Raw genomic sequence first — 57,671 nt, forward strand, 5'->3', positions numbered from 1 at the left:
GTTATCGGTATTGAAGTCTATAAGCCAAGCATTGAGCAGGTCGCAAAACTAGCAATCGCTCAAAATTTAAAAAACGTAAGAGTGATAAACACGGATGCAAGGCTGATTTTATCGCTAATTGACTCAAATTTAGTGGATAAAATTTTCTTACACTTCCCAGTGCCGTGGGATAAGCAAGAGCACAGGCGAGTGGTTTCGGCTGAGTTTGTAAATGAGTGCCAAAGGGTGCTAAAAATGGGTGGGAATTTTGAGCTAAGGACTGATAGCAGGGAGTATTTTGATTTTAGCTTGGCTCTGTTTTTAAACCTAAAAAACGCCAAAATCGCACTTAATAAAAACGAAAATTTAGAAATTTCAAGCAAATACGAAGACCGCTGGCGAAAGCAAGAAAAAGATATTTACGACCTTATTTTTACCTGCGAAAATGAGAGTTTAAAAAGAGAAAATTTAGCCGAGTTTGAGTTTAAAAACAGCTACGATTTAGCCCAAATAAAACAAAATTTCAAGGACAGCACATACAAAGATGATGAAATTTTTGTCCATTTTGAAAAGCTTTATGTCGGACAAGACAGGCTTATTATCAAGGTCGCCTTTGGTGCGTTTAATAAGCCAGAACACTGCTATTTAAAGCTAGAAAACGGCACTTGCGAGTATTTTATAAAAAAACCACTTCTAACAAAGCAAAATTTAAAAGCCCACAGGATTTTAGAGGACACCTTAGCAAAATGCAAAGTATAATCAAAGCAAGAAACCTAATCCTAGCCTACGAAAACGAAGATGTCATCATAAAAAATGGGAATTTAGATGTCAAAACAAATGAATTTGTATTCATCACTGGCAAAAGTGGTAGCGGTAAATCCACGCTTTTAAAGTCGTTTTACGGCGAGATCCCAGTGCGTGCTGGCGAGCTAAATGTTTGCCTAACCTCGCTAAATAAAATTTCACAAAACGAGCTTGACAAGCTACGCCAACGAATTGGCATAATTTTTCAAAATTACAGATTAATTAACGAGTGGAGCGTCGAGAAAAACGTAATGCTACCACTAATCATCAAAGGAATTTCACGCTCAAACTGCGAAAAACAAGCCGCAAAACTGCTAAAACACGTAAATATGTCGCACAAGGCTGATAAATTCCCACTTGAATTAAGCGGTGGCGAACAGCAAAGGGTCGCTATGGCAAGGGCATTAGCACACAATCCAAACCTGCTTTTATGCGATGAGCCAACGGGCAACTTAGATGAGTATTCAAGCGATATCATCTGGTCGCTTTTGATGTCAGCAAGGGAGTATCTAGGCACGACAATCGTGGTCGTAACGCACCATATACCGATGAATTTACGCATATCTTATAGACATTTTGCCATTGAAAATGGAGCGATAAATGAGATCAATTAGCTTTATTTTAGCCCTAATCTCGCTGCTTTTTGCCGTGCAGTTTAGTGTGCTTTGTGCAAATGTCGTAAAAGAGTATGAAAAGCTGATGAATAGCGACTACAACATAATAATCGTTTCAACAAAAGAGCTAACCGAGCCAGAGCTTCGTCCGCTCGTGCCGACACTCTCATCGCTTTTGCCACTTAGTGCTAAAAAGATAGTTGATCGGCTAAATAACGACATTTCAAGCAAAAATTTATCAATCCTACAAAACGCCCTGCCAAAATTTTACACCCTAAAACTAAACGCCCTGCCAAGCACTGAGTATATGAAGCAAATACGCCAAAAACTGCTTAACATTGACGGCGTTAGCAAGGTTGAGACTTTTTTAAGAACTCACGATAAAGTTTATAAGACCCTAAATTTACTTAAATTTATCTCTTACATTTTTATCGGCATTGTCGGATTTACCGGGCTTTTGTTGATGTCAAGGCAGATTAGAATTTGGAGCTTTGAGCATAGAGATAGGATTGAGATTATGAGCCTTTTTGGGGCTAGTTTTTGGCAAAAAAGTGCCGTGCTTTACAGATATGCCATTTTTAGCAGTATCGTTGCTACGCTTGTTGTAACAGCTATATTTTACTTTTTGCCAGATTTTATCTCATCAAAAGAGTTAATTAGCCAAATTAGCATTGCCGTGCCTAAAATTTCACTCATTGATGAAGCACCTACACTGCTTGGTATTTCGCTATTTATTAGCATTTTTATGGTTAGCGTTGTAACAAAAAGGGTAAGTTAGCTGTGAGAATTTTACTCATCATCGCCCTTGTGTTTTTATCCGCCTTTTCTCAAACGCAAAATACAAAAAAACGCATAGAAACAAATAAAAATTCCCTTCGTTCAACTGAAATTTTATCCCAGCAGTTAAACAAAAAGCTTGATGATTTAGCAAACGACATCATAAACGGCGAAAAAGAGCTAAAAAATATCGCCATATCAATCCTAAAAACAAAGGAGCAAATCCTAAATTTAGAAGGCAACGCAACGGCTGCAAACAAAGAGCTTGATAACCTAAACGAGCAAAACAAGGACTTAATCCGCACACAAAAACAGACCGAAGATAATATTATTAGAATCATCGCCGAGGATTTTTCGCTTGATTTAATCCTTGAAGATGGCGGTGTTGATGAGAGCGACGAGGCGATAGTAGCGACATCTGTGCTTTCAAAGCTAAATAATGTGCTAAAAGATGACCTTAAAAAAATGGCAAAAAACTACGAGCAAACTTCAAATTTAATCAAAGAAAAATCAAACAAAATTGAGCAAATTGAGGGCAGAATAAAAGAGCATAAACGCAAACAAAACGAGCTAATTGCCCTTGAAAATAACCAAAAAAAGGCGATAGCCAACCTAAAACGAGATAAAGAAATTTACACCAAAAAACTAGCAAAACTACAAATCCAGCAAGATGAGCTTAGAAAGACACTTGAAGAGCTAGCAATCATCGCAAAAAAAGAGGACGAGGCACAAAAAAAGGCAGCCGAGCAAAAATCAAAAAAACAGCAACAAGCCTCAAAAGATGGCGATATAAAACAGCTTGGTTCAAGCTATCAAACAAGCTCTGTTAAACGCTACACTGGGGCTAAAACGATAGCTCCACTTGATGATTTTGTGGTTAAACAAAAATTTGGTAATTACGTTGATCCAATTTATAACATTAAAATTTTTAACGAATCTGTCGTTTTAAGGTCAAAAACCCTAGACGCAAAGGTTAAAAGCGTGCTAAATGGCAAGGTTGTCTTTGCAAAGCAAACCCAGCTACTTGATAAAGTGATAATCATTGAAAACGACAACGGCATACACACAATCTACGCTCATCTAAGCCAAATCGCCCCGACAATAAAGGTCGGTGTCAGAGTGCAAAAGGGCTACATTATCGGCAGGGTCAAAGATGACCTGACCTTTGAAGTAACGCAAAAAAACTATCACATTGACCCACTTGAAATGATCGCTCAAAAATAGCTTATTAGCTTATTTTAAACCCTTTTTGGGTAAAATCCTAAAATTTTTAAGGAGCAAATAATGGGTAAGAGAAAACGTGTCTTGGTAAAATTTTCAGGCGAAGCATTAGCCGGTAGCACCGGTTTTGGTATTGATAACTCTATTTTAAAATTCATAGCCGATGAGATAAAAGAGCTAGTTAGCCACGATATTGAGGTTGGCATAGTCATTGGCGGCGGCAACATTATCCGTGGCGTAAGCGCAGCGCGCGACGGCATCATAAAACGCACAAGTGGAGATCATATGGGGATGTTAGCGACCGTGATAAACTCAATTGCTATGCGCGAGGCATTAGAGCACACTGGCGTTGATGTGCGTGTGCAAAGTGCTATAAAAATGGAGGCGATTTGCGAAACATTCATCGTTGGCAGAGCACAAAGACACCTTGAAAAGGGTCGTGTCGTTATCTTTGCAGCTGGCACTGGCAATCCTTTCTTCACCACCGACACAGCAGCTACTTTACGTGCCATTGAGATTAATTCAGATATGATTATTAAGGCTACAAAGGTTGATGGCGTTTATGATAAAGACCCAGCAAAATTTAGCGACGCTGTGCTTTTAAAAACTCTAAGCTACAAAGACGCAATGCAAGATGATATAAAAGTAATGGATGATACCTCTATCGCCCTAGCACAGGATAATAAACTACCGATTTTGGTTTGCAATATGTTTAAAAAAGGCAACCTTTTAAGCATTATAAATGGCGATGATGACGCACTTTACTCAATCGTAAAATAAATTTCAAAGGATAAAAATGAGAACAGAACAAATCACAGCACAGGCACTAAAACAGCTAGGAGATGACAGATACAAGCTATCGCTTGTCGTTGCAAAAAGGGCTGAGGCTATCGCAAATGGTGCTGAAATTTTAGTAAATACAGACACTTCAAAACTAAAACCAGCAGATATAGCACTGCTTGAAGTAGCACAGGGCAAAATCGGTTTAGAGGCTATTATTGAAACAAAATAGTATCTTTTTAGAGCAGTTAATTAGCCAAATTATTGAGATTAAAAGCGTTACAAACGCCCAAAATTTGCTCTTTTCACTCTATGAGCCAACTTATAGGCTAGAAAAAGCAATAGATAAATGTATCACGCTTCACGCAGGGCAATACAGAAAGAGTGGCGAGCCTTACGCTATCCACCCGATTTTAGTCGCTTGCATTGTCGCTTATATGGGTGGCGATGAGAATATGCTAATTGCTGCCATACTTCACGATGTCGTTGAAGATACCGACGCCACGCAAGATGATGTCAGGGCTGAATTTGGCGAAGAGGTGGCAAAATTAGTTGAAGCACTCACAAAAATCGTAACAATCAGAGAAGATAAGCTAGTTAGTTCAAGCAGTAATGAAAAACTAGCAAGCTCAGCCCTTACATTTAGAAAAATGCTCTTAGTTTCTATTGAAGATATCAGGGCGTTAGTCATTAAGCTTTGCGACAGACTTCATAATATGCTAACTCTTGACGCACTTCGCCCAGAAAAGCAAAAGCGAATCGCCGAAGAGACGCTAATGGTCTATGCACCAATCGCACACAGGCTTGGAATTTCATCAATTAAAAATATCCTTGAAGATTTAAGCTTTAAGTATATCCTGCCAGATGAATATGCTAAAATTGACAGCTATTTAAACGACCACAAACAGCAACTAGCCCTAAAACTCAACGCCTTTTACGATAAGGTAACGCAAATTTTACTTCAAAACGGCTTTTCAGAAAACAACTTTGAAATGCAAAAACGCATAAAGCACCACTACTCAATCTACCTAAAAATGCAACGAAAAGGTTTTAGCATTGAAGAGGTGCTTGATTTACTAGCCATTCGCATTATCGTAAATGACCCGCTTGATTGTTACCTTGCACTTGGCTGTTTGCACATAAATTTTAATCCGCTAATCTCACGTTTTAAAGACTATATCGCCCTGCCAAAACAAAATGGCTATCAAACGATACACACAACAATTTTTGATGATAAGAGCATTTTTGAGATTCAAATTAGAAGCTACGATATGCATAAGACCGCAGAATACGGCGTTGCGGCACATTGGAAGTATAAAGGTGGCAGTCTTTTAAATCCAAAACTTGACTGGCTAAATGATATTAGTATGCAAAATGAAGCTGAAAATAACCCAGAAGAGCTTTATGAATACGCAAAAGACAGCCTTTACATTGAAGATATTGCCGTTTATTCGCCAAAAGGCGGAATTTTCACCCTGCCACGTGGTGCCACTGCACTTGATTACGCATATGAAATTCACACCGAAATTGGACTTTATGCAAAAGAAGCTTACGTAAATCGCATAAAAGTGCCACTTTTAACCGAGCTTAAAAACGGCGATATCGTTCGGATTGTAACTGATGATGAGCCAAAATATCGCTGTTCGTGGATAAATAGCGTAAAAACCGGCAAGGCAAAGGCGACAATAAGATCGCTTTGTAAGCAAAAAATGCGTGAGCTAAATCACAAAATCGCAATTGAAATTTTAAGCGGAATTTTTGATGTTTTACCAGAGAAAATTTCAAAATGGATTGAAGTTGAAGATTTAAGCAAGAAAATTTTTCGCATTGCAACCGATTCAATCTACCTGCAAGAGGTCGTAAATATCTTTAAAAAACATATGAAAAAAGAGCGTGCCTTCGTGCTTAGCATAGGCGATAAATACAGCGTTAAAAAGCAAAAATTTGAAAATATCGTAATCTACTCAAATCACAAAATAACAAACGTTGAGTTTGATTACTGCTGTAACCCAAAAAGAGGCGATAGCATTGTCGGATTTAGAAACGGACACAACGTGCTAGTTCATCACAAGCTTTGCGAAAGAGCAAATAAGATGATAGGCAAAAACGAAATGGCGTTTGTAAAATGGACAAAAATCGCCCCACACCGCTACAAAATCATCTTAAATTTAGAAAACCGCAAAGGTGCTTTGGCTGAATTTTTAACCTTTTTAGCAAGGCTTGGCGTAAATGTCGCAACGATAAATTTAAACGAAAGTGGCGATATTTCGCGAAATTACTTTGTTTTAAGCGTTGAAATTAGCGAAAATATCAGTGCTGATGATGTCAAAGAGCGATTAAAAGAGCGTTATAAAATCATTGATTTTACCTCACAAGATGACGCTTACAATTAAATTTAAAGGATAAAAATGGTTGATATTAACAGGATAATTAGCGAGTTAAAGCGTGGAGTTGCCGAGATTATTGATGAAGAAAGGGTCGTTAGTTTAGTTAAAAATTTCTACGAAAAGGGCGAAAATTTCTACGTAAAAGCTGGATTTGACCCAACAGCACCAGATTTGCATTTAGGGCATTCTGTCGTGCTTACAAAAATGGCTTTTTTGCAAAAACACGGAGCTATCGTTCAGTTTTTAATCGGCGATTTTACAGGGCAAATTGGCGATCCATCAGGCAAATCAGCCACGAGAAAAAAGCTTGATAAAGCACAGGTTTTAAAAAATGCAAAAACCTACGAAGAGCAAGTTTTTAAAATTTTAGACCCAGAAAAAACCATAATAATGTTTAACTCAACTTGGTGCAACGAGCTTGGTGCAGCTGGCATTATTGAGCTTACAAGCACCTTTGCCGTGGCTAGAATGTTAGAGCGAGATGACTTTGAGAAGCGATATAAGGCTGGGAATTCCATATCAATTAGCGAGTTTATGTATCCGCTTTTACAGGGTTATGACAGCGTGGCAATGAAGTGCGATATTGAAATGGGTGGAACGGATCAGAAATTTAACCTTTTAATGGGTCGCACACTTCAAAGAACCTACAACATCGGCAAAGAACAAGCTGTGATTATGATGCCACTTCTTGAAGGGCTTGACGGAGTCAATAAAATGAGCAAAAGCCTTGGCAACTACATCGGCGTAACCGACCCAGCTAACGATATGTTTGCAAAAACTCTAAGCATTTCAGATGAGCTTATGTGGCGTTGGTATGAGCTACTTAGCATAAAATCAAACGATGAAATTTCAAAGCTAAAAGATTCTGTTAATAACGGCACGTATCATCCAAAAAAGGCAAAAGAGGATTTAGCGCTTGAAATCACGGCTCGTTATCACGGCGATGAAATGGCACAAAATGCAAAGGCTGAGTTTGATAAAATTCACTCTGAGAATAAAATCCCAACCGAGCTTGACGAATTTAGCACAAATGCCCCAGCTTGGGTCGTAGAAGCATTAGTTTTATGCAAACTAAGTCCTACAAACTCACAAGCGCGCCGCGATATAAACGCAAATGCCGTCAGCATAAATCAGCAAAAGATCTCTGACGAGCAACTAAAACTTGGCGTTGGCGAATATATTTTGCAAGTTGGCAAACGAAAATTTGCAAAGTTAAAGGTAATTTAATGCAATCTGTAAAAATAGGCAAATATGAGATAAAATATCCAATAATTCAAGGCGGTATGGGGCTTGGCATAAGCTGGGACAAGCTAGCTGGCAATGTCAGTCTAAATGGCGGTCTTGGCGTGATTAGCTCGGTTGGCACTGGTTATTATGAAAATAGAGCTCACATTGACAAGGAGCTAAACGCAAAACCCTTTGGTAGCGAGAATTTCTACTCCACAAAGGGACTAAGAGCCGTCATCGCAAACGCTCGTAAAATTTGTGGCGACTTGCCACTAGCAGCAAACATAATGTATGCAGCAAACGACTACGCAAGAGTCGTAAAAGATGCTTGCGAGGCTGGTTTTAATATCATCATCTCAGGTGCTGGACTGCCTACAAACTTGCCAGAATTTACTCAAAATTTCAAAGATGTCGCCCTAGTGCCAATCGTAAGCTCGGCAAAAGCCCTAAAAATCATATGCAAACGCTGGATGCAACGCTACGAGCGACTACCTGACGCCGTTGTGCTTGAAGGTCCGCTAAGTGGCGGTCATCAGGGCTTTACCTACGAGCAGTGCTTAGATCCAGCCTATCAGCTTGAAAATTTAATCAAACCAGTAAAAGATGAGATCGCCCAGTGGGGTAGCTTCCCGCTCTTTGTCGCTGGTGGAATTTGGGATAAAAACGACATTGACAAAGTCATCTCACTTGGTGCAAACGGCGTTCAAATGGGCACTCGCTTTATTGGCACACACGAATGCGACGCAAGTCTTGGCTTTAAAGAGGTGCTAATAAACGCCAAAAAAGAGGACATTGAGCTGATTAAAAGCCCAGTTGGCTACCCAGCACGTGGGATTAGGACTAATTTATTAAATTTAGTTGATAAGCGACAAGGCCCTAAAATTCAGTGCATAAGCAACTGCGTAAGCCCTTGCGGGCGTGGCAAAGAGGCAAAAATGGTCGGATACTGCATAGCTGACAGACTTTTTGACGCATTTAGCGGCAAAAAAGAGAGCGGACTATTTTTTAGCGGTGCAAACGGCTACCGATTAAATGAGATTATTAGCGTTAAAGAGCTGTTTAAAAAGCTCATAGAAGGCGAAAATGATTAGAGTTTTACTTGCGATTTTACTATTTTTAAGCACGATTTTTGCAAACGCAACCTTTGAAAATTTTGATAAGAATTTTAAAAATGCACCAAAACAAACGAAGCAAAAAATTCACAACGAGCTTAAAAATTTATACGTAAAATCGCTTGTAGGCAATGATTTAGAGCTACAAAAAGGCGCATTAAATCGCCTAATCATCAGCTCAAAAGCCCTAAATTTAAACGCAAACGAATATCAAAAAGATTTAGCAGATTTATCAAAACAAGCCACCACAAAACTACCATATCTTTTAAGTGCCACAAAGGGCGAAAACGCCCTAGTTTTAAAATTTAACCAGCCGATTTTGGCAAAAAATATAAAAATTTTCACCCTAAATGACAAAAATGGATTTAGAAATGTCATTGATATAAACGCCATTTTAAACGGCAAACCGCTAAGTTATACAAATTTCATCACAAAAGAGATAAACATTGCCCAAAACAACAAGCAAACAATCAGAATCGTCTTTAAAGACAAAGCCCAAAAAAATATAGACGCAAAAATAGATGAAAATTTATTGATAATCGCTACTAAAAATTTTATCTCAAACGAGAGCCTAACTAAACCAATAGCAAAGCAAAAACCACTGCCACAAAAGGCACAGCCAAAGCAGGTTAGAGCATTAAAAACCATAGTCATTGACCCCGGTCACGGAGGCACGGATCCGGGCGCGATAAATGGCAAACTACAAGAAAAAACGGCAGTTTTACAGGTGGCAAAACGGCTTGGCAACGAGCTAAAAAGCAGAGGTTATAAAATTTTTTACACAAGAGATAATGACTTTTTTATAAATTTACGCTCACGCACAAAAATGGCAAACGATAAATCCGCCGATCTTTTTGTTTCAATCCACGCAAACGCCGCTCCAAACGCACAAAAAGCAGCCACAATGCGTGGAGTTGAAACATTTTTCTTATCCCCAGCAAGAAGCGAAAGAAGCAAAAACGCAGCCGCATTAGAGAATAAATCTGACATTGAAGAGATGGATTTTTTCTCAAAGCAGACCTTTTTAAATTTCTTAAATCGCGAAAAAATCATCGCTTCAAACAAGCTTGGTATTGATATACAATCTCAAATTTTAAGCAGTCTAAAAAATAAGCGTTATCAAGTAATAGACGGCGGAGTTAGAGAAGCACCATTTTGGGTGCTTGTGGGTGCTTTAATGCCAGCGGTTTTAATTGAAATTGGCTACATAACCCACCCAGTTGAGGGCAAAATGCTTTTTGATGAACGTTATCAAGAGAGCCTAGCACAAGGCATTGCAAACGGCGTTGATGAGTATTTTAACAAAAACAAATGAGATACGCCACGCTAAATTTCAAGGGCGAAACCGCCTTTAACGCCGAGTTTGACGACATTTATTTTAACACTCAAAAGCCAGAAAAAGAGAGCGAATTTGTTTTTACTAGCGTTTTTGACACGCTTTTAGACACAAAAGATAGTTTTATCGTAGGCGAGGCTGGGTTTGGTGCTGGGCTAAATTTTCTAACGCTTTGTGCTAAATTTTTAAAAACAGACAAAAAACTTCACTACGTTAGCATTGAAAAAACGCCATTTTGCGTTGATGATTTGGCTAAAATTTATCAAAAACTTGGCGTTTTTAAGGGCTTAGTTAAACGGCTAATTAAAATTTATCCGCCATTAAGTAGCGGAATTTTTCGCTTAGAATTTCATAAAAATATCACGCTTGATCTCTGTTTTGGCGAGATTTTTGATACGCTAAAAGAGCTTGATTTTAAGGCTGATGTTTGGTTTTTAGACGGCTTTTCGCCCGCTAAAAATCCGCAAATGTGGAGCGATGAAGTAATGAGCGAAATTGCAAGGCTAACACGCCAAAATGGCGTAGTTTGCACCTACTCATCGGCAAAAATCGTGCGTGAAAATTTAGAAAAAAATGGCTTTTTAGTCACACTTTTAAAGGGTTATGCCAAAAAACGCCAAATGATTAGGGCTGTGCTTAAAAATCAGCCAAAAGATGATATAAAATTCTCATATTTTTCTCGCCCACAAAGCGATGAAAATCTAAAAAATGCCCTGATAATTGGCGGTGGCGTGGCTGGGATTTTAACGGCGATTGAGCTAAAAAAACTTGGGCTAAACGTGAAAATAGCCGAAAAAATGAACGAAGTAGCCACAAATGGGTCAAGCAATTTAAGCGGAATTTTAATGCCACTCATCACAAAAAACGGCGTGAAACTTGGTGCTATGCACAAAAATGCCTTTTTAAACGCAAGCTCATTTTACAAGCAAAACGCCCCAAAATCGGTAGCAAAATTCACTGGCTGTGCCGATTACGCTTACGATGAAACCCTTATTAAACGCTACAAGGACGCCACGCTAAATGACGCTCATATTTACGAATTTAACGAGCAATCATCGCCCTACCCACACATTTTTTGCCACCACTCAGCTTTAATGCACCCAAATAAAATGTGTAAAATTTTAAGTAAAAATTTACACATTTTATTTAACCACGAATACAAATCGCACAAGCACCTAAAAAACGGCAAAATCAGCGTGAAATTTCAAGATAAAACCACCATAAAAACCGATATTTTAATATTTTGTTCTGGTAGTCACAGCAAAGAGATTTTTAAAAATCTACCGCTTAGCTTTGTTAGAGGTCAGGTTACGCACATTAAAACCAGCTTTAATCCGCCCTGCCCCATAAGTGCAAAAGGCTACATAACCCCTTGCTACAAGGGCGTTTGCGTGGTTGGGGCGACCTACTTGCGAAATGAAATTTTTAACGCTCCAAAACCAAGCGATGACATAGAAAATTTAGAAAAAATCAGCGAATTTTTAGACAAAAACGAAGTAAAAATTGTAAAATCAAACGTAGCTTACAGGAGCTATTCAAGCGACAGAGCTCCCATAATTTCGCCACTTTTTGATGAAAATTTTTACAAAACTACCTACAAAAAGTTATTTTGGCTAAAACACAAAGGCATCGCAACACCCCCAAAATACGAGCCAAATGTCTATTTAAACATAGCTCACGGCTCACGTGGACTTGGCACAGCAGTGCTTGGGGCAAGGCTGGTGGCTGATTACATAAAAAATCGCCCACTTTGCATACAAAAATCCCTAGCCTACGAGCTTCACGCCGCTAGATTTTTAATTAGAAAACTAAAAAAGGGACAAGAATGAACGATGAGTTTTATATGGATTTAGCCATTAAAAAGGCGTGGCAATTTTTGGTTTTAACCTACCCAAACCCAGCCGTTGGGTGCGTGATTTTAGATGAAAATGGCAGAATTTTAAGCATTAAAGCACACAAAAAAGCTGGATTTTTACACGCCGAGCCACTTGCGATTTTGTTTGCACTTTTTAGCAAAAATGGCGAAATTTTAAGCGAGTTTTTAAGGCTTTATAATCAATTTTTTAACACCAATTTTAAAAACCAAAATGAGCTTGAAAACGCCGATTTAGACGCTAAATTTAGCTATGATTTTATTCTAAAAAATCACTCAAATTTACTAAAAAACGCAACCGCTTACGTTACGCTTGAACCCTGTGCTCATCAGGGCAAAACCCCGCCCTGTGCAAACCTTTTTGTCGCTTTAAAATTTAAAAGCGTCATCATTAGCCAAAGCGATTTAAACAAAATCGCAAGCGGTGGAGCAAAAATTTTAAAAGACGCTGGGATCGCCGTAAAAATGGGTGTTTTAAACGATGAAGGCAAGAAGCTTTTAGAGCCTTTTGTCTCGTGGCAGAGCGGGAATTTTAGCTTTTTTAAACTTGCCATTTCAAAAAACGGCGTGGCAACTGGCGGGATAATCTCAAACCTAAAAAGCAGAACTCACGCTCACGAATTAAGGGGCGTTTTAGACCTTTTAATAATTGGCGGCAACAGCGTAAGAACCGACCGCCCAAGACTTGATGCAAGACTGGCAAATGCCAAAGCCCCAGACGTGCTAATCTACTCAAAAAGAGATGATTTTGATAAAACGATACCGCTATTTAATGTGCCAAATAGGGGCGTAAAAATTTCAAATAGTTTATGTAATTTAAATGCAAAGTTAATAATGTATGAGGGCGGAGAAAATCTTTTAAAAGAGATGATTAATCATAAAATTTCTAATTTAAAATGGCTTTTAATCTATCAAAGCAGTCAGTTTAAAACTGGCAGAAATGTTATGTTAGATTTTAGTTTAAATCCGCTTTTTCAGAGCAAAATTGATGATGGAATTTATGGGTGGTATGAGTTATGTTAAGATGGTTATTTGTCGTTGTAGTCGCATTTGTCGCTGGGGTTTTGCTAAATTTTTATGCATACAAAAGATTTTTTAAAAAGATATATTTTTTACAGCCATATCTAAAATTTATCCGCCCTATTTTTTATCTAATTAGCATTTTAGAGCTTATTTTTATCCTTTCAGTTTTAGTAAATTTTAGGCTCTCACTCTTTGTTTATCTAGCTGGTGCTACACTGCTTGGATTTAGCTGGTTTATGTTTTGTATCGCTCTTATTTATGATATATTAAGAAGTAGTTTAAGAAAGACAAAATTTAATGCAAACAGGCGGAAATTTATAAAAATCTGCTTTGATTTAGCATTTTTAATCGCATTTTTTGGCTACTTTTTGCGTGGAGTTTTTACCGCTTTAAGACCGCCAAAAATCACACAAAGGCAGATAAAAATCAAAAATTTATCACACCCACTTAGAATCGCCTTAATTTCAGACGTTCATATCGGCGAGTTTTTACAAAAAGAATTCCTAGCCACGCTAGTTTATCAAATCAATCAAACAAAGCCCGATTTAGTCGCAATTGCAGGCGATTTGGTGGATTTAAGTGCTGATAATATCGGCGATTTTTTAGAGCCACTTAGGGATTTAAAAAGCACATATGGGACATTTTATGTGCCGGGCAACCACGAGTATTATCACGGCATTGACGGGATTTTAGAGAAAATTTCAGGGGTTGGGGTTACAATTTTAGGCAACAGCTCAAAAGTCGTTGGTGGCGTGAATTTATGCGGTGTTTATGATTTGGCTGGGGCTAAGTTTGACCACCTAGCACCAGACCTAAATCAAGCCCTAAAACAGACCAAAAGCACTCTGCCGACAATACTTTTATCACACCAGCCAAAATTTATAAATTCAATGCAAAAGAGCGTGGATTTGGTGCTTTGTGGGCATACTCACGCAGGGCAAATTTTCCCTTTTCAGCTCCTAGTTTTGCTTGATCAGCCCTATTTATACGGACTTTATAAACATAATGATAAAATGCAAGTTTATGTAAGCTCTGGTGCTGGATTTTGGGGGCCACCGGTTAGAATTTTAGCACCAAGTGAGATCGCTATACTTGACTTAATAGGAGATTAAAATGTCATTTAACAACATTATTTCAAAAATTTTTGGCGTAATTGCAAAGTATGAATTCCCAAAAGTGTTTCAAACGCCCATAAATCGCTGGTATGTGCGTCATTTTGGCATTGATATGAGCGAGTTTTGGCACACGCAAAGCTATAAAAGCCTAAACGCACTTTTTACACGCGAATTTATCGTGCCACGCCCATTTAATGATGAGCCAAACGCCTTTATAAGCCCTTGTGACGGCACCTGCCTTAGCTTTGGCAAGAGCGAAGGCGATATGGCTTTTAGCGTAAAGGGGCAAGATTACAGCCTAAGCGAGCTTTTAGGCGGTGCGATGAGTAGCTACGAGCTAAAAAACGGCTACGATTTTGCAAATATCTACCTTAGCCCACGCGACTATCACTACTATCACGCACCCTGCGATATGCAAATAGTGCGTGCTTTGCACATACCGGGCGGGCTTTATAGTGTTGCGGTTAAGTGGCTAAGAAAAGTTGATAGTCTTTATATCAAGAATGAGCGTGTAGTTTTAGAATGCTTGGTAAATGGCTCAAAACTTTGGCTCGTTTTTGTGGGTGCTTTAAACGTTGGCAAGATGAATTTTAGCTTTGATAAACGCATAAAAACAAACGCAACAGCAAATCAAATGCAAACCTACAACTACGATGAGCTTTTTGTAAAAAAGGGCGAAAGACTTGGGAATTTTGAGCTTGGCTCAACAATCGTAATTGTAAGCGAAAACGGGCTTTTAAATTATGATTTAGACTACCAAAAACCACTAAAATTCGGTCAAAAAATCGCTACTTTTTAAATCCTCAAAAACGAATTTTGCTTCGCTTTTGCCATAAAGTTTAAATTTATCGCAAAGGCGACTTGCAAACTAGCACACCTTGATACGACATAGCTAAGGTTGCCTAGCCTTACTTCGCTGCCGTTTTTACCGCTTTTGTAATTTTTTAAGGTTGTAATTACTCCGACTTGCAAGGCATTACCACTAATGCCAACGTGGGTAAAATTCACGCCATTTTTTAGGCAAAATTTTGAAATTTCACGCTTTAAACTAATATCATCAAGCGCATCCATAAAAATATCAGCACCAAAAAAATCGCCAAAATCGCTGGGTGCTATCTGCTTTGTTACGACTTTTAAATTTAGTGCTGGATTTATGCCTAAAAGCTCATCTTTAAAATTAAACCTATTAAAAACTCGTGTTGTTAGCAGTATAAAAATCGTTAAATTTTGACTAAAATTAAAAACTTAGATAAAATGATTTTTAAATAATTTTAGGAGAAAATTATGGCTGATGAGTTAATAAAAAAAGAAAATGCCGATGAGATAAAGCTAAAAGAGGCGATAGAAAATAACGATGTCGTGGGGATTTGGCAAGAGTGCGATGACTTTAATAAGCTAAGCGAAACGACCATAAAAACTATGCAACACATAAACGATGAGCAGGTGCGTGAATTTACGCAAAAATTAACACAAACAAACGAAAAAATCCTAACTCTGACCTTTGAAGGCGTAAAAAAACACCACGAAAAGCAAAACCAAAAGCGTGAGAAAATTTTTAAAAACCAGCTAATAACCTACACGATTTTGGCGTTTTTAGCTGGAGTTGTCGTTGGGATTTTTGCCGTTAGATTAATGCAAAATTAACAGCACTTTTAATATGCACCAAAGTCGTATCAAAAAGCCTGATTTTGCTCTCATTTTGGCTTACTAAAAGCCCGATTTCAGTGCAACCAAGCACCACTGCTTGTGCATTGTTTTGGCTAAATTAGCTAATGATTTGTAAAAATTTCTGCCTAGTGCTTTGAAGCTTTTTGCCTAAACATAGCTCGTTAAAAATGGCAGAATTTATAAAATCCATATCACTTTGGCTTGGCAAAACCACGCTCACACCGCCATTAATTAGTGTGCTAACGTAAAAATTTTCACTCATCGTGTATTTTGTGCCTAGAAGTCCGATTTTACTTACATTCTCTCTTTTTAGCTCATCAAGCATCGCCTTTGCAATGTGTAAAACTGGGATTTTTACGCTACTAGCAACCAAGCCATAGACCTTATGCATTGTGTTTGTGCAGATTAAAATAAAATCACAACCTGCATTTTGTAAAATTTTTGCCTGATTTGATAAAATCACAGCTGCCTCGTCCCACCTATTTTGCCTTTGAAGTAGCTCAATCTCACTAAAATTTACGCTTGTTAAAACTATTTTTGCACTATTTAAACCACCTAGTTTTTCATTTACTAATTTATTTATCTGCTCGTAATAAGTCGTAGTTGATTCATAACTCATACCGCCAATAAGTCCGATAGTCTTCATCAAATTCTCTCTATTTTTGGCTCGCCAAAGAGCATTTTTGCACTGCTAATAATGCCTTCTTGCCTGATTTTTTCAAGCTCGGCTTCGCTTTTATTTGCGTTAATTGATAAAATTTCGCTTCTAATATCTTGAATTTGCGGTTTAGTTTGCTGTGTTGGCACCTTTATGCTCTGCCTTAAAAGCTCATCTTCTGGCGTATTTAGCGTGGTTTTTGGCTCGGCTTTTACGACGCTCATCTTTGCATCTTGCCCAAAAAGCGAGCGTAAAAGTGGCATTAAAACGCCGTTGTAGTGGCTTCTAATTAGCTCTCTATCGTCGCCAGTTGCGTTTGAGATGACTTTTAGTTCGTTGTTTTCAAAGCTTACAAATTCTGTGTTATTTTTAAAGCAATCGCCTAAATTTTTATTTCTATCGTAAATTTTTGCTAAAAATTTCTCATAAGCATTTTGCTCTTTTGGCTTTGAAATTTCAGGCTCAAACTGCTTTAAAGTAGCAGTTTTTGGCTCGTTTTGAGCCACCAAAATCGCCTCATCAATGCTTTTAAGATTTGTCGCTTCAATCATCATAAAAAACATAATGCTAAGCACGAAGCCATTGTCGCTCGTGGTATTTAGCATACCCTTTGCCTGTGCTAAAATGCGAAAAAATCGCTCACAAATAAGCAGTGAAAATCTTGGGTCGGAGTTTAAAAATTTATCCTTTAAACTAGCAATTAGCTCATCAATAATCATCTCAGCTTCGTAAATTTCAAGCTCGCTAATCGCGCTTTTTAGCCCCTCTTTATCGGCGTTTAGTACCAAATTTAAAAGCTCTTCAATACGGCTTGGATCAAGAAGTCCTAGCATATTAGCCACGGCAGTTTGCGTGATATTTTCATTCGTGTAAATTATGGCCTGATCAAGCAGTGTAAGCGTGTCCCGAAGCGAGCCAGCACCACTTCTGGCTAAAATTTCAAGTGCCTCTTTTTCGTATTTAATGTTTTCTTTGCTTAGAATAAATTCTAAATGTTTAAGCACGGCGTAGCGGTTAATCTGCTTAAAGCGAAAGTGCTGTGTGCGTGATAAAACGGTGGCTGGTAGCTTTAATGGGTCGGTGGTCGCAAGGATAAATTTCACATAGCTTGGTGGCTCTTCAAGGGTCTTTAAAAGGGCATTAAACGCCTCTCTTGTAAGCATATGCACCTCATCAATGATGAAAATTTTAAACCTTGCCATTGAGGGGTTGTATTTGGTTTGCTCAATCAAATCCCTAATGTCATCAATCTTTCTGTGACTAGCAGCGTCCATTTCAATGATATCAATGTGTCGTGATTCGTTTGCCATTTGGCAGTGGGCACACTTCTCGCAAGGTCTTGCGGTCGGACCATTTTCGCAAACTAGGGCTTTTGAGAAAATTCTAGCACTTGATGTTTTACCACTACCACGAAGTCCAGAAAAGAGATAGGCGTGTCCTAATCTATTCTCATCTAGCGCGTGAGTTAGGCTCTTGCTAACCGCCTCTTGTCCGATAAGCTCATCAAAATTTTTAGGTCTATATTTTAGTGCTAGTGCTTGCAATTTAGCCCCCTGTGTGCAAATTTAAAGCGAGATTTTACTAAAATTCGTATAAATTTTAGATATAATCGCCAAAAAATTAAAAGGAGAAAATATGAAAAAAGCAGTCTTGTTTGTGCTAATCGCACTTGGAATTTTAGGCGTATCAGGGTGCGAAAGAAACGACTATCAGCACCCTTTACACCGCTCAACAAAATAAAGCTAGGGCGGACTACATAAACACCGGTATATCGGTGTGTTCTAAGAAAAATTTTGAAGTCCCGCCCAAAAACATCTCTCTTAGCCCATTTTCGCCCTGTCTGCCAGTTACGATTATATCGGCGTTGTTATCTTTTGCCGATTTTAGCAGGGCTTGACCCGGTATTGAGGTCGTGTCAATCATCTCATATGTGCTATTTATGCCGTGTAGGCTAAAATACTCTTTTAGCATATTTAGGCTATCTTGTGCATTTTCGCCAAGCGTCGCCTTTGCCGTGATACAATGAACCTTGCTAGCTTGTTTTAAAATATCAAGTGAGCTCGTTACGGCACGTGAATTTGAAGGCGTGCCAGTCCAGCAAACTAGGACATTTTTTGGGTCAAATTTGGTTAAATTTCTAGGGATTACTATCCTATCTTTGCCACTTTTCATCACAGCTGCTTCAAATGTGCCAGTGATTTTGCCACTCAAAGGCACGGCAGCCACGACTAAATCGTAAAATTTACTCTCACGCTCAACGACCACGCTTCGTTTGCCATCCCTGATGATAAATCTAGCACTTGCCTTGCCGTCAATTGGCTTGTCGCTAATCTCAACGCCAAGCTCCTTACACATTTGATTAAAGCTCTTTTCGTTTTTAGCGTGCTCTTCGGCTAAATCCGCCTTTGCTGATTTTAAAAATTCCTCAAATAAAACACCACCACGAAGTGTCATTTTCATATTATAAACAATGCTTGGGTCAATCTGACAAGATAATATATCAATGTGCGTTTTAAACCACTTTGCAATAAGCAAAGCCCCATAAATTCGTGGCGTGACATCATCGCCAGCACCGATTGGGAAGAGAATTTTTTTGTATTTCATTTTTATCCTTTAAGCTAATGAAAGTGAAATTTTTGAGCCTTTTTGTTCGCTCACGACAACACGAACAACATCGCCTACTTTTAGCGGATTTTGCACCTTTGACTTATGCAAAAGCCCATCAACGCCCTCTTTTAACTCAACAAATACGCCAAAATCAACCACGCTTTTTACGACGCCGTCAAACTCATCGCCGACATTAAAAATCGGCTTTGGCTTGTCATTTTTATGCGGTCTTTTTGAGCCAAATTTACCCTCTTTTTGCGTGATTTGAATGATATAATCCTTTGCAGCATCAACGTTTTTCTTTGTGCTACCAGCGATTTTTACCTCGCCCTTTTCTCTATCAAGGTCAATAGCAACGCCAAATTTCTCAATAATCTCTTTTATCGTTTTACCAGCCTGACCGATGATATCAACGATTTTGCTTGGGTCAATGCTAAAAAGTTCAAGTTTTGGCAAGACATCATCATTTACGACTATCTCATCATTTGCCTTTTGCATTAAAGCCAAAATATGCTCCCTGCCACGTCTTGCTTGTTCTAACGCCTCTTTTAGCACTTCAAGGCTAATACCGCCAAGTTTAATATCCATTTGAAGTGCTGTAATGCCACTATCTGTGCCAGCGACCTTAAAATCCATATCGCCATCGTGGTCTTCAAGTCCCATAATATCGCTTAAAACTGCGTGTTTATCGCCCTCAAAAACAAGCCCCATAGCAATACCAGCAACAAGCTTTTTTGTATCCACACCAGCTGCCCTAAGTGCTAACGAACCACCACAAACTGACGCCATTGAGCTTGAACCATTGCTCTCTAAAATTTCAGAAACGACCCTTAGAGTGTATGGCGAGTTTATATCAACGCTTGGAGCTAACGCCCTTTTTGCAAGGTTGCCGTGACCTAGCTCACGACGTCCCGGTGCTTTTAGCGGACTTGCCTCGCCCACGCTAAAACCGGGGAAGTTGTAGTTAAACATAAATTTTTCAACCAAAGCGCCGTTTTCTGTTAAGATATCATACATTTGTGCGTCGCTATCAGTGCCAAGCGTGGCGACAACGAGTGCTTGTGTCTGCCCGCGAGTAAAAAGACAACTGCCGTGTGCGTTTGGCAAGATATTTGTTTCAATGCTAATTGGCCTAATCTCATCAAGCGCCCTGCCGTCAGCCCTAACCCTTTCGTTTATAATCTGCTCTCTTACGATTTTTTTCTTATATTTGCCAAGCACATTTGTGATTAATTTCTCATCCCAGCCCTCTTTTATCGCCTCTTCATCGCTTAAAATTTGCTTTGCGATTTTTGAAAGCTCGCTTGCTCTTTCGCTTTTTGCCATTTGATTTATGGCGTTTTTGACATCGTTTTTGTAAATTTTATCAATGTAAATTGCCACATTTTCATTCTCAATTTCTGGCTTTAATGATATTTGAGCGTCTGGTTTTTTATGCTCGCTAAACGCCTCTTCATAGGCACTACTTGCCCTTAAAATCGCACGTCCAGCCGTGTCAATGGCTTTAACGATTAGCTCTTCGCTAAATTCATTCATATCTTGTCTTTGAGCAAAGGCAGCACCCATACTTGGATCAACAAGTGGCATAAATTCATCTTTAATCTGAGCGATACTTCTCATCTCAATCATTAAAAGCTCGTCTTTTGTCCCAGCCACGTAAAGGTCAAGTGCGCTTGATTTTAGCTCGGTGTTGCTTGGATTTATGACAAACTCATCGTTAATGTAGCCAACCCTAACCCCACAAACTGGGCGATTAACTGGTATATCGCTAAGATAAAGAGCCACACTAGCGGCATTTAGTGAGATGACCTGCAAATCAACCTCTGGGTCAGCTGAAAGCACCATAACGACAATTTGCGTTGGATAGGCATAACCTTTTGGAAATAGTGGTCTAAGTGAGCGGTCAATTATCCTAGCCGTTAGCGTCTCAAAATCGCCCGGCTTTGTCTCACGCTTAACGTATCCGCCAGGAATTTTACCCGCTGCGTAGGCTTTTTCAATATATTGAACGGTCAAAGGCAAAAAGTCCTCTTCAACCTGCACATCTTCACGTGCCACGGTGGCTAAAACAACGCTGTTTTTAACACGCAAAAGCACCGCACCGGCGGCTTGTTTTGCGACCTTGTTTAGGTCAAAAATTTCTACTTGGTTATTTACTTCTATGCTATATTGCATCTTCTTCTCCTTGTTCTTTTTGTAACGGCAAATACTTAGGGCTATCCAGTAAAATGGACATTATAAGCTCGTTTGTTACAGGTATTTTTTCATCATAATAGCTATCAACATCTATGAAATTTACAATCTTTTGCGTAGTGTAAATTTCATCAACCAAATCGCCAAGCGACACCGCAACATCAGCAGCGATTAACGGCGTGGCGTAAGAGATAGTCTTAGCACCTAGTTTTATTAGGGTTTTAACGCAAATCATCGCAGTCAAACCAGTTTCACAACCTTCATCAATTAACAAAACATTTCTTGATTGAAGCGACTTTATCTGCTCGCCTTTGCGAAATTTATAAATTTGCTTTAAAATTTCTTCATATTTTCTATGTGCCTCGCCGTAGATAAAATCATAACTAATCCCAAACGCCCTAACAAGCTCGTCATTTATCACAATCTCCTCAGTTTCGCTAACACTTGCGATATCACACTCGGCGTTATTTGGGGCGGAGATATTTTCGCAAAAGAGCATTTCATAGCTTAAATTTAGCTCCCTTGCAATCTCATCAACCAAAATCACAGAGTCAAAAGACGGGCAGATAATTAGGGTTTTACGCTCAACTAGCTCCTTTTTGGGCAAAATTTCAAGCAACCTAGCCGCTGCATCAAGCTGATTTGTAAATTTTGTAACGTTTTCTATCATTTATCACTGCTTGATTGGTTATCTTTTGAGACTGAAAAATCATAGTGAATTCCGCCCATTGGGTAGAAATTTACCATAAAATAAAAGCCCTGCGTTCGCTTTGTGGCTGAGCCAGTGGTGGTCGTGATCGGCTCAATGTCTTGCTGGTAGATAAAGCCGTAATTCCAGCACTTGCGGTTATGCGTGATACCTGCTCGCCACATTTTTGTGTAGCTTCGCTCTAAATCATACTGCCAGCCGCCAAGTAGCTTGTATTGGCGCGGTAGGTTTATGTTTGCAGAGGTCGTTAAATAGCTGTCTTGTTGCTTGTTTGTGCTTCGTTTTAGGGTGTGTAAAATGCTGGTGCCAAAATACTCGTTTGAGTAATCTAGTCCGGTTTGTATCCTTTTTAGCTCGTTGTCGGCGTGCGAGTATTCAAGCCTGTTTGTAATGCTTAAATTTGCAAATGGATAGATTGAGATTGTATTTTTTAGGTTGCTTGGCTCGTTATCTTTTGTGTAGTAGCCCTGAGATATACTGTGGCGTAAAATTTTCGTGCCATTTGAGGTGTAAAAATACTGCGTTAAATAGCCTGATACCTCATCTTTTGTGCTTTCTTTGCCTAAGAAATTCTCATAAATAGCACCATTTTCATCGTATAAAAACTCATCATCAAGGCGTCCCTTTTCATACCCAGCCAAAAGATACTCACTGCCAAAATTTATGGTGTGATAAAAGCTATCATACGCCTTTGCTAAGTCGGTGTGAAGTGCGATTTTGTGATAATTATTTATGTAATCGCTGGTTTTATCCTTGCTGTTATTTGTGCTTGAAGTTGCTTTTTTGCTGTAATTTATGTGAGTTGCGTATAAATTCTCATAAAATGAGAGCGTAGCAAGCTCATCAAAAAGTGGGACGTGCAAAGATAGCGGTAAATTTAGCTCATAAGCGTTTGCATTTACGCCGATTTTTCGCTCATATCTGTGCGATTGAAGATCAACTGAATATAAGATATTTGGCAAAAATAGCGTATCGGTAAATCTGTGATACTGCAAATTTGGTAGCTCTTGCAAAGTGTCTTTGTTCTCGTTTTTTGAGCCAATTTTTTCGGTATCAATGTAATATTTTGCGTAAGCACCAAAGTAGTTTGTGCTGTCTGTTAAAAAATAGTTTAAATTTGAGGTTACGAGCGAGTCAAAATCGGTGCTGTTGCCCTTTAATTTTAGATAGTCAATATCATTTAAAATCGTAGCATCAAGCCACAAACCCTCTTGTAAATTTCTCTCAAAATAGCCCTTAAATAGGCTGTTTCTGTCATATTTTAGCTCCAAGCCCTTGTGTGTTTTGTTTTTTAGGCTCTGCTCGTTTGAGTTGTCATTTTTTTGCTTTTCTCGGTATTTTTCTTTATCTCTAAAAAAGCCAAAACCAATCTCTCCACTTGAAAATTCACTATCAGCAAACCTAAATGTAGAGTAGGCACCAGCCCCACGAGATGTGCGAATTTGTGGGTCAATTTGAAAATCCCACTCATTATAAGGTGCAAAATATATCGGCTGTCTATAAATAAATCCCTCGCTTTTTTTATAGCCAAATTGCGGTGGTAAAAGTCCGGTTCTGCGCGTTGTATCGGTGCTAAAACCAAAATACGGCAGGTAAAAAATCGGCACATTGCCTAGATGAAAAACCGGGTTAAACATATGTAAAAATTTAGTGTCTTTGTTTAATTTTGCCGAAGTTGCCGTGATACTCCAATCTGGGTCTGTTACATTACAGCTTGAAACAATCGGATTTTTTGTGTGATAAAATTTTGCGTCCGAGCTACTCTCATCGCTTCTAATCCAAACTTCAAGCTCCTTATCCATCATAAAAAGTGCTTCAAAAGATGAGCTGTCGTCGTTTAGGTTGATTTTAGCGTAGTTTGAGCGTGAAATTTCGCCAACGCCCTTCATCATATTTACATTGCCAAAAAGCTCAATAACGCCGGTGTTTTGGTTATAAACAGCCTTATCAGCGGTAACTAAATAGGTCTCAGAATAGACAACGACATTTTTATTTGCCGTGACAATTCCCTCATCGCTCTTAACATCATCTGCTAAAAGCTCAAAATTTTGAGTATTTGCCCATAAATTTAGGGCTAAAATCGGTAAAATAGCTAATCTATGCAACATCAATCACAACCACTTTTGAGAATTTATCGTGCCAAGTTTGGCGTAAATCATTGCCAAACGCCCATAAAAAGCCAAGATAAAAGGCAAGTTCGCTTACATTTCTAATTAAGGCACGATTTAGACTTGTTATAAAATTTGGCTTATCAAGATAACCCGTGTCAATACAGGTGATTTTTACGAGAGTTTTACCGATAGTAGCACCCATATACCAGATAAAAAATGTTTGATAAATGAGCCTAATTGCAAGCAGATGAAGCACGAGCGATGAGACTAATGCCGTGATTTGATTGTAAATTTCATCTTGATTTAGCCCCTGATTTGCAATCAACGCAAAATCATTAAAAAACGCTACAAAAAACAGAACGCTAACTATCATCTCATCAATGCCAAAGGCGATGATTCGCTTTTGTGAGCTTGCGATTTTTATCCCCTCGCGCTCTAAATTTTGACCAACTTGGCTCATTTTAAGACCTGCCAAGCGATGTCTTTTCGGTATTGTTTGCCGTTAAATTCAACATTTTTACACAGCTCATAGGCGTTTTGTTGTGCTTGTTTTATGCTCTTAGCACGTCCTACACAGACTAAAACTCGTCCGCCATTAGCGTAAATTTCGCCATTTTCTTCGCTCACACCAGCGTAAATTAGCTCCGAGCTTTTGGGTATTTGCCCTACTTTTATTCTCTCCTTTGGCGAGTTTTTATACGGATAGTCCTTGCTTGCAATGACCACGCCAACGGCAAATTCATCTTTTAGCTTAATTGGAGCTAATTTGCCCTTTGCGGCATTTAGTAAAATTTCGCTTAAATCGCCGTCAATTAATGGCATTAAAACCTCGCACTCCGGATCGCCAAAGCGGACGTTAAATTCAAGCACAAAAGGCTCGTTATTTACGACCATAACGCCGACAAAAAGCACTCCGCAAAACGGCTCATTTTCGTTTTGCATACCGATTAGTGTTGGCTTTACTATCTCGTTTTCTATCTTTTTTATTAAATTTTCATCAGCCAAAGGGCTTGGCGCGTAGGCTCCCATACCGCCGGTGTTTGGACCTTTGTCATTATCAAGAAGTCGCTTGTGGTCTTGTGCTACTGGTAGGCTTACGAAATTTTTACCATCGCAAATGGCAAAAAAGCTAAGCTCAAAGCCGTCTAAAAACTCCTCAACCACGACCCTTTTACCAGCCTCGCCAAAGCTTTCTCCACTAAGCATATCTCTTACAGCACTCTTTGCCTCATCAAGCGAAGTTGCGATTATCACGCCCTTACCAGCACAAAGTCCGTCAGCCTTAACGACCACTGGGGCTTTAAGCGTGTCAATGAAATCAAATGCTGTTTGTGCGTCGCTTGTGTTTAGATATTTTGCCGTTTTTATGGCGTTTTTGGCTAAAAAATCCTTCATATAAGCCTTGCTTGCTTCAAGTCTAGCAGCTGCCTTTGTCGGGCCAAAAATTTCTAAGCCAAAAGATTTAAAAATATCAACCACACCAGCACTTAATGGGGCTTCTGGACCGACTATTGTTAGCTCAATGCCCTCGTTTTTTGCAAATTTTGCAAGTTCGTTAAAATCTGCGATTTGTAAATTTTTGCCAAGTTTTAAAGTAGCGCCGTTGCCGGGTGCAAAGTATAGCTCGTGTGCGTGTTTTTCGGATTTTAATTTAAGTGCGATAGCATACTCTCTGCCGCCGCTGCCGATGATGAGAATTTTCAAAATAACTCCTAAAATAAAAACCCAAGTGAGCGTTGCATAAAGAGTGGCCCAAATAAAAGCCAATCTTGCGAGTAGATAAGAGCTTAAAGGTTGCAACTTCTCGCACAACTAAATGTGCTCAAACGAAGCCACATCACAGAGCTTTTATACATCTTCGCCTATCTTAAAGTGTTGGACCCTATAAAAATGCGTTCTCGCTTCACTCAGGCTTTTAAAATTATATAGATTTTTTGCTTAAAAAAACGTTTTAGCAAGATTAATACATTCATTTATTGTTTGAATATTAGAAATTTTTAAATTTTTTGTAAATTTTAGCTCGTTTGCTGTCGTTTTGCCAATGGCTACAACGCCGTAGCTATCGTCCCAGCCGTAGTTTTTAATAAAATTTCTAACAGCTGATGGTGCGCTAAAAATAATCACACTCTTTGGAGCTGGTTTTGGCTCATTTGAGGGCTTAAAGGCGTTTTTGTAAGCTATGATTTGAGTAAAACTTATGCCGTTTGAGGCTAAAATTTCATCTATATTTGAAGCGGTGTCTTTTGCTCTTAAAAATAGCACGTTTTTGCCTTTTAAATGAGGTAAAATCTCAAAAGCAAACTCGTTGCCACAAGAGTTAAAAGCGGTGTAAATTTTAGTAAATCCATACTCTTTTGCAGTCCTAGCCGTAGCGTCGCCGATAGCGAAAATTTCGCTGTTTTCATCGGCTTTTATTGAGTTAAATTTTAGTGCGTTTATGCTGTTTTTTGATGTTGAAACAATGGCGTTAAAGTCGGCTAAATTAACACTAAATTTTTGATATTTAATCTCGTTTAAAATTAGCGTTTTAACGCCTTTAAATTCTAAATTTGAGCCGACTAAATATATCATTAACTAGCCACCAGCTCGTTTGCTTTGCTTTTAAAATCGCTATCAACGTGAAATTTTGTTTCGTAAATCAAAACTTCACTGGTTTTTTTGTTTAAAATTCTAACAACCAGCGTAAAGTCGCTATCATCGTTGTGTAGGCTTTGCGCTAGGTTGTAAAGCTCGGTTAATTTATCCTTGCTTAGCTCACTTAAATCAAACTCAATGTCTAAATTTTTGTAGTTTTTGCTTGGTTTTACTGGCTCTAAATTTGGCTGTTTTTGGTTAAATTTTTTCTGTTTTATCTCTTTGATATTAAAATTTAAATCCGCCGCTTCTTCAAGCGTAAATATTGAAATTAGCCTGATTCTAGCAAATTTATCATCTCTTTCAATGTTGATTTTAAAGGCGTGGGGCTGCTCTTTTAGGCTTAAATCCGATAAAATTTCATCAATCATATCAATTTCACGCTCAAATACGGCAATTTCAATGTTGCCGTGAAAGTCAAGCACGTTTAGTGAGCCGATTTTTCTGCCACTTTTTGCGATTCTCGTGCCAAAATCCTCAATCTTGCCGACCACTAAAATTTCAGCACTTTGTGGCAGGGTTTCAAACTCTGAGCTAATTGTGTATTTTATCCTTGAAATTTGATCTTTATACTCATCAAGTGGATGACCTGATATGTAAATTCCAGTACTTTCTTGCTCAAATTTTAAAAGATCTTTGGTGCTAAACTCATTTTTGTTTATCACAAAATCAACCTTAACTTCGCTCATACTATCATCATCGCCAAAAAGACTCTCACTTGCGTTTCGCTTAATTTGTGCGGCGTTTTTACAAGCGTCCATAATATTTTCAATATTATCAAACATATTTTTTCGGCTAAAATTAAAAATGTCAAAAGCACCCGATTTTATCAAACTTTCAACGACTTTTTTATTTACCTTAAATGCGTCAATCCTTGAAGCAAAATCATCTAAATCTTTAAATTCACGCTTTTCTCGCTCTTCAATCAAATTCTCAATCGCAGCACCGCCAACGCCCTTAATCGCCCCAAGCCCAAAGACAATCTTATCCCTACCCTCAACTTCTATAACGCTAAATTCCTTTAACGAGCGGTTTAGGTTTGGTGCTAAAACATCAATTTTTAGCCGTTTGCTCTCATCAATGTATTTTACGATTTTATCAACGTTATTTTCTTCGCTAGTTAGCAATGCTGCCATAAATTCAGCTGGATAATACGCCTTTAAATACGCCGTTTGAAAGGTTATGTAAGCGTAGGCTGCCGAGTGAGATTTATTAAAGCCATAACCTGCAAATTTTAAGATTAAATCAAATAAATCGCCTGATTTTTTGGCGTCAAAGCCATTTTTTATCGCACCATCAACAAATAAATCCTTTTGCTTTTGAAGTAACTCTGGGTCTTTTTTACCCATTGCACGACGCACCAAATCAGCCCCGCCAAGGCTAAAACCACCTATGGTTTGCACGATTTGCATAACTTGCTCTTGATAGACAATAACGCCGTAAGTTGGGCTTAAAATCGGCTCTAACTCATTAAACGCATAGGTAATAGCTGCTCTGCCGTGCTTTCTATCCACAAAATCATCAAGCATACCGCTCTCCATAGGTCCCGGGCGATAAAGGGCTAACATCGCTACGATATCTTCAAAGCAGTCTGGCTTTAAGCTAGTGCCAAGCTTTCTCATACCATCACTTTCTATCTGAAATACGCCCACAGCGTCGCCACTTTGTATCATCTCATAGACTTTTGGGTCGTTTTTATCAATCTGCTCCCAAATCACATCTTTGTTAAATCTTTTTTTAATGAGTTTAATTGCATTATCAATAACGGTCAGAGTTTTTAGCCCCAAAAAGTCAAATTTTATCAAATCAACATCTTCAAGATATTTAAGGCTATACTGCGTTACGTAGTGGTTTTCTTCGCTGTTTGGTTGGCGAAAAAGCGGTGTTTTATGCCAAAGCTCTTCGTTTGAGATTACAACACCAGCGGCGTGCTGGCCGGCGTTTCTGTTTAAATCCTCTAAATCAAGGGCAAATCGCCAAACCCTAGCTGAATTTTTATCTCTCTCAATCAGCTCTTTTAGCTTTGGCTCTTTTTCATAAGCGTCTTTTAGCGTTATACCAAGCTCATCAGGGATTAGCTTAGCCATAGCGTCAGCCTCGGCATAAGGCATACCACAAACCCTAGCGACATCTCTAATCACGCCCTTTGCAAGTAATTTACCAAATGTAATAACACCAGCGACGTTAAATCTGCCATATTTTTCAATCACGTAATCAATAATCTCGCCACGCCTTGTTTGACAAAAATCCACGTCAATATCTGGCATACTCACACGTTCTGGATTTAAAAATCTCTCAAAAAGTAGGTTATAAGGCAGTGGGTCAAGGTCGGTGATTTTTAGTGCGTAAGCCACGAGCGAGCCAGCTGCCGAGCCACGCCCCGGCCCAACTGGCACACCACGCTTTTTAGCCTCATTTATAAAATCCCAAACGATAATCATATAGCCCGGGAATTTCATATTATTTATAACTTCAATCTCACGTTTTAAACGCGCTTTATACTCATCGTGTCTTTCTTGTGGGATAAATTTCAGACGATCATCAAGCCCTTTTTGACACTCATACTCAAAAAACACGGCGTCATTTTTAAAGCTGTAACGCTCATTTGGCTCTGGTAGCTCTACGCCACGCTCCTTAGCGTATTCAATGGTAAATTTAAAATTTGGAGGTGTTGCGTCGCCTAGTTTTATGTTTAAATCGCACTTATTTACGATCTCTTGGGTGTTTGAGATTAGTTCAGGCACATCTAAAAAAAGCGCTCTCATCTGCTCTTCGCTCTTAACGTAAAATTCATGAACGCTGTGCTTCATACGATCAGGGTCATCTAAGATTTTATTCATCGCAATACACATAAAGACCTCGTGAGCGTCGGCTCTTTCTTTAAAGGTGTAGTGCGTGTCGTTTGTCGCAATCACCTTGATATTTGCCTCTTTTGCGATTTTTAAGATATCATCATCAATCTTTCGCTGGTCGCTTATGCCGTGTCTCATAATTTCAAGATAAAAATCATCGCCAAAAATTTCTTTATATTCAAGTGCTGCTGCTAAACCGCCCTCGTAGCCTAACGCGCCCTCTTTTTTGACAAATTGACCGCTTTTTCTATCAAATCTCATCGTATTTAAGTGCCAACTAACCTCGCCTTGAAGACAAGCAGCCGTGCAGATAATGCCCTCGCTATGCTCTTTTAGCAGTTTTTTATTTATTCGTGGATAGTAGTAAAAGCCGTCAATGTAGCTCATTGAGCTAAGATACATTAAATTTTTATATCCAGTTTGATTTTTGGCTATCAAAATTAGATGAAAGCGTTGTTTTGAGCTTTTATCGCTTAAATCATCGGAGTTGTGAATATAGGCTTCAATGCCAATTAGTGGCTTTATGCCGTATTCTCTCATCGTTTTATAAAAGGCAATCGCCCCAAACATATTGCCGTGATCGGTAATTGCAACGCTCTTTACGCCCTGCTCTTTTAGGGTTTTTGCAAGCTCTTTGATTTTATTTGCGCCGTCAAGCAACGAATACTCAGTGTGTAAATGTAAATGTGTAAAACCGCTCATAATCTGTCCTTTTTAATGGCAAGATATTAGCGTAATTTATCTTTTAACTGCCTTTGTTTTTCTTTTGCTTCGCTTAAAAGCTCCTTTAAGCTGTGGCTTTTTAGCCCTAAAAAATCGGCTACGATTTTGTAGTAAATTTGTGGGCTTTCTTTGAAATTTATGGGCGGTGCTTTTTGGCTTTTGCTAAGTTTTACGCCGTTGTTTGTCAAAAGCTCGTGGTGTAAAATTTCGCAATCCTTAAAATTATAATTTAATTTTTTAGCTAAGAATTTTTGTGCTTGTGAGCAATCAAACAAATCAGCCCCACGAATGATAAAATTTACGCCTAAAAGCTCATCATCAACGACACTTGCAAGGTTGTAAGCGACAAATCCGTCCTTTCTAAAAAGCACAAAATCGCCTAATTTTATCTCATTATCTACTTTGATTTTTAAAGCGGTGAAATTTTGCTTAAAGGCTAAATTTTTATCCCTACAAATTCCACTATAAATGCCGTTTTTATAGGCGTTTGGTGTGTGTTTTGAGCAGTCGCAAAAATAGGTGTTTGATAGATTTAAAACGGCGTTTTGATAGTTTGTGGTTCTAAATTTTGAGCTAAAAAAGCTTTCAAATTCATCTAAATTTCTAGCACCAAAATCGTAATTAAGCCCCAAAAAATCTAAAACATCAAAGATATTTTGAGCGTATTTTCTCTCATATCTTAATAAATCATAATCATCAATTCTTAAATGCAAAATGCCGTCATTTATGCGTGTAAAAATATAGGTGAGTATGAAATTAAAGGCGTTACCAGCGTGTAAAAATCCACTTGGCGTGGGTGCGATTCGTGAGATTATTTTCATAAAAGGGTCGCTGTCAAAAGGCAGCGACAAGATAGCTACTACTCTTTTGGGCGAGATTCATTTACTCTTAAAACGCGTCCGCCGACCTCTTTGTTATTTAGTGCCTCAATGGCTTTGTTTGCAGCCACATCGTCATCTATCTCAACAAAGCCAAATCCCTTTGAGCGATTTGTTTCGCGATCTTTTACGATCTTTGCTCGCTTTACTTCGCCAAACGGCGCAAAAGCCTCCCTTAACTCACTCTCTGTCATACGATATGACAAATTTCCCACATAGATATTCACTAGCGTGATCCTTTTTAATTTTTCCGATTTTTATCGGTTGGCTAATCATATCTGAAATTTTAAATAAAATCGCACAAAAAGTTAATTTTTTTTAAATATTTTTCAAAAATTAACTTTTTGTAACAAATTTAAGGTTTTTAGTTAAAAAGTAGTCCAGATTTTACGCTTTCATAAACCTCATCGCCACAAAGCTCACGCACCAAAAACAGAGCAAACTCCATAGCTAGGGCTGGACCTTTGCCAGTGATTATGTTTTTATCTTTTAGCACGTTTTTATCAGCCACGTAGCCGTTTTCACGCACGTTTTTCTCAAATCCCGGATAGCACACATACTCATCTTTAAGCACGCCAGCACGAGCTAAAACCATAGGTGCCGCGCAAATTGCAGCTAGCAGTTTGCCCTTTTTATCAGCATTTTCAAGCACACTAAGAAGCTCTCTGCTACTTGCTAAATTTAAAGCACCGGGCATACCGCCGGGCAAAACAATCATATCAAACGTATCGTAATCAACCTCATTAAACATCAAATTTGACTTAACGATAACGCCGTTTGAGCCGGTAACAAAGGCACTTTCAAGCCCTATAGTAGTAACATTAATCTCGGCTCTACGCAAGATATCAATCACGCTTATCGCCTCAATCTCTTCAAATCCCTCAGCCAAAATAACGGCAACTTTTTTCATAAAATCTCCTAAAATTTTCTTAGTTAAAAACTTAACTCTTTTGCAAACAAAGGTAGGGCTAAAAATTTAAACCCAAAAAGCGAAAAATCCTTGCAAAACTCATAAAATTTCAAAAACTCATCTTGCTTAAAATTTACTGACCAAACAGCTCCAACGCCGTCAAATTCACGCCAAAGCGTATCTATCATCTCTTTATTTAAAAAATGCTCAACCCTTGAAACGAGCGAAAACGGCACAAAAAAAATGGCTTGAAATTTCTGCGTAAAATCAAGTAAAATAGCGTCTTTTATCACTAAATTTACAGCACTGCCATAAGCCCTAACAAGCCCACCAGTGCCAAGCTTAATCCCACCAAAATAACGCACAATAAAGACGCCAACATTAATCAAATCAGCCCCACGAAGTGCATTAAGCGAGGGTGCTCCGCTCGTGCCTTTTGGCTCGCCATCATCGCTTTGATTTTCTACAATTTGAGAGAATTTGTTTAGCTCACGATACGCCCAAACGATATGCACCGCCTTTGGGTGGTCGTTTTTTAGCTGTTCGTGAAGTGTTTTAAATTTGCTAATTGGGGTTAAAAACGCCAAAAAATTTGACTTTTTAATCTCAACTTGTGCCTTAAAAATCTCATCAATCGTCTTCAAAATTTTAAACCTTTTGGCGTGATTTTAGCAAAAATTTTGTTAAATATAAAGTAAAATGAAAATAAATCGTGAGCAAAAATGCTCACGAAATTTTAGTCTTTGCGAGTTTTAGCGTCTGGTGTGAAAAGCGATTTATCAAGTAGCTTAAAATCAGCTATGAATTTTTGCCCCTCATCGCTAACTGCCCAGTCAATGAATTTATTAGCATTTTCTAAGTCAGCCTTTGGGCAGTGCTTTGGATTTACTGCAATTAGCGAGTAGAAATTTTTAAGCTCTTTATCGCCCTCGTTGATGATTACAAGGCTTGGCTCGCCCTTTTGATTTACCTCATATTTAATGTAAGTACCTCTATCGGTAAAACTCACGCCCTTTTGCTCGGCTGCTGAGTTGATTGTAGCTATCATACCCTGACCTGTTTGGCGATACCACGCCTCGTTTTCAGGCACACCGCCTAAATTTTTCCAAATGCCCTTTTCTTTATTATCAGTGCCAGATTTATCGCCACGTGAGAAAAATGGAATTTTCTCAGCTTTAATTAACTCAAACGAGCCTTTTATGTCTTTGCCCTTAAATTTATCGGCGATTGATTTATCAGCAATTAGCACAAAATCGTTATACATTACAGCCTTTCGCTCAATGCCATAACCTTTTTCTACAAACTCTTTTTCAACCTTTGGCGAATGCACAAAAAGCACATCAACATCGCAGTTTTCGCCCATTTTTAAAGCAGCACCAGTGCCAACGGCTGTCCATTTTAAATCCACGCCAGTTTTTGCTTTGTAGGCTGGGTAGATAGCGTCTAAAAGCCCGGTATTATCGGTGCTTGTAGTTGTTGCCATTAAAAGTTCATTATCAGCTGAAAATAGCACACTAACAGCCAAAACCGAGCTTAAAAGTAATTTTTTCATTGTTTTTCTCCTTGTTAAATAAATTCTGCTATCATAGCACAATTATTTTAAACAAAGGCAAAATTTGGATTATATTTTTGACGGCATTATTTGGGCGTTTTTCTTGCTATTTAACGGCGACGCGCAAACCTACTCAGCTATAAAAGCCACACTTTACACGTCAAGCATTTCTATTGTAATTTCATTAATTATCGGACTGCCGATTGGATTTTTGCTTGGATTTTATAAATTTTTTGGAGCTAAAATTTTAAAATTTATAAGCGATACAATGCTAGCTATGCCAACGGTGGCAATCGGACTAATCATCTATGCCTTTATCACAAGGCACGGACCACTTGGCGAGTTTGGACTGCTTTTTACCCTAAAAGCCGTCATCATAGGACAAATCATCCTAGCCCTGCCTATCATCATTTCACTTAGTGCTAGCGTGGTTGAAAACATAGATGAAAAGCACTACTTTACTATCATCTCATATCGCCTAACGCCCCTAAAACTAGCACTTTGCGTGATTTATGAGCTTAGATATTCGCTTCTTGTTGTAGTAGCCACGGCTTATGGCAGGATAGTCGCAGAAGTAGGCGTTGCTATGCTTGTGGGCGGTAATATCAAATACTTTACACGAACAATCACAACAGCAATTTCGCTTGAAACAAACAAAGGCGAGTTTGCTATGGGCATAGCACTCGCTTTGGTGCTAATATTCATCGCATTTTTAGTAAATTTAGCAATTCACATTTTTAAAAGATTAGACAGATGATAAAAATTAGCGATTTAAAATTTAAGTATAAAAATCACAACGTCCTTGATATTAAAAATTTAAGCCTTAACACGCAAAAAACGACCGCACTTCTTGGCTTGAATGGTAGCGGCAAAAGCACGCTTTTAAAGATAATCGCACACCTAATTAAGCCAAATTTTGGCGAGATTAAAATTTGGGGCAAAGATAAATTAAGCCTAAATGAGCTAAAAGAGATTAGCATTTTACTCCCAGAGCCATTTTTGTTAAAACGAAGCGTGAGAGAGAATTTTAAATTTGCCCTAAACACAAGGGGCAAACTTCACGAATTTAACGAGCGTGTGGGCGAGGCATTAGAGCTTGTGGGGCTTGGGTGGGAATTTTTAGACAAACGCCACTTTGAGCTTAGCTCTGGGCAAAATAAACGCATCGCCTTTGCCTTAGTTTTATCACTTCGCTCACGGCTAAATTTGCTTGATGAGCCGACAAATGCGGTTGATTTAGCCACTTCAAAGCTTTTTAGTAAGGCGATTTTATACCAAAAACAAAGATATAATTCTGGCTTTATCATTGCCACTCACGATGAGAAGTGGATAAGTGCAATTAGCAATGAGAGCGTGTTTTTGCACGAGGGCAAGGTGAGTGAGTTTGAGCTAAAAAATATCTTTAACGCAAATTTTGGCGTGATTGATTTTGGCACATTTAGGCTAAATCTGCCAGATGAGATGAAAAACGCAGCTAAAATCGCAATAAATCAAAATTTAATAAACCTTAGCAAAATAGCCTTTGAAAATGCAAATTTTGGGCTTTTGCACTCAATTTCTCTAATTAATAAAGATGAAATTTTAATCAAAATCAAAACTGGCGATTTTTTAATAAAATGTGTCAAAAAACAAAATGAGATTACTGGGCTAAAAACTGGCGATTTTATCTATTTTGAAGTGCCAAAAAATGCCTTTTTAAGCTTGTGATTAGTAAAATAACGTTTAAATTTTATTAAGGATTAAAGATGATACAAACCTGCCTCTTCCCAGCTGCTGGCTATGGCACGAGATTTTTACCAGCGACAAAATCACTGCCAAAGGAGATGTTGCCAATTCTTACAAAGCCACTAGTTCATTACGGCGTTGATGAGGCTTTTGAGGCTGGTATGGATAATATGGCTTTTGTCGTGGGTCGTGGCAAAAGGGCGTTAGAGGACTATTTTGATATCTCTTACGAGCTAGAACACCAAATCGCTGGCACAAACAAAGAACCACTCTTAGATGAGATTAGAAATTTAATGAATAAACTAACATTCTCTTTTACTCGCCAAAACGAGATGAAAGGGCTTGGACACGCCATTTACACTGGCAAAACGCTAGTTAGGGACGAGGCGTTTGGCGTGATTTTGGCTGATGACCTTTGTGTGAATGAAAATGGCGAAGGAGTTTTGGCTCAGATGATGAGAATTTATGAGCGTTATCGCTGTTCAGTCGTGGCTGTAATGGAGGTTAGTAAAGAGCAAACTAAGAGCTACGGCGTGGTAAGTGGCAGGGTTATTGAAGATGGGCTTTTAATGGTTGATGATATGGTAGAAAAGCCAGATCCAGCCGATGCACCAAGCAACCTAGCTATTATTGGTCGCTACATTTTAACGCCAGATATTTTTAACATTTTAGAAAGAACAAGCCCCGGCAAAAATGGCGAAATCCAAATCACTGACGCCCTAAAAACACAGGCAAAACAGGGGATGGTTTTAGCCTATAAATTTAAGGGCAGACGCTTTGATTGTGGTAGCATTGAGGGCTTTGTAGAGGCTACAAACTACTTTTATGAGAAAATTTATGGTAAAAAATAGATTTTTTTTTAATTTTGCCGATGAAAATATCATCAACGAATACGCAAAACGCGTAAATGATGAGTATAAAAGTGGCGAGATTGGCTATTATCACCTGCCAAATTTAGCCAAGGCGATGAGTGCTGAAATTTTAGAGTATGAAAAGAGCTTAGATGAGATAAAAAGCGTCGTGCTTGTAGGCATTGGCGGTAGTTCGCTTGGGGTTAAAGCATTAAAACAAATGCTAAGCGATAAGCCACATAAACGTGAGCTGTTTTTTTTAGATAACGTTGATGAAAGCTCGTTTAAATCGGTCATAAATAGCGTAAATTTTAGTCAAACGCTATTTATTATTAGCTCAAAATCTGGCACGACGATTGAGACTATTAGCATCTTTAAATGCCTACTCTCTCTTTACAAACCAAAGGATTTAAGCAAAAATTTTCTAATCATCACCGACCCAGCCACACCACTAGAAGCCTACGCAAAAGAAAACGGCGTGAAATTTTTTAATATCCCAAAAAATGTCGGCGGTCGTTTTAGCGTTTTAAGTGCTATCGGACTTGTCCCACTTGCACTTTGCGGATACGATATTTTAGCCCTTTTAGAGGGTGCAAGCAGTGCCAAAAAACACTACATAGATGAAAACAAAAAAGAGATAATCGCCAAAGCCTACCACTACGCAACACACCGAAGTGCCGATATAAACGTGATTTTTAGCTACTGCGACAGGCTTGCTAGCTTTAACGAGTGGTATGTCCAGCTCTGGGCTGAAAGTCTAGGCAAAAAGCGTGGATACAAGCGTATCGGCAGGACACCAATCGGACTTATTGGTTCGCGCGACCAGCACAGCTTTTTACAGCTCATAATGGACGGCGTGAAGGATAAAACGATAACCTTTATAAAAATCACTGGGCAAAATGAGATAAAAATCCCAAATTTAAGTATTAAAGGACTGCAAAGTTGCGATTTTGTAAATTCGCTTGGCTTAAATGAGCTTTTAAATCATCAATGTGATGCCACCGCAATGGCTTTGGTGCAAGAAGGGCTTAGCGTTGATGTGATTGAGATTAGCCAGTTAGATGAATTTAGTGCTGGTTATTTGATCTACTACTACGAGCTTTTAACCTCAGCCGTTGGCATTATGCTTGGCATTAACACCTACGACCAACCCGGCGTAGAAATAGGCAAGAGAATTTTAAAGACTATGCTTTTAAAATAGCCGTTTATTTGGTTTTGATATTTACACTTAAATTTTCAAGGCGTTAAACACAAAATACCTTGAAAATTTAAAACTTTTACCACAATCTTTTAAAATTTTTTGCTGATTTTATCCTCGCCTAAACGCTCTAAATTTTAATTTAAGAGTGTTATCTCACGCTCGTTTAAAATCCAAAATTTTAGTGGTTTTGATATTTACTCTTAAAAAATTTCAAGGCGTTAAACGCAAACGCCTTAGTGATTTTGTTTTAAAAACTGCCTAATGTAAATGTGTAAAATATCAATAGCAGCTGGGGTTATGCCAGAGATTTGTGAAGCCGCAAAAAGTGTCGGCGGTGCGAATTTTTCAAGCTTTTCAACCACTTCATTGCTTAATCCGCTAATCCCACGAAAGCTAAAATTACTTGGAATTTTAACGCTTAGCATATCTTTCATACGCTCAATTTGAGCCTTTTGTTCGCCGATATAATGCTGATATTTACTCTCAACTAAAATCTGCTCCAAGCTTAAATCATCTAAATTTTTAAAAAAATCATCAAGCTCTTTTAGCTTCTCTTTTGTAAAACTTTTTCGTGCTACAATCTTTTGAAGTGTCGTTTTTTCGCTGATTTTATCCTCGCCTAAACGCTCTAAAAGCTCTAAATTTTGCTTTGAGGGCGTTATCTCACGCTCATTTAAAATCCCAAGCCCAAGCTCTAAATTTTTAGAGATATTTTCAATCCTTAAAAAGGTTTCATCATCAATTAGCCCAAGCCTTTTGCCGTATCCGCCAAGCCTTAAAATGGCGTTATCCTCACGCAAAAGCAGGCGGTATTCAGCCCTGCTTGTAAATACACGATAAGGCTCTTTTGTCCCCTTTGTAACCAAATCATCAATCAAAACGCCAATATACGCCTCATCCCTTCTTAACACCAAAGGCTCTTTGTTTTCAACTGCCAAAACAGCATTTATCCCAGCCATAAGCCCCTGAGCTGCCGCCTCTTCATAGCCAGTCGTGCCGTTTATCTGCCCAGCCAAATAAAGTCCGCTTAGCTTTTTTGTTTCAAGCGTGTGTTTAAGCTCTGTTGGCTGGACGTAATCATACTCAATGGCATATCCGTGGCGGACAATTTTTGCGTTTTCAAAACCTTTGACTGAGCGAATCATCTTAACCTGCACATCATAAGGCAGGCTCGTTGAAAAGCCGTTTATGTAATACTCGGTCGCTTCAAGAGTTTGAGGCTCAATGAAAAGATGATGTCTGTCTTTATCGCCAAATCTATTGATTTTATCCTCAATACTAGGACAATATCTTGGGCCAACACCCTCAATTTGCCCCGTAAAAAGCGGTGCTTGATAGAAATTTTCCCTTATCGTTTCGTGCGTAGTTTCGTTTGTGTAAGCCACGTAGCAAGGCAGTTGGGTTGGGTTAAAATTCTTACTTCTAAAACTAAATGGCACTGGATTAGCATCTCCGTCTTGTAGCTCTAATGCCCCAAAATCAATGCTTTTTGCGTCAATCCTAGGGCAAGTGCCAGTCTTTAACCGCCCCATTTCAAGCCCAAAACTAGCCAAACTTTTGCTTAAATCCTTTGAGCTAAGCTCTCCAACTCGTCCAGCCTCAACCTTAGCCGTGCCAACGTGAATAAGCCCATTTAAAAATGTCCCCGTTGTAATGATGACCTTTTTTGTGTTATAAACATTATTTAAATGCGTTTTTACGCCACTCACCTTGCCATCTTGGCTTAAAATTTCAGTCGCCATCTCTTGTGAAATTTCTAAATTTGGCGTGTTTAAGAGCAAATTTCGCATAAAAACTCGGTATCTATCCATATCAATTTGAGCGCGTGAGCCACGAACTGCTGGGCCTTTACTCTCGTTTAAAATTCTAAACTGAATCCCAACAGCGTCCGTTGTAAGCCCCATTTGACCGCCAAGTGCGTCAATCTCTTTAACTAAATGCCCCTTTGCAAGACCGCCAATTGCTGGATTACAGCTTGCCGCTCCGATTTGCTCGGCTAAAATCGTAATTAAAAGCGTTTTTTTACCCATTCTAGCACTTGCCAGACACGCCTCAATCCCAGCGTGTCCGCCGCCAACAACGATAATGTCGTAATTTTGCATAAATTTCTCCATTTTTAAAAAGCCTTAATTATACAAAATTTAAGCTAAAATCAAAATCCGTGCAGGCGTTTTAGCTCCTCATCTATTGGCTTTTTATCCCCTGCTTTTGTTACGCTTACGTAGGTCGCTGTGGCACTTGTTACTGGCAAGCACTCCCTAAAACCGCTATTATTTAAACGCAACGCCGTTACTTCAATTTGCGTTGTAATTGAAGTTTTACCAACGCTAATAACCTTAGCGTAGCAACTAACCACATCCCCAACAAAGACCGGCTCTTTAAAGACAATCTCTTTCATTGAAATTGTTACCACCCTTTCAGGGGCTAGCTCACGCGCCGCAGTCGCTCCTGCAAGGTCAATCTGCGATAAAATCCAACCGCCAAAGATATTACCAGCTGAGTTTGTATCCTTTGGCAGTGCGACAACTTTTATTCTAGGCTCACCAAAATCTGCTAAATTTTGCATTTTTTTATCCTTTTTTGTATAAAATGCGACCATTTTACAAAAAGTTTTTTGAAATTAAAGGCATAAAAATGAACGACTTTAAAAAATTAAACGAACTGGTTAAAAATAGCCGCGCAAAACTAAATGCACTCTATAAAAATTTAGATAACGAAATTTTAAACAAAGCCATTAAAATTTCTGGTTTAAGTGGCTCAAACAGCGAGAAAATCGCTCTGCTTAGGCGTATTGTTGATTTAAAGCCAGATCCGCTTTTAAATGAGCTAAAAAAGCTAGAAATTAGCCAAAAGCAACAAGATGAGATTAGGGATTTAATGTTTGATTTTGTGCGTGAAATTTACGAGCAAAACCACGAAAATTTGCTAAACGAGATAAAAAAAGAGAGAATTTTAGATGAGTTTTTCATCGCTGTTTTAGAGCTAATGCATAGGGTTGGCAAAAAGATAAACCAGTGGCAAATCGCTTGGCAAAGCCATATCATTGACGGCATAAATAGGGAGTTTGAAGCAAATTTTAAAAGCCTAAATGAAGCGAGTGATTTTATAAATCAAAACGCACTTTTTCAAACGCAAAATGACACAAAAGCAGATAGAAGTTATGGTGCCGTGATAAAAAGCCCCTTTGGATATACATTTGCGCCTTACGCTGTGGCGTTTGAGAGCGAAGTAAATGACGTTGTTAGCGAGTTAGAAAACGGCATAAAAACGCTTGAAAATTTAGCAAAAAATAAGAACGAACAAAGCTATGTAAATTACTTTAAAAATTTAAGCTTAGCATTTAGCGAGCGTGAAAATAAAAAAGTCATCGCCGCTTGGCAGGACGCTGAGCGTGCTTGGATGAGTGTGCGTGATAAGCTCCAACCAGCACATCCGCTTGAATACTACGAGGATGCCTACACTCACGCTGTTGCGTTGGAGTGGGATGTTAGGCTTGTTGATGAGGGCGGGATTGATGAGAATGAGTTTAAAAATAGCGTAAAAAATAGCTTTTTAGAGATTTTTAACCGCCTAAATTTAAGCGATGAGAGCCTAAAAAATCAGGTGCTTTCAAACATAAACCGCACTCAACTTTACGTATCTGTGCCACTTCTGTTTTATGGAGCTGAGCTAAATGGGCTGTTTTCAGCACAGGTCGTGCCAAACGACGAGCAAGTAAGCAGTGAGCTTGGCAAGAAAATTTTTGCATTTGTAAATTATGTTTATGAAAACACGAAAGCAAAGCCATTTATGAAGCTAAGTAGCGAAATTTTACCAAAGGAATTTTTAGATTTTAACCGCAAAATTTTATTTACCCAGCCAGAAATTTGGCGAAAAGTCTATGAAATTTCAACAATCGGACACGAGTTTGGACACATTTTATTTGTAGATAAAGATACCGAAAATTTGATGAATAAAAGCGGTGTTTTTAAGTTTATTGAAGAGTATAAAGCCACCACTGGCGGACTTGTGAATTTCTTTTTAAACGAAGACGAGCGGTATAAAATGCCAGTTTTTGCCGAGCTAATCTCTCGTGCTATTGGGCTTATTGCGTGGCTTAGGGTTGATGAAGTAAGGGCGTATTACTGCGAAGCAATAATTCATCTTACGCTTTTATTTAAGAGTAAAACTCTGTCATTTAAGGATAAAAAATTAGAGCTAAATTTTAATCATAAAAGCTATGAAATTTTTAAGGATTTAACGCTTAAAAACTATGAAAACTTAGCTCAATTTTATGCTAAAAAAGCTGACGCAATGGAGTTTTTATCACTCTTTGCAGATGAATTTGAAAACACATTTTTACCAAAAGATGAAGCCACAAAAGAGTTTGTCTTACACTTTTATGAGCGATACAAAGCCATTGGCAACGAAATTGATGAGAGTGGTGAGTGGCAAAAGTGGCAAGAATTTGCTATAATTAACGAAAAAACAACGGATTAAAAATTGGCAAAATTTTTCACAACGACGATTTGGGCGAATAAACAGATAGTTCTGTTTTTATCAATTATGGCTTTAATACAGCTTGTTAGCGTCTATTTTAGGCTTGACCAGCTTACAAATTTAACAAGCATATTTTTAAATCTCTCAATGGCATTTTTTATGTATCAGAGAATTTTAAAGCTACGCAAAGTTTCGCTTTACTGGTTTTTGGCATTTGCATACGTTTTTTTATGGGCGATTTGCGATGCATTTTGGTTTGTTTTTATTAGCAAGGCAAACACAAAACTGCTTGAAGCACTCTACTCCTTGCCAGTTATCTTAATGCTTGCGACGACTATTTCGTTATATTATAAATGCATTATTAACACACGCTCAAAGCAGATGATACTTGATATCGCATTTACAGGCATTATGACCATTATTTTTATTGGCTATATCACATTTAATGATAAATTTTTTATAAACGAAGAGTTTTTAAAAGAGGGGCTATTTTTACTCGCTGATATCTTGCTAATTAGCATAAGTGCTAGCATTTGTGCAAGCATTGCAAATTTAAAAGAAAGCCCACAAACTATGCTTTTACTAGCAGGGCTTATCATCTACGCCATACACGATATATTTTTTACAATCTCAATTTTAAACGGCATTAGACTTACATATTCGTATTCTGAAATAATCTTTGAGCTTACATTTTTTCTTACGATGTTAGCCGTGCTTTTTGTAGATGAGAATGACACGAAATTTAAATTTGTCATCTCAAAAAAGCAAATACTTGCAAATTTCATTGAAAAAATCATATTCTTACTCATAATCCCAACAATCGCCGTTGTCTATATCCAAAGCACAAGCATTGATATCATTGCCATTTCGCTCTTTGCTATGTTTAGTTACGGGACTATTTCGCATAGAATTTCAAACGAAATTTTTAAAGAAAATGCAGAAAAAAAGGATAGAGAGCTTAAAATTCGCCTTGAAAAATCAAAAATAAGCAAGAAAAATAGCCTAAATGAGGCCAACAAAGCCCTAACCGAACTTAGTCGCTTTGACAAGCTCACAAAGGCACTAAACCGCAAGTATTTCTTAGACCAACTCTTTGAGCTAATCACGACAAAATCGCTAAATGAGTGCGTTAGCCTTTATACAATTGACATAAACCACTTTAAGATTATAAACGACACCTACGGACACGTCATCGGCGATAAAGCACTGATTAAAACGATAGAAAATTTAAAGGCTATCTTGCCAAAAGATGCGTTTATTGGCAGGTTTGGCGGCGATGATATGCTAATAGCAGTCAGAGAAAACATAAAACAAGTAGATCACAACGAATTCGCACAGAAAATTTTACGCAGGGTTTCAGCGCCATTACAGATTGATGATAAGAGAATTTTTCTTACCATAAATATCGGCATATCATTTACGCAAACAAGCCAAATCAAAGTCAGCGACCTAATCTCTCAATCATCAATGGCACTCCAAGTAGCAAAGGATAATATCTCAATCCCATATTTTCGCTACAACGACGAGCTAGGCAGGATAAACGAACAACGCCATTACATTAAAATTTTAATTGACAGAGCGGATTTTGATAAGGAATTTAGCCTAAATTTTCAGCCAATTTTTGAGCTAAAAACAAATAAAATCGTAAGCGTTGAAGCATTTATCAGGTGGAACTCAACGCAAAAAGGCGAGATAACACCAAATGAGTTTATCCCAATAGCCGAACAAAGCCCAATCATAAATCACATCGGTCGCTGGGTGCTAAATGAGGCGATCTCGCAGATAAAAAGCATAAATGAGCGGTATAAAACCGAGCTAAGTATCAGCGTAAATGTATCGCCAAAAGAGCTTGAAAATCCAAATTTTGCACAAAATATCTTTAAAATTTTAGAGCTTCACAATGCAAAGGCTAGCTGGCTAATTTTAGAGATAAAACAATCCCTAAGTCAAAGCCAAGCAAACAGCATAAAGCCAATGCTCTTAGAGCTAAAAAACAAAGGTGTAAATATATTTTTAGATAATTTTGGCACTGGTTTTGCCTCGCTTGATAGCCTAAATAAAATTCGCCTTGATAAGATAAAAATTGCAAAAAAATTAATTGACAACATCCAAAACGAAAAAGTGGATAGAAGCGTAGCAATGGCAGTCATCGCACTGGCAAAAGGTATGGGCATAAAGGTAATCGCTCAATGTGTGGAGAGCAAAGAACAGCTACAAGTTTTAGAAAATTTAGGCTGTGATGAGCTTCAAGGTAATATCTGGTGTAAGCCACTAAACGCTAAAAAATTTGATGAGTTTTTAAGCAACTATCTAGCCTAAAACCACGCCATCATAGGCTAGATTTTCAAATTTTAAGATATTTTTTTTAGCATTTTTTGCTAAATTTGAGACGATTAGCAAGGTTTGGTCATCTTTTGGCAAAATTATGTGAATTTTATCAAACAAAAATACAATAAAAATATTCTTACACTCATAAATTTCGCTAATATCAATAAAATTAAAGGTGCTTTTCTCATCTTTTTCACCGCTAAAAAAGGCAAAATTCTCATCATTTAGCTCAAATTTCATATCCTTAATCTCATCGTTTCTAGCCACGCTTTTTAAAATTTTAACCTGCTTTTTTCGTAAAAATTTCGGATAAAACACAAGCCACAAAGTGGCTAAAACAAGTCCGAGTGGGGTTAGAAAATTTGTAGCAAAAATCAAATCTAGCACAAAAAATGCAATCATAATCTCGGCAAAAACGCCAAGTGTGTTAAAAAGTGCTGATTTTCTAGCCTGTCTTGATGAAGTAACCATAAACGCCCAAAAATCACGTAAATTTTCATTTGTAAGCTTGATGTCTTTTACCATTTTTATCCATTTTTTAGCCAAAATTTTTGCGAGATTATAACGAAAAAAGGTTTTAAATGGTATAATCGTGGTTTTGAAATTTAGGAGATTTTTTTGGTTATTAGCAGACGTGATAACAAGAGTGCATATCTAATCATAAGCGGTTGTGTGGTGCTATTTTTAGCCTCTATCATCTCATTTTTGCTTGAATTTATATTTCTTTCATATCTTTTTGAAGCCATAATGCTATTAATTGTCAGCTTAGTAACATTTCGCACCACTTACAAGCTAAAAGAGAATAACGAAATTTGGATTTTAATCTCGCTTGCTGCCGTGTTTTTCGCCGTTTGCGAGTTTAACTGGTATATGTATCGCCACATTTTTGAGAAAAAACCAAGCGAATATGGCTTTTTACAAATCAACTACCTAATCCCAATCGCCACGATTTTATCATCATCGTGTCTTTACTTTATCCAGCGAGTTAAAAACGACACAAAAGAGCGGACAATCATCTTAAACGACTACATTAGCATATTTTTAATACTAGGCATAATCTTTATCTACATTTTTCAAGACGAACAAATTGGCATAACCTGCCAAAACGACGTCGTAGCCATCGCTGGATTAGCACTTAGCTTTTTAACCCTACTTTTTATCATAAGTGCTATATTTTTAAGCAACACCCTACACATAAGCATTGCCGCACTTTACGGCTTTGCTGGTGGTGGGATTTTTGCCCTGCTAAATATCATATTTTATTACGATATGCTAACAATGGGACAGAGCGAAAATAGACTGCTTAGCATATTCTTTTTAAGTGCGTTTTTCTTATTTCTCTTTGGTGCTTACGAGCGAAAAAAGGGCTTTACTAGGATAAAATCAAAAAAAAGAGATATTAGCAAATCAATAAAATATATCTTAGGCATTTGCATTTTAGGATTTATTATCAAAAACGGCTTTGACTCAAAGCTCACGCTATTTATTATCTTAATCTCACTTGCTCACGTAATCGTAGGCTATTACATAAAAAACATAACCTATCAAAAATCGCTTATTAAAAAAGAGCAATCCCTGCTTCAAAGAATTTCAAAAGATGTCGCAAAGCACACAAATGAGCTTATGTTTGCGAATTTAAAACTAAAAGAGATGATAGAAAAGGACTATTTAACCGGGCTTTTAAGCTATGATTTTTTAATGCAAAAGCTAGAAAAAATCATAAAAAATCAAAAAATGACCGAAAATGTCGTAGCCTACTGCCTAAACATTAGACATTTTAGGCTCATAAACTCATCTTACGGACAAAATATCGGCGATAAAATTCTAAAAATCGTAGCACGTAGAATAAATGCCACCTCAAACAAAACTCACCTTTGCACGAGAATCAACGCCGATGAGTTTATCATCATCGCAAGATCAAAGCACCAACCAAGCGCAAATTATGAAAATTTCGCTCAAAAAATCATAAACGCAGTCCAAGAGCCAATCTTCGTGCAAAACTACAAATTTATGCTAAATTGTATCGTTGGCATTGATATTTCGCACTCAAAAGGCGAAAAGGACGCCAAAACTTTGGTGCTAAATGCCGATAAAGCGATGTTTTTTTGCAAAGATAGCCCAAATTTAAGCCCATTAATTTATAACAACACCATAAACACCGAAATCACGCACGATTCAGCCATAGAAGTAATGCTAAGCAAGGCAGATATCAGCAAAGAATTTCAGATATTTTTTCAGCCAACAATAGAAATTTCAACCCAAAATATCGTATCAGCCGAAGTGCTTTTAAGGTGGCAAAACGATGAAATTGATATTAAAGACTCAAACGATTTTATCCAAATCGCCGAAAAGAGCGATATTATCAACAAGCTTTACGATTTTGTTATTGACAGCCTTGCAAATGTTATTGACACGATTAAAAAAGAGCACGCTCACATACCAAAAATCAGCATAAACATATCGCCAAAGCAGAGCCTTTCAACAAATTTCATACAAAAATTACGCACTCTAATCCAAGCTCACCGCATAAATCCAGCCAACATAGAGCTTGAAATGAACGAGAAAATTTGGACAAATAACGTAGTAATCATAGATGAAATTTTTAAAGCCATAAAAGATATCGGCGTAAGCGTTTGCATTGATGATTTTGGCACCGAAAATTCATCACTTGCCTACACAAAAAAATATGAGATAAACCGCATTAAAATTTCAAAATCAACAATCGCAAACATAAAAACCAATGAAAAAGAGCTACTAATCGCCAAAACTATCGCAAATATCAGCAAAACAATGCAAATTACAAGCGTAGCAAAAGGCGTAAAAGATGATGAAACGATGAAAATCGTAAAAGAGCTAAAATACGACCAAGCACAGGGCAATTTCTTGCTTAAAGCGATGAGCAGTAGCGATTTTATTGATTTTTTAAAACAGAACAAATCACGCATCAAAAATGGGGGGGGGGACGGCAGCTTTTTTAAATTTATAAGGTAAATTTAAAGCCGTTTTGCCAACTATTTTTAAATTTTAACTATTATTTAAGACATTTTTAAATAAAATTAGGTTTTTTTAATAAATTTAGTTGAAAGGAATTGCTGTGCCAACCATAAATCAATTGGTCAGAAATGAACGTAAGAAGGTGACTTACAAGTCAAAATCACCTGCACTTAAAGAGTGCCCACAAAGAAGAGGAGTTTGCACGAGAGTTTATACTACAACTCCAAAAAAACCAAACTCAGCTTTAAGAAAAGTTGCCAAGGTTAGATTAACCAGTGGCTTTGAAGTTATTAGCTATATCGGCGGTGAAGGACACAACCTACAAGAGCACTCAATCGTGCTAGTTCGTGGTGGTAGGGTAAAAGACTTACCAGGTGTTAAATATCACATCGTTCGTGGTGCGTTAGATACTGCTGGTGTTGCAAAAAGAACAGTTTCACGCTCTAAATATGGTGCTAAACGCCCTAAAGCAGGTCAAGCAGCAGCCAAGAAGTAAGAGAATAGTTTCGCAGACCCTGCAATTAGTGGCATAGGTTTGAGTAAAATTTAAAAATTTGAAGGAATAAAAATGAGAAGAAGAAAAGCCCCTGTAAGGGAAGTTTTACCTGATCCAATATATGGAAACAAAGTAATCACTAAATTTATTAACGCATTAATGTATGACGGCAAAAAAAGTGTCGCTACTGAGATTATGTATGGTGCTATCAAGGCTATTGAGAAAAAGAGTGGCGATGTTAAGGGTATAGACGTATTTAATGATGCTATTGAGAACGTAAAGCCTATAATGGAAGTTAAATCACGCCGTGTTGGTGGTGCTACATACCAAGTTCCAGTTGAGGTTCGCCCAGCTCGTCAACAAGCACTAGCTATCCGCTGGTTAATCACTTTTGCAAGAAAAAGAAGCGAAAGAACGATGATTGACAAACTAGCAAACGAACTATTTGACGCAGCAAACTCAAAAGGTGCTTCATTTAAGAAAAAAGAAGATACTTACAAAATGGCAGAAGCTAATAAAGCATTTGCTCACTATCGCTGGTAGGAGGCTCTTATGGCAGATAGAAAAACCCCTTTACACAAGGTAAGAAACATCGGTATCGCAGCTCACATTGACGCTGGAAAGACGACAACAAGCGAGAGAATTCTATTCTTTACTGGTATGAGCCACAAAATCGGCGAAGTTCACGATGGTGCTGCTACAATGGACTGGATGGAGCAAGAAAAAGAGCGTGGTATCACGATCACTTCTGCTGCTACGACTTGCTTTTGGAAAGATCACCAAATTAACCTAATTGACACTCCGGGACACGTTGATTTTACCATTGAAGTTGAGCGTTCTATGCGTGTTCTTGACGGAGCTGTTGCTGTATTTTGTTCAGTTGGTGGCGTTCAACCTCAGTCAGAAACCGTTTGGAGACAAGCAAATAAATACCGCGTCCCAAGAATGGTTTATGTAAATAAAATGGACAGAATTGGTGCGAATTTTTACAACGTTGAAGCACAAATCAAAAACCGCCTAAAAGCAAATCCAGTGCCTATTCAAATTCCAATCGGTGCAGAAGATACATTTAAAGGCGTAGTTGATCTAATCACTATGAAAGCCCTAGTTTGGGAGGATGATAGCAAACCAACTACATTCGTAGAAAAAGAAATTCCAGCCGATTTAGTAGAAAAAGCACAAGAGTATCGTGCAAAAATGATTGAAGCTGTCGCTGAAACTGATGATGCTTTAATGGAGAAATTCTTTGGTGGCGAAGAGCTAAGCGTAGAAGAGATCAAAAAAGGCATAAAAGCTGGTTGTTTATCAATGAAAATAATACCTATGGTGTGCGGTACTTCATTTAAAAACAAGGGCGTTCAGCCACTACTTGACGCCATTGTTGATTACCTACCAGCCCCTGATGAAGTTGAAGCTATTAGAGGCGAGTATGAAGATGGCACAGAAGTCACCGTTGATAGCACAGATGACGGCGAATTTGCAGGTCTTGCGTTTAAAATTATGACCGACCCATTTGTTGGACAGCTAACTTTCGTGCGTGTTTATCGTGGTAGCTTAGAGAGCGGTAGCTACGCTTACAACTCAACAAAGGGCAAAAAAGAGAGAATCGGTCGTTTGCTAAAAATGCACTCAAATAAGCGTGAAGAAATTTCAATCCTACACGCTGGTGAAATCGGTGCTGTCGTTGGTTTAAAAGACACACTAACCGGCGACACACTAGCTAGTGAAAAAGACCAAGTAATACTTGAAAGAATGGACTTCCCAGAGCCAGTTATTAGCGTTGCGGTTGAGCCAAAAACAAAAGCAGATCAAGAAAAAATGGCACTTGCACTTGCTAAACTAGCACAAGAAGACCCAAGTTTTAGAGTTAGCACAGATGAAGAGAGCGGACAGACAATCATCAGCGGTATGGGTGAGCTTCACCTTGAAATCATCGTTGATCGTATGCTTCGTGAATTTAAAGTTGAAGCAGAGGTCGGTCAGCCACAAGTTGCTTACCGCGAAACTATCCGCAAAACCGTTGAGCAAGAGTATAAATACGCTAAGCAATCAGGCGGTCGTGGTCAATACGGACACGTATTTTTACGCATTGAGCCACTACCAGCGGCTAGCGGATTTGAGTTTGTCAATGATATTAAAGGTGGCGTAGTACCAAAAGAGTATATCCCAGCAGTTGAGAAGGGTTGTAAAGAGGCACTTCAAAATGGTATCCTAGCTGGTTATCCAGTTGAAGATGTTAAAGTTACGCTTTATGATGGTAGCTACCACGAAGTGGATAGCTCGGAGATGGCGTTTAAACTTGCTGCGTCTATGGGCTTTAAAGAGGGCGCAAAAAAGGCTGGTGCGGTTATTCTTGAACCGATGATGAAGGTTGAAGTTGAAACGCCTGAGGATTATATGGGCGATGTTATTGGCGATCTTAATAAGCGTCGCGGACAAATCAGCTCAATGGATGAGCGAAGTGGTAACAAAATTATCACAGCATTTTGTCCGCTTGCAGCAATGTTTGGCTACTCAACAGATTTAAGAAGCCAAACACAAGGTCGTGCTACCTATTCAATGGAATTTGACCACTATGAAGAGGTGCCAAAAAATGTCAGCGAAGAGATTATCAAAAAACGCAATGGCTAAATTTTAAGGTCGCTTTTTGCGACCTTTTGTCCTCGTAGCTCAGCAGGATAGAGCGTAAAATTCCTAATTTTAAGGCCACAGGTTCGAATCCTGTCGGGGACACCACTTACACTTTATAACTCAAAATTTATAGAACTTTATCAAAAATTTAGGTGTTTTGACTACCAATATAAAAAGATATAAAATCAATAAAATAACCACAGCCAACAAAATTTAAAAGTATTTTATATGATGATTTATCCGCTTCATTTAAACCTTAAAAAGCCACACAAACAAACAACCGCTATCTATGCCTACTTTAAACAGAGCCACCCAAACACTATATGGTGCGACAAAACCTTGTCGTTACCAAGTGCTTACATTCTTGCTATTTTCAAAGATGACCTGCCTTGATATCACATACAAAAGCGTAGTTAAAAAGGGATAAAATTTCAAAGCAATTTAAAATTCATATTATTTAAAGCAGAAAAATTAGTAAATTTTGCATTTCTTAATGTAAAAAAATCAATTTACACCGCCTTTTAAGAACAATATAAAGGCAGTGTAAAATATATTTATTTTTTAAATAAAAACTAAACCAAATTCAGGTAAAACAGAAAAAATATCTAAATTTACTTAAACCAGCCCTTGATTTTATCAAGCACACTCTCGTGATTTTGGGTGCTTTCGCCACTTTTTATCCCAAAACTCTCTTGCAGTTTTTTTAGCATTTCACTCTGTTCGTCGGTTAGTTTTTTTGGTGTCTGGATTGATATTTGCACGACAAAATTACCTATTCGCTCGGAATTTACATTTTTCACGCCCTCTCTTTCAAAAATAAACTGCTGTTTATCCTTTGCACCAACTGGCAATTCAAGCTCTTTTGTGCCACGAAGTGTCGGTATTTTTATGCTCTCGCCAAGCATCGCCTGTGTAAAAAATACTGGAATTTCTACATAAATATCATCGTTGTGACGGATAAAATACTCATCTTGCTTGACATTTATACTCACGTAAAGATCGCCCACGCCGCCACTTACGCCACGATTGCCCTTGCCACCCACTCGCATACGCATACCACTATCAATGCCCTCTGGTATCGTGATTTTTAGGCTCTGCTTCTCCTCTTCATACGCCCTACCCTTGCAGTCTGGGCACTTGTCTTTTATGACCTGCCCTGTGCCGCCGCAGTGATGACACTCCTGCACAAAGCTCATAAAACCACGCGTTTGAGCGATCCTACCCTTGCCGCCGCAGTGCGGACAGCTCGTGCTTTTGCCATCCTTGCTACCAGTGCCGTTGCAAGTCTTGCAAGGCTTTTTGATTTTGTATTCAACCTCTTTTTCGCAGCCAAAAACCGCCTCATTAAACTCAATCGTAAGCGAAATTTCAAAATCAAGTGGATATTTTTCGTTACTTCGCTTTCTTCGTGAGCTAGACCCACCGCCAAAAAACGAACTAAAAATATCACCAATATCATCAAAATCAAACTCGGCGCCAAAACCACTAAAACCACCGCCATTTTTAAGCCCATCCCTGCCGTATCGGTCGTAAATTTGGCGTTTGCCCTCATCACTTAAAACCTGATAAGCCTCATTTACAAGTTTAAATTTATCCTCAGCGCCCTTATCGCCAGCGTTTCTGTCTGGATGATATTTTAACGCTAGTTTTCTATAGGCTTTTTTTATCGTATCGCCGTCTGCATCACGTGAAATTTCAAGCACTTCGTAGTAATCAATCTCCACATCTTGTCCTATTTTTTGATTTTTTAATCCGTGATTTTAGCTAAAATTTGCTAAATTTAAAGACCAATTTCATCGCATTTTTGTCTATTAATATGCACTTCAAAGAGCAATTTTGAAAGCTCAAAGTAAAAAAGATGCTCAATCACAATGCCGTTATTAAGCAAATTTAGCACGATTTTATCCTTACAGGAGTTTTTAAGAGCGATTTTTGTAAGCGTTTTTTTATAATCTTCAAGCTCATCATCGCTAAATCTAAGCACTGGATTTTTCATCGTTTCATTAACGCTGTATCTGTAAATAAGGCTATCGCCAACGGCTAAGATGTCGGTTAAAATAAGATTATCCGTGGTGCGAAATGGCAGGGCTTTTTTATAAATTTCAGCGTGATTTTTTGCTAGTTCGTAGCTGTTTGCAAAGAGCGTAATGAATGTAAAAAAAATGATAGTTAGTCGCAAAAATTCTTGCCTATTAAGAGTTTAAAATTCTCTTTACCGCTCTCTTTAAAATGAGCGGTAAAAACAAGCCCCTTTTTTAACAAATTCGTAAAAATATCACTCCTACAAAGCTCGTTTTTTGCCTGTGTGTTTAGCCTTGATTTTGTGATATTTTTTATCAAAAAATAGCCATTTACATTGCTATTTTGTGCTTTTATTAGGTTTAGTGTTAAATTTTCATTTATCTTTGCAGGTAGATACTGAGTGCTTAAAATTTCTATCAAACTAGCAATTTCGTTTGCTTTTAGCGGTTTAATTAAATTTTCATAATCTTTAAAATTTATCTCATTTGCGTTTAAAAAAAGCGTCAAAAACAGGCAAAAAAGTGGCTTTTTCATACCCAAACACGCTTTAAAAATGGAGATAATTTGGCTAAAATTTCATACTCAATCGTGTTAAAAAATCTAGCCCAAACCCTAGCATCATCAAAGACGCAAACCTCGTCCCCAACGTCATTTGAGCTAAAACTATCCATTGACATTTTGCCTAGAATTTCATTGCCGTTTGCCAGTTTTAAACCGCCCTCGCCATCATATCTAAACAAGCCGTCGCCATAGCCTAAGTCGTAGGTTGCGATTTTCATATCAACCTTTGCACAAAATTTACCGCCATAACCAACGCTACTTCGTGCCTTTAAGATACGCTCGCTAATTTTGTTTGCCCAAAGGCTAAGCACTGGGGTTAGCTTTATGTTTTTATCAAATTGATTATAACCAAACTGCGTAATGCCAATGCGAACAAGCTCGCCGTCAAGCTCATTAAAACGCTCAAAACCAGCCGAGTTGTGCGAGTGAAAAGTCGGATTTTTTAGCCCTTTTTGGCTTAAAAATTTTGCCACTTTTTCTTTAACTATCTTAAAATTTTGCCTTTGAATGAAGTATTCAGCGTTTAAAATATCGCCAGACCTAAAATGCGTAAAAGCCCCAAGAAGCTCCAATTTTCGCTCTTTTATGATGCCTAGTGCCTCATCAATCTCGCTTAAATCAATGCCATTTCTATGCATCAAAGTATCAACAGCAAGGTGGATTTTTGCCCCACTTTTTATCGTTTTTAACGCCCTTAAATCGTTTGTAGCGTAGATAAATTTTTCGCTTTCATTGCCGTTTGGTATGTGTGATAAAATCAGGATTTTTTTAAAAATATCGCTTAGCTCGTTTGCTTCTCGTTCATCTTTTACGGCACAAAATTCAAAACCAAGCTCACTCGCTCTTTGCCCTAAAATTCTAGCTCCGTGACCATAAGCGTTATCCTTTAAAATAAGGATAACCTGCTCATTTGTGCCGACTTTGTTAATGATTTGTTTAAGATTATTGTCGTATGAGTTTTTATTTAGGCGAATTTGCGACATTATTTTATATCAAACGCCTTATAAACGTCTGGCAAAAGCTTTCTAACGCTGTAATCATAGGCGTAAAATTTCGCATAAACATCCTTTAAATCAACGCTTTTTGCGTTTTTAAAATCAAAGACCTCAGTGCCGTTTATTTTAGGCACATTTTGGTCTAAAAGCTTAAAAAATTCATCTCTTGCCTTAAAAATTTCTTTTAATTTCTCATCAACGTTCATATTAATCCTCTATTAAAATTTTCATTTTATCTTTATCTAGCCTTACATAAAGTGTTTTTTCGCCGTTAAATTTGTAATTTGGCGCGCTGTAATCCTCGTAAAATACGACCCTAAACGTGCTTTTATCTTTTGAATTTGGATATGGTGTGATGCTAAAATTTGAAAAGCTTATGCGTTTTTGCTCTTTTTTGGCAAAAATGCTCTTTTTTGAGCTTGAAAAGCTATCAAGTCCAACGCCGTCATATCGCTTAAAATCCTTGTCATAAAAGCTTAAATATTTATCAATATCGTTTTCGCTCCACGCCTTTTTCCACGCAAAAAGCTCGGCAAAAATCGCACCGATTTGCTCGGCATTTGTCTTGTATTTTTCGTTTTCAAAAATGATTGCTAGGCTCTTTTTATGGTCAATCGTCTTGTCATAATTTGCCAAAACGTCGTTCTCCATAGCCACACAGCCTTTGGTTTTAATCTCGTCCTCTCTCGTGCCATTTAGTGGGAAGCCGTGAATCCAAATCCCGCTGCCATTTCGTTTTGCGATTTGATCAAATAAATTTGGGTATGAAAGCGAGAACGCCAAAGGTCCAAGATATGGGTCGCTTGGCGTAAAACGGCGTGTTAGCTGATAGACACCAATAGGCGTTTTTAAGTCGCCCTCAACGAGCTTGTCGCCACTTTTGCCAACCAAAACTTTCGTTTCAAAAACCTTATCCGTTTTGCCGTCTTTATACGATACGACCTCTAAAAATTTCTTATCTTTTTCAACAATTGTAAGCAAAATTTCTTTGTCATAATAGCCGTATTCTACGTTTTTGCCGTCTAATTTTTTGCTCCAAAAATCCTTGTTTAAGATGTTTTTTTCAATCGCCTTTATAACATCATTTGCACCGCCTTTTAGATAAATACTCTCATAATCCTCGGCGTTTAAAACAAGCAACATACTCATAAAAAACAGCAGTTTTTTCATCATTTCTCCTACAAAATTTAAAAAATAAAGCGTGATTATACCTTTTAAAATTTAAAAAATCTCTTATAAGCTATCTTTAAAAGTTAAAATTTTAAAATTACGGATAAAAATTTTAAACAAAGGATAAATATGAAAAAAATTCTCTCTTTTTTAGCGGTTTTAGCATTAGGTGCTTTTGCAGGCGAGCTTAGTATTGATAAAATTTACGCCAAAGCCCCTGCTGGTGCGAAAAATGGTGCTGTTTTTATGGTGATAAAAAACAATCTTGACGGCGATATTAAGCTAGTAGGTGCTAAAAGCAGTGTGGCAAATAGTGCTGAAATTCACACACATAAAAAAGTAGATGGTATGATGATGATGACGCAGGTTGATGCGATAGACCTGCCTAAAAATGCGGAGGTAATCCTGGCGCCGGGCGGACTTCACATTATGCTTATGGGGCTTAAAAAACCGCTAAATTTTGGCGATAGCATAGATTTGACTTTGAAATTTAGTAGCGGTAAAAGCGTAAAAATAGACGATATTAGCGTAACAAACGGAGAAAAACTTCTATTTTTAGAAAAATGAAAATTTTTGTTGCTCTGTGCCTAGCTCTTTTTTTGGGCTTGGCATTTTATTTTTTTAGCGATAAAGATCCGCTTGAAACACCGCAAATCTCGCAAAATTCGCCACTTAGTTGCGATTTAAATGTCAAGATTTGCGAGGTTAATTTTAAAGGCAAGACCTTAAAATTTCAAATGCAACCAAAGCCGATTTTTGCGATGACGCCAGTAAATTTTGAGATTTTTGGGCTTGGCGAGTTTGATTTTAAAAATCCAAGCTTGGAATTTTACGGACTAAATATGGATATGGGCAAAATCAAGGCAAAGCTTAGCAAAAACGGCGAGAAATACAGCTCAAAAATCGTGCTAAGTGCTTGCGTGATAGATGTTATGCGTTATCGTTTTGAAATCCTAGAAAACGGCGAAAAAACGGGCATTTTTATTGATTTTGATCTAAAAATTTAAGGCATTTATGAAAAAAATTTTTGCTAGTTTTATTATTTTGTTTGTGCTTTGTGGCGTGGCTTTGCTGTTTTTTAATCAAAATAGGTATGATTTTGAGATTATCTCGCAAAACGGCGAGGGCAAAATCAGCGATTTTAGTGGCGAATATAAAATTTTATATTTTGGTTATCTTTTTTGTCCTGATGTCTGCCCAACAACGCTCTTTACGCTATCAAATGTCCTAAATAAACTTAAAAATGAGAGCATAAAAGTCGTTTTTGTTACGCTTGACCCAGAGCGTGATGATGTTAGAGAAATGAGCGAATTTGCTAAGAATTTTTATCATAATTCAATCGGCGTTAAGGCTAAAAATTTAGATGACACAGCCAAAATTTACGGCGTAAAATTTAAAAAAATAGATATGCCAAACTCGGCGATGAAATACTCAGTCGCCCACTCATCAGCGCTTTATCTTCTTGATAAAAACGGCAAGTATTTTTCAGAAGTAACAAATCTCACCGAAGATGATATTAACGAAGAGATGCAAAAACTTTTAACGCAAAGACCATAATTTAAGCAAAAAATTAGCTTTGCTTAGCTAAAATACCGCTTCTTACGGACAGATGGGTGAGCGGCTGAAACCACACCCCTGCTAAGGGTGCAAGTCTTAATCGGGCTTCGAGGGTTCAAATCCCTCTCTGTCCGCCACTGCTTAATTTGTTTTACTTCGGATTGATTTAAATTGATTTGTTTTTAACCTTGTTAAAGTCCTATTTTACCGCTATTTATCACTATTTTTTAGTTTATTTTGATTTGTTTTAGTCTGTTTTGATTTATATTAATATAAGCAAAAATAACGGACAATATCACGGACAAAGTATAAAAATTTAAAAAAGGTGTCCGTTATGTTAAACGATACGAAAATCAAGGCGTTAAAGCCAAAAGATAGCCGTTACAAAGTGGGCGACGGCGAAAATTTATATATTTTAGTTATGCCAAATGGCACAAAAACCTTTATTTACGAGTTTAAAAGCAAAAACACAGGCAAATATAAACGCATAAGCTTAGGCAAATACCCAGTAATTAGCCTTTTGCAGGCACGAAGTAAGCGTTTAGAGTTTCAAAAAATGATAGCAAATGGCGATGAGCCTACAAACAGCGGGGCGGTTACTGGCTTTAAAGATGTATTAAAAAAGTGGCTTGACTATAAACGCTCGCAAGTTTCAGAAAAACAAATTCAAACGATAACCCGGTATTTTGAACGTTTTTATTTACCAAAATTTGGTAATAAAGATATAAAAAGCATTAAAAAAGTTGAGATTATAGAGGCAACAGATGAGCTAAACAAAGATGGTAAATTTGAAACGCTAGACAGGGCGTTAAATAACATAACGGCATTTTTTAAATGGGCAGTAACTCGTGAATATTTGACACATAATGTCGCTTTTGATATTGATAAATCAGCACTTTTTAAAAAGCCAGATGTCAT

The 57,671-nt window shown here is 37.9% G+C and carries 54 protein-coding genes, 2 tRNA genes and 1 pseudogene (2 of these 57 running past the window's edge); 32 read left to right on the forward strand and 25 right to left on the reverse strand.

The genetic code is table 11. The features are described 5' to 3' along the window. The 14 genes in view from trmB to NYG85_RS03485 are tightly spaced (at most 60 nt apart) and all read left to right on the forward strand, a layout consistent with a single transcriptional unit that may run on beyond the window. Positions 1-738, forward strand: partial view of a tRNA (guanosine(46)-N7)-methyltransferase TrmB gene (trmB, locus tag NYG85_RS03420; RefSeq protein WP_284937077.1) — the 3' portion only. Its footprint begins 450 nt before the window's first position; the window shows 738 of its 1,188 coding nt (coding positions 451-1,188); the start codon falls outside the window, past its left edge; the stop codon is at positions 736-738. After that, positions 726-1,397, forward strand: a complete 672-nt coding sequence (locus NYG85_RS03425; protein ID WP_284937078.1) for a cell division ATP-binding protein FtsE — start codon at positions 726-728, stop codon at positions 1,395-1,397. Before trmB ends, NYG85_RS03425 begins: the two co-directional genes overlap by 13 nt. Beyond that, on the forward strand, positions 1,384-2,175 hold the full coding sequence (locus NYG85_RS03430; RefSeq protein WP_284937079.1) for a cell division protein FtsX: 792 nt from the start codon (positions 1,384-1,386) through the stop codon (positions 2,173-2,175). The genes NYG85_RS03425 and NYG85_RS03430 overlap by 14 nt, the downstream gene beginning before the upstream one ends. A gap of 2 nt (positions 2,176-2,177) precedes the next feature. Beyond that, positions 2,178-3,398 carry a murein hydrolase activator EnvC family protein gene (locus NYG85_RS03435; protein WP_284937080.1) on the forward strand — a complete coding sequence of 407 codons (1,221 nt, stop codon included), beginning with the start codon at positions 2,178-2,180 and terminating at the stop codon, positions 3,396-3,398. A gap of 60 nt (positions 3,399-3,458) precedes the next feature. Then, entirely contained in the window at positions 3,459-4,175 is a 717-nt protein-coding gene (gene pyrH / locus NYG85_RS03440) for a UMP kinase (RefSeq protein WP_284937081.1), read from the forward strand. Positions 4,176-4,191: 16 nt separating this feature from the next. Then, positions 4,192-4,407, forward strand: coding sequence for a DNA-directed RNA polymerase subunit omega (locus NYG85_RS03445; protein WP_284937082.1), 216 nt, complete (start codon positions 4,192-4,194; stop codon positions 4,405-4,407). Then, positions 4,394-6,568, forward strand: a complete 2,175-nt coding sequence (locus NYG85_RS03450; protein WP_284937083.1) for a RelA/SpoT family protein — start codon at positions 4,394-4,396, stop codon at positions 6,566-6,568. Before NYG85_RS03445 ends, NYG85_RS03450 begins: the two co-directional genes overlap by 14 nt. Before the next feature lie 15 nt (positions 6,569-6,583). Further along, positions 6,584-7,789 carry a tyrosine--tRNA ligase gene (gene tyrS, locus NYG85_RS03455; RefSeq protein ID WP_284937084.1) on the forward strand — a complete coding sequence of 402 codons (1,206 nt, stop codon included), beginning with the start codon at positions 6,584-6,586 and terminating at the stop codon, positions 7,787-7,789. Continuing rightward, positions 7,789-8,880, forward strand: a complete 1,092-nt coding sequence (locus NYG85_RS03460; protein ID WP_284937085.1) for a nitronate monooxygenase — start codon at positions 7,789-7,791, stop codon at positions 8,878-8,880. Before tyrS ends, NYG85_RS03460 begins: the two co-directional genes overlap by 1 nt. After that, a complete protein-coding gene (locus tag NYG85_RS03465; RefSeq protein WP_284937086.1) occupies positions 8,873-10,216 on the forward strand; it encodes an N-acetylmuramoyl-L-alanine amidase in 1,344 nt (447 codons plus the stop codon). The genes NYG85_RS03460 and NYG85_RS03465 overlap by 8 nt, the downstream gene beginning before the upstream one ends. After that, positions 10,213-12,066 (forward strand): bifunctional tRNA (5-methylaminomethyl-2-thiouridine)(34)-methyltransferase MnmC2/FAD-dependent 5-carboxymethylaminomethyl-2-thiouridine(34) oxidoreductase MnmC1, encoded by a 1,854-nt coding sequence (gene mnmC, locus NYG85_RS03470; RefSeq protein WP_284937087.1) that lies wholly within the window; start codon positions 10,213-10,215, stop codon positions 12,064-12,066. Before NYG85_RS03465 ends, mnmC begins: the two co-directional genes overlap by 4 nt. Continuing rightward, positions 12,063-13,133 carry a bifunctional diaminohydroxyphosphoribosylaminopyrimidine deaminase/5-amino-6-(5-phosphoribosylamino)uracil reductase RibD gene (gene ribD, locus NYG85_RS03475; protein ID WP_284937088.1) on the forward strand — a complete coding sequence of 357 codons (1,071 nt, stop codon included), beginning with the start codon at positions 12,063-12,065 and terminating at the stop codon, positions 13,131-13,133. Before mnmC ends, ribD begins: the two co-directional genes overlap by 4 nt. Continuing rightward, positions 13,127-14,245 carry a metallophosphoesterase gene (locus tag NYG85_RS03480; protein ID WP_284937089.1) on the forward strand — a complete coding sequence of 373 codons (1,119 nt, stop codon included), beginning with the start codon at positions 13,127-13,129 and terminating at the stop codon, positions 14,243-14,245. The genes ribD and NYG85_RS03480 overlap by 7 nt, the downstream gene beginning before the upstream one ends. A gap of 1 nt (position 14,246) precedes the next feature. Then, positions 14,247-15,047: a phosphatidylserine decarboxylase gene (locus NYG85_RS03485; protein ID WP_284937090.1), complete on the forward strand. Its 801-nt coding sequence runs from the start codon at positions 14,247-14,249 to the stop codon at positions 15,045-15,047. Here NYG85_RS03485 and NYG85_RS03490 read toward each other — a convergent pair. Further along, positions 15,044-15,466 carry a ThiF family adenylyltransferase gene (locus tag NYG85_RS03490; RefSeq protein WP_349252797.1) on the reverse strand — a complete coding sequence of 141 codons (423 nt, stop codon included), beginning with the start codon at positions 15,464-15,466 and terminating at the stop codon, positions 15,044-15,046. The genes NYG85_RS03485 and NYG85_RS03490 overlap by 4 nt on opposite strands. Positions 15,467-15,532: 66 nt before the next feature. Here NYG85_RS03490 and NYG85_RS03495 point away from each other — a divergent pair, with 66 nt between their 5' ends. Continuing rightward, positions 15,533-15,892: a hypothetical protein gene (locus NYG85_RS03495; RefSeq protein WP_284937092.1), complete on the forward strand. Its 360-nt coding sequence runs from the start codon at positions 15,533-15,535 to the stop codon at positions 15,890-15,892. Here the strand turns inward: NYG85_RS03495 and NYG85_RS03500 are convergent. From NYG85_RS03500 to tupA, 15 genes and pseudogenes are all read right to left on the reverse strand, one after another. Then, a pseudogene (locus NYG85_RS03500) lies at positions 15,873-16,562 on the reverse strand (aspartate/glutamate racemase family protein). The gene NYG85_RS03495 and the pseudogene NYG85_RS03500 sit on opposite strands and share 20 nt — an antisense overlap. Beyond that, complete coding sequence (locus NYG85_RS03505; protein ID WP_284937093.1) at positions 16,562-18,118, reverse strand: DNA polymerase III subunit gamma/tau; 1,557 nt, start codon at positions 18,116-18,118, stop codon at positions 16,562-16,564. The pseudogene NYG85_RS03500 and the gene NYG85_RS03505 overlap by 1 nt, the downstream one beginning before the upstream one ends. 208 nt (positions 18,119-18,326) lie before the next feature. Continuing rightward, positions 18,327-19,178 carry a universal stress protein gene (locus tag NYG85_RS03510; protein WP_284937094.1) on the reverse strand — a complete coding sequence of 284 codons (852 nt, stop codon included), beginning with the start codon at positions 19,176-19,178 and terminating at the stop codon, positions 18,327-18,329. A 9-nt stretch (positions 19,179-19,187) separates the two neighbouring features. Further along, positions 19,188-21,356 carry a polyribonucleotide nucleotidyltransferase gene (locus tag NYG85_RS03515; protein WP_284937095.1) on the reverse strand — a complete coding sequence of 723 codons (2,169 nt, stop codon included), beginning with the start codon at positions 21,354-21,356 and terminating at the stop codon, positions 19,188-19,190. Continuing rightward, positions 21,346-22,044, reverse strand: a complete 699-nt coding sequence (locus NYG85_RS03520) for a phosphoribosyltransferase family protein (RefSeq protein ID WP_284937096.1) — start codon at positions 22,042-22,044, stop codon at positions 21,346-21,348. Before NYG85_RS03520 ends, NYG85_RS03515 begins: the two co-directional genes overlap by 11 nt. Beyond that, positions 22,041-24,191: an LPS-assembly protein LptD gene (locus NYG85_RS03525; protein ID WP_284937141.1), complete on the reverse strand. Its 2,151-nt coding sequence runs from the start codon at positions 24,189-24,191 to the stop codon at positions 22,041-22,043. The genes NYG85_RS03520 and NYG85_RS03525 overlap by 4 nt, the downstream gene beginning before the upstream one ends. Beyond that, on the reverse strand, positions 24,181-24,654 hold the full coding sequence (locus NYG85_RS03530; RefSeq protein ID WP_284937097.1) for an RDD family protein: 474 nt from the start codon (positions 24,652-24,654) through the stop codon (positions 24,181-24,183). The genes NYG85_RS03525 and NYG85_RS03530 overlap by 11 nt, the downstream gene beginning before the upstream one ends. Continuing rightward, positions 24,651-25,898, reverse strand: coding sequence for a phosphoribosylamine--glycine ligase (purD, locus tag NYG85_RS03535; protein WP_284937098.1), 1,248 nt, complete (start codon positions 25,896-25,898; stop codon positions 24,651-24,653). The genes NYG85_RS03530 and purD overlap by 4 nt, the downstream gene beginning before the upstream one ends. 234 nt (positions 25,899-26,132) lie before the next feature. Next, entirely contained in the window at positions 26,133-26,765 is a 633-nt protein-coding gene (locus NYG85_RS03540; RefSeq protein ID WP_284937099.1) for a uroporphyrinogen-III synthase, read from the reverse strand. Further along, on the reverse strand, positions 26,765-30,382 hold the full coding sequence (gene dnaE, locus NYG85_RS03545) for a DNA polymerase III subunit alpha (protein ID WP_284937100.1): 3,618 nt from the start codon (positions 30,380-30,382) through the stop codon (positions 26,765-26,767). The genes NYG85_RS03540 and dnaE overlap by 1 nt, the downstream gene beginning before the upstream one ends. A 26-nt stretch (positions 30,383-30,408) precedes the next feature. Then, on the reverse strand, positions 30,409-31,224 hold the full coding sequence (locus NYG85_RS03550; RefSeq protein ID WP_284937101.1) for a glutamate--tRNA ligase family protein: 816 nt from the start codon (positions 31,222-31,224) through the stop codon (positions 30,409-30,411). A gap of 38 nt (positions 31,225-31,262) precedes the next feature. After that, positions 31,263-31,508 carry an RNA-binding regulator gene (rbp, locus tag NYG85_RS03555; RefSeq protein WP_284937102.1) on the reverse strand — a complete coding sequence of 82 codons (246 nt, stop codon included), beginning with the start codon at positions 31,506-31,508 and terminating at the stop codon, positions 31,263-31,265. Between the two features lie 137 nt (positions 31,509-31,645). After that, positions 31,646-32,191 (reverse strand): DJ-1 family glyoxalase III, encoded by a 546-nt coding sequence (locus tag NYG85_RS03560; protein WP_284937103.1) that lies wholly within the window; start codon positions 32,189-32,191, stop codon positions 31,646-31,648. Positions 32,192-32,214: 23 nt separating this feature from the next. Further along, on the reverse strand, positions 32,215-32,835 hold the full coding sequence (locus tag NYG85_RS03565) for an IMPACT family protein (protein ID WP_284937104.1): 621 nt from the start codon (positions 32,833-32,835) through the stop codon (positions 32,215-32,217). Positions 32,836-32,927: 92 nt separating this feature from the next. Further along, positions 32,928-33,743, reverse strand: coding sequence for a tungstate ABC transporter substrate-binding protein TupA (tupA, locus tag NYG85_RS03570; RefSeq protein ID WP_284937105.1), 816 nt, complete (start codon positions 33,741-33,743; stop codon positions 32,928-32,930). A 64-nt stretch (positions 33,744-33,807) separates the two neighbouring features. Between tupA and tupB the strand changes: the two genes are divergently transcribed. From tupB to NYG85_RS03590, 4 genes are read left to right on the forward strand one after another with little or no spacing between them, the layout of a single operon-like run. Then, the gene (tupB, locus tag NYG85_RS03575) at positions 33,808-34,500 is read left to right on the forward strand and encodes a tungstate ABC transporter permease TupB (RefSeq protein WP_284937106.1); all 693 of its coding nucleotides are present in this window, start codon (positions 33,808-33,810) and stop codon (positions 34,498-34,500) included. Next, positions 34,497-35,450 carry a tungstate ABC transporter ATP-binding protein TupC gene (gene tupC, locus NYG85_RS03580; protein ID WP_284937107.1) on the forward strand — a complete coding sequence of 318 codons (954 nt, stop codon included), beginning with the start codon at positions 34,497-34,499 and terminating at the stop codon, positions 35,448-35,450. The genes tupB and tupC overlap by 4 nt, the downstream gene beginning before the upstream one ends. A 38-nt stretch (positions 35,451-35,488) precedes the next feature. After that, complete coding sequence (galU, locus tag NYG85_RS03585) at positions 35,489-36,319, forward strand: UTP--glucose-1-phosphate uridylyltransferase GalU (protein WP_284937108.1); 831 nt, start codon at positions 35,489-35,491, stop codon at positions 36,317-36,319. Then, on the forward strand, positions 36,306-37,520 hold the full coding sequence (locus NYG85_RS03590; RefSeq protein WP_284937142.1) for a glucose-6-phosphate isomerase: 1,215 nt from the start codon (positions 36,306-36,308) through the stop codon (positions 37,518-37,520). Before galU ends, NYG85_RS03590 begins: the two co-directional genes overlap by 14 nt. Positions 37,521-37,753: 233 nt before the next feature. Here the strand turns inward: NYG85_RS03590 and mnmG are convergent, their stop codons facing one another. Then, positions 37,754-39,634: a tRNA uridine-5-carboxymethylaminomethyl(34) synthesis enzyme MnmG gene (gene mnmG / locus NYG85_RS03595; RefSeq protein WP_284937109.1), complete on the reverse strand. Its 1,881-nt coding sequence runs from the start codon at positions 39,632-39,634 to the stop codon at positions 37,754-37,756. A 38-nt stretch (positions 39,635-39,672) separates the two neighbouring features. Continuing rightward, positions 39,673-40,086, reverse strand: coding sequence for an acyl-CoA thioesterase (locus NYG85_RS03600; RefSeq protein WP_284937110.1), 414 nt, complete (start codon positions 40,084-40,086; stop codon positions 39,673-39,675). Positions 40,087-40,154: 68 nt separating this feature from the next. Here NYG85_RS03600 and ciaB point away from each other — a divergent pair, with 68 nt between their 5' ends. Further along, complete coding sequence (gene ciaB, locus NYG85_RS03605; RefSeq protein WP_284937111.1) at positions 40,155-41,999, forward strand: invasion protein CiaB; 1,845 nt, start codon at positions 40,155-40,157, stop codon at positions 41,997-41,999. Positions 42,000-42,002: 3 nt separating this feature from the next. After that, positions 42,003-44,318 (forward strand): EAL domain-containing protein, encoded by a 2,316-nt coding sequence (locus NYG85_RS03610; RefSeq protein ID WP_284937112.1) that lies wholly within the window; start codon positions 42,003-42,005, stop codon positions 44,316-44,318. Here NYG85_RS03610 and NYG85_RS03615 read toward each other — a convergent pair. Beyond that, positions 44,310-44,852 carry a hypothetical protein gene (locus NYG85_RS03615; protein ID WP_284937113.1) on the reverse strand — a complete coding sequence of 181 codons (543 nt, stop codon included), beginning with the start codon at positions 44,850-44,852 and terminating at the stop codon, positions 44,310-44,312. The genes NYG85_RS03610 and NYG85_RS03615 overlap by 9 nt on opposite strands. A gap of 93 nt (positions 44,853-44,945) precedes the next feature. On the opposite strand from NYG85_RS03615, the gene NYG85_RS03620 reads away from it, so the two are divergent. The 6 genes from NYG85_RS03620 (at position 44,946) to NYG85_RS03645 (ending at position 50,841) form a co-directional block, all read left to right on the forward strand. Further along, positions 44,946-47,318, forward strand: coding sequence for a bifunctional diguanylate cyclase/phosphodiesterase (locus tag NYG85_RS03620; RefSeq protein ID WP_284937114.1), 2,373 nt, complete (start codon positions 44,946-44,948; stop codon positions 47,316-47,318). 103 nt (positions 47,319-47,421) lie between these two features. Further along, positions 47,422-47,817, forward strand: a complete 396-nt coding sequence (rpsL, locus tag NYG85_RS03625) for a 30S ribosomal protein S12 (RefSeq protein ID WP_171993707.1) — start codon at positions 47,422-47,424, stop codon at positions 47,815-47,817. Between the two features lie 72 nt (positions 47,818-47,889). Further along, positions 47,890-48,360, forward strand: a complete 471-nt coding sequence (gene rpsG, locus NYG85_RS03630; protein ID WP_284937115.1) for a 30S ribosomal protein S7 — start codon at positions 47,890-47,892, stop codon at positions 48,358-48,360. Between the two features lie 9 nt (positions 48,361-48,369). Further along, on the forward strand, positions 48,370-50,448 hold the full coding sequence (gene fusA / locus NYG85_RS03635) for an elongation factor G (RefSeq protein WP_284937116.1): 2,079 nt from the start codon (positions 48,370-48,372) through the stop codon (positions 50,446-50,448). Between the two features lie 28 nt (positions 50,449-50,476). Then, a tRNA-Arg gene (locus NYG85_RS03640) sits at positions 50,477-50,553 on the forward strand. A gap of 123 nt (positions 50,554-50,676) precedes the next feature. Further along, the gene (locus NYG85_RS03645; protein WP_284937117.1) at positions 50,677-50,841 is read left to right on the forward strand and encodes a hypothetical protein; all 165 of its coding nucleotides are present in this window, start codon (positions 50,677-50,679) and stop codon (positions 50,839-50,841) included. Between the two features lie 218 nt (positions 50,842-51,059). Here the strand turns inward: NYG85_RS03645 and dnaJ are convergent, their stop codons facing one another. Genes dnaJ through NYG85_RS03675 form a run of 6 tightly spaced genes read right to left on the reverse strand, consistent with a single transcriptional unit; the run spans position 51,060 to position 55,196 of the window. After that, the gene (dnaJ, locus tag NYG85_RS03650) at positions 51,060-52,172 is read right to left on the reverse strand and encodes a molecular chaperone DnaJ (protein WP_284937118.1); all 1,113 of its coding nucleotides are present in this window, start codon (positions 52,170-52,172) and stop codon (positions 51,060-51,062) included. A gap of 56 nt (positions 52,173-52,228) precedes the next feature. Beyond that, positions 52,229-52,627 carry a hypothetical protein gene (locus tag NYG85_RS03655; protein WP_284937119.1) on the reverse strand — a complete coding sequence of 133 codons (399 nt, stop codon included), beginning with the start codon at positions 52,625-52,627 and terminating at the stop codon, positions 52,229-52,231. Further along, complete coding sequence (locus tag NYG85_RS03660) at positions 52,618-53,004, reverse strand: hypothetical protein (RefSeq protein WP_284937120.1); 387 nt, start codon at positions 53,002-53,004, stop codon at positions 52,618-52,620. The genes NYG85_RS03655 and NYG85_RS03660 overlap by 10 nt, the downstream gene beginning before the upstream one ends. Continuing rightward, entirely contained in the window at positions 53,001-54,014 is a 1,014-nt protein-coding gene (locus NYG85_RS03665; RefSeq protein WP_284937121.1) for an alanine racemase, read from the reverse strand. The genes NYG85_RS03660 and NYG85_RS03665 overlap by 4 nt, the downstream gene beginning before the upstream one ends. Further along, on the reverse strand, positions 54,014-54,232 hold the full coding sequence (gene cmeU, locus NYG85_RS03670; protein ID WP_284937122.1) for a CmeU family protein: 219 nt from the start codon (positions 54,230-54,232) through the stop codon (positions 54,014-54,016). The genes NYG85_RS03665 and cmeU overlap by 1 nt, the downstream gene beginning before the upstream one ends. Position 54,233: 1 nt before the next feature. Then, a complete protein-coding gene (locus NYG85_RS03675; protein ID WP_284937123.1) occupies positions 54,234-55,196 on the reverse strand; it encodes a L,D-transpeptidase family protein in 963 nt (320 codons plus the stop codon). A gap of 129 nt (positions 55,197-55,325) precedes the next feature. Here NYG85_RS03675 and NYG85_RS03680 point away from each other — a divergent pair, with 129 nt between their 5' ends. From NYG85_RS03680 to NYG85_RS03700, 5 genes are all read left to right on the forward strand, one after another. Continuing rightward, positions 55,326-55,763: a copper chaperone PCu(A)C gene (locus NYG85_RS03680; RefSeq protein ID WP_284937124.1), complete on the forward strand. Its 438-nt coding sequence runs from the start codon at positions 55,326-55,328 to the stop codon at positions 55,761-55,763. Positions 55,764-55,801: 38 nt separating this feature from the next. After that, positions 55,802-56,203, forward strand: coding sequence for a hypothetical protein (locus NYG85_RS03685; protein WP_284937125.1), 402 nt, complete (start codon positions 55,802-55,804; stop codon positions 56,201-56,203). A gap of 7 nt (positions 56,204-56,210) precedes the next feature. Further along, on the forward strand, positions 56,211-56,753 hold the full coding sequence (locus NYG85_RS03690; protein WP_284937126.1) for an SCO family protein: 543 nt from the start codon (positions 56,211-56,213) through the stop codon (positions 56,751-56,753). A 46-nt stretch (positions 56,754-56,799) separates the two neighbouring features. Then, a tRNA-Ser gene (locus tag NYG85_RS03695) sits at positions 56,800-56,890 on the forward strand. Positions 56,891-57,087: 197 nt separating this feature from the next. Then, positions 57,088-57,671 carry the 5' portion of a tyrosine-type recombinase/integrase gene (locus NYG85_RS03700; protein WP_284937127.1) on the forward strand. The gene runs 595 nt beyond the window's last position, so the window shows 584 of its 1,179 coding nt (coding positions 1-584); its start codon is at positions 57,088-57,090; its stop codon lies off the right edge, out of view.

It is taken from the genome of Campylobacter gastrosuis, from assembly GCF_030249845.1.
GTDB classification, from domain to species: Bacteria; Campylobacterota; Campylobacteria; order Campylobacterales; family Campylobacteraceae; genus Campylobacter_A; species Campylobacter_A gastrosuis.

Excerpts from the sequence above, each read along its gene's own strand:
- NYG85_RS03645 (WP_284937117.1), top strand. The coding sequence starts at position 50,677 with ATGATGATTTATCCGCTTCATTTAAACCTTAAAAAGCCACACAAACAA.
- NYG85_RS03425 (WP_284937078.1), top strand. The coding sequence starts at position 726 with ATGCAAAGTATAATCAAAGCAAGAAACCTAATCCTAGCCTACGAAAAC.
- tupA (WP_284937105.1), bottom strand. The coding sequence starts at position 33,743 with ATGAAAAAATTACTTTTAAGCTCGGTTTTGGCTGTTAGTGTGCTATTT.
- NYG85_RS03465 (WP_284937086.1), top strand. The coding sequence starts at position 8,873 with ATGATTAGAGTTTTACTTGCGATTTTACTATTTTTAAGCACGATTTTT.
- tupC (WP_284937107.1), top strand. The coding sequence starts at position 34,497 with ATGATAAAAATTAGCGATTTAAAATTTAAGTATAAAAATCACAACGTC.
- NYG85_RS03460 (WP_284937085.1), top strand. The coding sequence starts at position 7,789 with ATGCAATCTGTAAAAATAGGCAAATATGAGATAAAATATCCAATAATT.
- ribD (WP_284937088.1), top strand. The coding sequence starts at position 12,063 with ATGAACGATGAGTTTTATATGGATTTAGCCATTAAAAAGGCGTGGCAA.
- NYG85_RS03540 (WP_284937099.1), bottom strand. The coding sequence starts at position 26,765 with ATGATATATTTAGTCGGCTCAAATTTAGAATTTAAAGGCGTTAAAACG.
- NYG85_RS03530 (WP_284937097.1), bottom strand. The coding sequence starts at position 24,654 with ATGAGCCAAGTTGGTCAAAATTTAGAGCGCGAGGGGATAAAAATCGCA.
- mnmG (WP_284937109.1), bottom strand. The coding sequence starts at position 39,634 with ATGGAGAAATTTATGCAAAATTACGACATTATCGTTGTTGGCGGCGGA.
- NYG85_RS03430 (WP_284937079.1), top strand. The coding sequence starts at position 1,384 with ATGAGATCAATTAGCTTTATTTTAGCCCTAATCTCGCTGCTTTTTGCC.
- rpsG (WP_284937115.1), top strand. The coding sequence starts at position 47,890 with ATGAGAAGAAGAAAAGCCCCTGTAAGGGAAGTTTTACCTGATCCAATA.
- NYG85_RS03615 (WP_284937113.1), bottom strand. The coding sequence starts at position 44,852 with ATGGTAAAAGACATCAAGCTTACAAATGAAAATTTACGTGATTTTTGG.
- pyrH (WP_284937081.1), top strand. The coding sequence starts at position 3,459 with ATGGGTAAGAGAAAACGTGTCTTGGTAAAATTTTCAGGCGAAGCATTA.
- NYG85_RS03485 (WP_284937090.1), top strand. The coding sequence starts at position 14,247 with ATGTCATTTAACAACATTATTTCAAAAATTTTTGGCGTAATTGCAAAG.
- NYG85_RS03590 (WP_284937142.1), top strand. The coding sequence starts at position 36,306 with ATGGTAAAAAATAGATTTTTTTTTAATTTTGCCGATGAAAATATCATC.
- NYG85_RS03510 (WP_284937094.1), bottom strand. The coding sequence starts at position 19,178 with ATGAAATACAAAAAAATTCTCTTCCCAATCGGTGCTGGCGATGATGTC.
- NYG85_RS03560 (WP_284937103.1), bottom strand. The coding sequence starts at position 32,191 with ATGAAAAAAGTTGCCGTTATTTTGGCTGAGGGATTTGAAGAGATTGAG.
- NYG85_RS03690 (WP_284937126.1), top strand. The coding sequence starts at position 56,211 with ATGAAAAAAATTTTTGCTAGTTTTATTATTTTGTTTGTGCTTTGTGGC.
- NYG85_RS03600 (WP_284937110.1), bottom strand. The coding sequence starts at position 40,086 with ATGCAAAATTTAGCAGATTTTGGTGAGCCTAGAATAAAAGTTGTCGCA.
- ciaB (WP_284937111.1), top strand. The coding sequence starts at position 40,155 with ATGAACGACTTTAAAAAATTAAACGAACTGGTTAAAAATAGCCGCGCA.
- cmeU (WP_284937122.1), bottom strand. The coding sequence starts at position 54,232 with ATGAACGTTGATGAGAAATTAAAAGAAATTTTTAAGGCAAGAGATGAA.
- galU (WP_284937108.1), top strand. The coding sequence starts at position 35,489 with ATGATACAAACCTGCCTCTTCCCAGCTGCTGGCTATGGCACGAGATTT.
- NYG85_RS03525 (WP_284937141.1), bottom strand. The coding sequence starts at position 24,191 with ATGTTGCATAGATTAGCTATTTTACCGATTTTAGCCCTAAATTTATGG.
- NYG85_RS03665 (WP_284937121.1), bottom strand. The coding sequence starts at position 54,014 with ATGTCGCAAATTCGCCTAAATAAAAACTCATACGACAATAATCTTAAA.
- NYG85_RS03515 (WP_284937095.1), bottom strand. The coding sequence starts at position 21,356 with ATGCAATATAGCATAGAAGTAAATAACCAAGTAGAAATTTTTGACCTA.
- NYG85_RS03480 (WP_284937089.1), top strand. The coding sequence starts at position 13,127 with ATGTTAAGATGGTTATTTGTCGTTGTAGTCGCATTTGTCGCTGGGGTT.
- NYG85_RS03445 (WP_284937082.1), top strand. The coding sequence starts at position 4,192 with ATGAGAACAGAACAAATCACAGCACAGGCACTAAAACAGCTAGGAGAT.
- dnaE (WP_284937100.1), bottom strand. The coding sequence starts at position 30,382 with ATGAGCGGTTTTACACATTTACATTTACACACTGAGTATTCGTTGCTT.
- mnmC (WP_284937087.1), top strand. The coding sequence starts at position 10,213 with ATGAGATACGCCACGCTAAATTTCAAGGGCGAAACCGCCTTTAACGCC.
- NYG85_RS03550 (WP_284937101.1), bottom strand. The coding sequence starts at position 31,224 with ATGAAAATAATCTCACGAATCGCACCCACGCCAAGTGGATTTTTACAC.
- NYG85_RS03675 (WP_284937123.1), bottom strand. The coding sequence starts at position 55,196 with ATGAAAAAACTGCTGTTTTTTATGAGTATGTTGCTTGTTTTAAACGCC.
- NYG85_RS03495 (WP_284937092.1), top strand. The coding sequence starts at position 15,533 with ATGGCTGATGAGTTAATAAAAAAAGAAAATGCCGATGAGATAAAGCTA.
- tyrS (WP_284937084.1), top strand. The coding sequence starts at position 6,584 with ATGGTTGATATTAACAGGATAATTAGCGAGTTAAAGCGTGGAGTTGCC.
- NYG85_RS03660 (WP_284937120.1), bottom strand. The coding sequence starts at position 53,004 with ATGAAAAAGCCACTTTTTTGCCTGTTTTTGACGCTTTTTTTAAACGCA.
- NYG85_RS03680 (WP_284937124.1), top strand. The coding sequence starts at position 55,326 with ATGAAAAAAATTCTCTCTTTTTTAGCGGTTTTAGCATTAGGTGCTTTT.
- NYG85_RS03520 (WP_284937096.1), bottom strand. The coding sequence starts at position 22,044 with ATGATAGAAAACGTTACAAAATTTACAAATCAGCTTGATGCAGCGGCT.
- fusA (WP_284937116.1), top strand. The coding sequence starts at position 48,370 with ATGGCAGATAGAAAAACCCCTTTACACAAGGTAAGAAACATCGGTATC.